Origin of the sequence: Bacillus swezeyi, assembly GCF_030908325.1 — a bacterium.
In the GTDB taxonomy this organism is placed as follows: Bacteria; Bacillota; Bacilli; order Bacillales; family Bacillaceae; genus Bacillus; species Bacillus swezeyi.
In genome coordinates, this window is the sequence record NZ_CP133085.1 from 802,376 (window position 1) to 860,046 (window position 57,671).

Sequence of the window (57,671 nt, forward strand, 5' to 3'; positions counted from 1 at the left end):
TTCACGGTCATTTCTTTATTGTAGTCAGCCCAGTTGTCTTTCACATCGGCTTTTAAAATATCAAAACGCTGCTGAATTCCCGCATTATTGACAAGCACGTTCACTTGAGGATGATGTTCTTTTACCCATTCAAATAGTGCGAGCCGTTCCTTTTCAACTGTTACGTCGCAGGTGCGGGTTATCATGTCCGGAAATTTTTCTTTTGCTTCTTTGAGTTTGCTTTCGCGTCTTCCGCAGACAATGACCGTATTCCCAGCTTTCATAAAACGTTCGGCAAAAGCGAAGCCGATTCCTGATGCTCCGCCTGTAATCAGCACTGTGTTTCCTGACAGTTCCATTGGAATCCCTCATTTCTGTCTAGTATGTCAAACAATAGAATTGACATGTGGCCTGATTCTATATTGGCCGTTCAATTTCTAAAATGCAAGTATTCTGATTAGACGGTATGACGCGCTTAGCGCGCCGAGAAGGCCGACTTTAGCACACCCATAAAGAAAGCCCGCCTGCCCCGGCCGCGATCGACCCCGCCTCCAAATATTGGACACCGCAACTGCTATCGTTGATTTCAAACTGTCTGTTTTTCTTCCTAATAGGAGGTAAATATTGGGTGAAAGAAATATGCGATTTGGTGAATTAAAAAGAGAATTGCCGCAGATTACACAAAAAATGTTAACAAAGCAGCTTAGGGAATTAGAAGAGGCCGGTATAGTCAATCGATTTGTTTATAATCAAGTGCCGCCTAAATTAGAATACTCTCTTTCTGAAGTTGGAAAAAGTCTTTTACCGATATTAATCACTCTATCTGATTGGGGAGTCTCCTATGCGGAGCAGGCTGAATCCAATATTTAATCCCCCGCCTATTTGGAGTCTTACTTAACGAAAAAGTGAATGATCGCGAAGAGGAATAATTTACTGTGCTTGATAATTGGCCTTTTGGTTTTAAGACAAGGAATGAGTTCAGAACAAATGGCTCTAAATGATGTAAGTAAAGCCTTTTAGTTTAAGTGCAATAATTCACAATATCCTTCCAAGGAAAGTCTGATATTGAAGATATTTTTTATAGGAAAAAATGAAATAGTTACAATAAGAAGCGAGGTCGTCGATGTGAATGAAAATCTAATTGATGAAGAAATCAAGAAGAACCGTGATGCCGATCGACAGCCGAATCACATCAATTGCATGATCAAAACGCTCGCCGTATTCTATATATAACAATATGATGCAGGTTAAGAGTTGCCAGCATACATAAATCAAGAATATAAAGAAAAAAATCAAAGGAAACATCATGTGGAGGAAAAACAAAATGGAATTAGGCATCAGCACCTTTGTAGAAACAACCCCGGATATCAAAACCGGAAAAGTGATCAGCCATGCAGAGCGTCTGCGTGAAGTAGTAGAGGAGATCGTCCTTGCCGATCAAGTGGGCTTGGATGTTTTCGGTGTGGGGGAGCATCACCGTGAAGATTATGCGGCTTCTTCTCCTGCCGTCGTACTGTCCGCAGCGGCCTCGCAGACGAAGCGAATTCGTCTGACAAGTGCAGTCACAGTGCTTTCATCTGATGATCCGGTACGCGTCTTCCAGGATTTCGCCACGCTAGACGGCCTCTCAAATGGAAGGGCGGAAATCATGGCGGGTCGGGGATCTTTCATCGAATCCTTCCCGCTGTTTGGATACGATTTAGACGATTATGATGAGCTGTTTGAGGAGAAGCTTGATTTGCTTTTGGAGCTGCAAAAGTCGGAAAGGATAACGTGGAGCGGTAAGCATCGTCCGGCTATTCAAAATGTAGGCGTATATCCGCGCCCTGTGCAGAATCCATTGCCTGTATGGATCGGCAGCGGCGGCAACCAGGAATCCGTCGTTCGCGCTGGACTGCTTGGCCTGCCCCTTGTTCTGGCCATTATCGGGGGGAGTCCGCTGCACTTTGCTCCGCTTGTTCAGCTTTATAAAAAAGCGGCAAAGCATGCAGGGCATGATGCTTCAAAGCTTAAGGTCGCCTCTCATTCGCACGGCTTTCTTGCCGAGAATACACAGACGGCTGCCGATCAATTCTTCCCATCCACCCAGCAGGCCATGAACACGCTCGCCAGGGAGCGCGGCTGGGGGCCGTACAGCCGATCCAGCTTTGATGCTGCGCGCAGCTTTGAGGGAGCGCTCTATGTAGGTGACCCTGAGACGGTAGCGGAAAAAATTATTCATCTCCGCAAGAATGTAGGGATCACAAGGTTTATGCTGCATGTGCCCGTTGGCACGATGCCGCATGATGATGTCATGAAGGCGATTGAGCTGTTTGGAAAAGAAGCGGCGCCGCGAATCAGGGAGGAAGTCGCCCGCTGGGAGGCATCGCAAAAGACATAAAGAATGCAAAGGCCCGCAACATATGCGGGCCGCTTTTATTTCACGTAATGTTTTTTGAAATCCGGATGGATCGAAAATTTTCGGCGCAAATGGATGAGGTTTTCACCGAAACTTTCCTCCAACACCTCTCTATGTTTCTCCATAATCTCCATGAGGTACAGATCATGAATCATCACTTCCGTAATCGGCATGACCAATCCCACATGCATCGTCCATGCCGCACGGCTGTCTTTCCCCTGAGAAACCATGCCTGCTACAACTTCAGAATCATCCACACTGAATACGAGCCACCGTCCGTCATACTCTTCTGTAATCTCGCGGCTCCTGTCATGCAAATATACATTAGCGAAATCAGCCTCAATGTCGCCATAAGCAATAATGATTACGTTGACGCCTTTTTTTGCGGCCTGTCTTAGTTCTGGTTCTACTTCTTTGAAATCCTCTTTCCAAATTTCCAAGAGAATTCTTTTTTGGGCAGATAATATACACGCCTTTACCTTATCGAGTATTTCGCTCCGTCCAGTGATATTCCAGATATTTTCACGGTCATTTGCGGAACGCTCAAATTTCTCAAAATATTTTTCTGCCTGTTCAAAAGTCTCTTCCGCCTTCAGGCGGCGGTTTTTAATCAGCTCCTTGGCAGGAACGGGAATGTACTGCGGAGTGTTGCCGTAGCTTACAAAAATATCGCCGCGAATCACGAGGCTCTCCAACACTTCATATATTTTCGACCGCGGAACACCGGATTTTTTTGCGGCCGCATAGCCTGTCAGCGGCGATTCTTCCAATAGCGCGAGGTATGCTTTCGATTCATATTCGGTAAAATTCAGATGTTTAAGTATTTCTAAAATGTTTTCCTTCATACATCCTCCAGCCTCAAAATTAGTCGCTGTCTTTGTAACTCATATTTTGCGGGATGTATTGATTTATTTCAAGTGCGCTGATACACTTTTTATAAGTAGTTACTAAGGTAGTCACTATATGAAAACTGTGGTATTTTCAACAGAAAAATCAGTATGGAGGGAGACATCTGATGGATAGCCTGCTGTCATACATATCGATCGCCGCCATGATGGTTGTGATACCCGGAGCTGATACGATGCTCGTTGTGAAAAATACGCTTCGGTATGGTCCGAACGCCGGACGCTGCAATGTTCTCGGATTAGCGACGGGACTTTCCTTTTGGACGCTGATTGCCATTCTCGGGTTGGCGGTTGTGATTGCGAAGTCGGTAATTCTTTTCAATACAATCAAATACTTGGGCGCGGCCTATTTAATTTATTTAGGCATCAAAAGTTTTTTTGCCAAAAGGATGTTTTCTTTGGAGGACATGCAAGCCGAGAAAAACAAGCCTGAAGACTCTTCCAGTCGGCATTATAAAAATTCGTTTATGCAAGGATTGTTCAGTAATGTCCTGAATCCTAAAACTGTTTTGGTTTATATCACGATCATGCCGCAATTTATCAATTTGAAGGAAAGCGTCAATCAGCAGCTGATCATACTCGCTTTGATCCTTACCTGTCTTGCAGTGTTTTGGTTTCTCATTCTCGTATACCTGATCGATTACGCCAAAAAATGGCTGCGAAGCGTCAAATTCCAGAAGGTCTTTCAAAAAGCTGCAGGTATGGTGCTGGTAGGGTTTGGCATTAAAACGGGTTTAGATTAATTTGCCCATGAATGAAATTGTTTAAAATAATCAGAGGGAGTGAGAGTCATAGCTCACCCCTTTTGTTCAATAAAATCGCCGAATGTTGCCCGCAAAACCAAATGAGTTTGCCGGCAGACAGCATTTCAGATGAAGAAGCCCGCCAGACGAGAAGAATACCGGCACATTTCGATTCAGCCTGAGGCGATTGCACGTGCAATCCTGTCCGCTATCGAACAGCCTTCCGAAGTCGACGCAAACGAGATTGTGGTTAGGCCGACAGCAAGTGCAAATTAATTCATCGGCTAGGTGTGTGTTCTTGAACGGAAAGCGTGTATCAAGAGATGGAATGAAATAAAAAAAGAAAAAACACATTTTCTTCATTAAAAGGGCCCGCATAATGCAGCCCTTTTTCAACGTCATTTTTTACATTGAGAAGAAGAAAGGTCATGATGCAAGTGTGCCACAAACATATGATTTCGCTTTCATTAAAAGATAATATGAAGGGGAAAAATTTTAATGATGAGCAGCTTAAATGAGGAGGTGAATGGCAAAGGCCTTTCTGAAAACAGAAAGACCTTTTAGATCAATTTCTTGCCGCGAAAATCTGAAAGGCGACGCCGTATGGATCTGTGACAATGCCATAGGCGGGGCTGAAATACGTTTCTTTCAGTTCTAAATTGACCTCGCCCTGCTCTCTGAGCTTATCGAACAGCTGTTTAGCCGATTGCGCATCATCAGCCGTGATGCAAATTGAGATTTGATTTCCGCTTTGAAAAGGCAGCTCTGGGATGATGTCGGCAATCATTAGGGTGGCTCCGCCGATTGTCAAAACGGCATGTGCAACCAGATCTAATTCCTCTTCTTTAAAATTCGCAGCCTCATCCTTTGGCCCTTCGCCTATGGTCTGCTGAAACTTGACTTCGGCATCCAGCACCTCCCGATAATATTCAATTGCTTCCTTTGCTCTTCCGTTCATTAGGATGTACGGGGTGAATGGCATTTCCATATTTGAAACATCTCCTTTTTTGTTGTTCTAAGGCGATTGTATATTATAATGGTGACAACTTATGTCATGGTTAAAATGTTTTTTCGGGAGGTATTTATGTCAAAAGCGAAAAGATTAAACGAAATGATAATGATGGTGAATCGAAAGAAACGGTTTACGGTCGGTGAATTGGCGCAGGAATTCGGGGTTTCCAAAAGGACCGTTTTAAGGGATTTGCAAGAGCTCAGTGAATTAGGGGTTCCTCTTTATTCTGAAACAGGGCCCCACGGCGGCTATCAGGTGTTAAATGAAAGAATTCTTCCCCCCATCGCATTCAGCGAGAATGAAGCGATCTCCATATTCTTTGCGATCCATGCGCTCAGGCACTATATGTCTCTCCCGTTTGATACCCAGTACGATTCCATCAAGAAAAAGTTTTATTTAAATCTTGCCGGAGATATTCGGGAAACGATTGACAGCATGAAGGACCGCGTCGATTTTTACACGGCCTATGAACAAAAAGAGGAAATTCCGTTTTTAAGGGTGCTGCTCGAGGCGGCGGTTCAGCAAAATGTCCTGCTCATCAAATATGACACAAATGACACAACAAGCGAGAGGACCATTCAGCCGATCGGCATCTATGCCAATCAAGGAAAATGGTATTGCCCGGCTTATTGCTTTTTAAGAGAGGATTATCGCATGTTCAGATGCGACCGGATCATGTTTGTCGAACTTGATGAAAATACCGTTCCGATTGATTTGTCCGAAATAAATTTAAAAAACCGGTTTTCGGTTTTGGCCCGTCCCCGGGAGATATTGGAATTATCCGTGGAACTGACAAAAAAAGGCGTGGAGCGATATGGTTCCCTCAAATGGCCGCATCTTGAGCTGCATGTGAGAGAAGACGGTTCCGGAATGCTGAAAGGCGGGATCGCGCCAAAGGATATTGACTTTTTTTCGGATTATTTCATCTCATTCGGCCGGGAAGCGGTCATTCAAAAACCTTCTGAATTAATCGAAAGGACAAAGAAAACATTATTTGAAATGGTGAATCAATACGCACAAAATGAAGACTCCAGTCCAACTGATGATTAAGACCGCAGCCTGTGTTTGACCGCCGACCTCCCTGCTAAACTTGACAGGACTTTGATGTTAAAGGAGAGGAAGAGAGTTTTGAAGAAGCTGGGTCCGGCGGGAATGAAGTGGCTGAAGATCATCCATATTCTATTAGCGGCGATGTTTTTCGGCGGCTTTGCATTTCGCGGTAAACATGGCGGCATATGAAGAAACGTTTTCATTTTATCAGCATGCCGTTATCATCAGCGACCATACGATTAGAATTGGCGCTGTCGGCACTTTATTGATCGGTTTTATATACGGAATCCTGACAAAGTGGGGATTTTTCAAACATAGATGGATCACTGTGAAATGGGTGCTTTTCATCATCCAGACGTTCATTGGGATATTCATTGTCGATCAATTGATGACGTCAAATATGAACATGCTTGAAGCCGAAAAAAGCGCTGCTTTGCATGATCCCGTATTTATACAAAATCATTCACTCAGGCAATATGCCGTCATCATCCAGATCGCAATCACTGTTTTGATCTTCTGCATTTCTGTATTAAAGCCATGGAAAAAGAAAAAGGGCACTTGACGGAAAGAGGATGCTAATCTTTGAGGAAACGAATCTCGCAAAAAGACACTCTCAGCTTGAGGGTGTCTTATTTTTCCCGTATAAAGAAATTTTCACCCAAAAAAGTTGACGGAGGACTTAAAAGTGAGTATCATTACAAATGTGATATAAATATTACATTTGTGTTACAAAGTAAAATGATATGTTACGAGTTTGAAAGAAGATTGACAAAGGAGTATGCCTATGAAGAAAGCGATGGCGATTTTAGGATTTTTGGTACTTACTGCGTCGCTGCTATTTATGATCAATAAAGGATCATCTCAAATAAATGCTTCACAAAATCGAAAAGCTTCAGTTCATACCGAGCTTTACAAAGACATCAATTCTTTATTGTTTCCGGCATTCAGCGGGTTAAAAGCCGATGATCTCAAGCTGGTTCATGATGCAATTGAGCATCATATGAAAGCGTCTTTCAAGGAATATCAGAAGCTGAAGAAAGAAGCGGGGAAAAAGGATGAAGACAGCGTCTACGAAACGTCGTATAAAGTCAAGTACAACGACGGAGACAAACTGAGCTTTTTAATATATGACTACCAGTTCTCCGGCGGAGCGCACGGAATGTATACCGTTACATCCTACAACTATGATTTTGCTAAGCATCAGCGGGTGAACCTGATAGACCTTTTAAATAACCAGGCCAAAATCGAAAAAGCTAAAAACTATATTTACAGCTATATAAACGAACATCCGGAACAATTTTATTCAGACCTTAAAAAGAGCGATATCCACTTAGATGAAAATACTGCTTTCTATTATACAAACAACGGAATTTCCATTGTCTTTCAGCAGTATGATATTGCGCCGTATGCTGCTGGCAACCAAGAAATCAAGATTCCTGCTTCTCTTTTATATTAATCTTGGTTTACATGCCAGACATCTGACCAAAACAGGAAGAAAAACAGATCTAATAACGCAGGAGAGTGAACAGGGATGTCTGTCAAACGGCCATCATTGCGATGGATCAAAGCATTGATTTTTTTAACGATATTAATAGGATTGGCGGGGTACTCTTTTAATAAAGTATCGAGCGATACAGAGGCCCCTCAGCCAAAACAAGGCCGTGATGATGCACAGATCGGGGTCGAATCATTAGTCAGCGACAGTGATGAAGAGAGATACGCCGTCCATTACCCCGTCTTTCATATCAAAGAAATCGATGATCAATTAAAAACATATGTCCGTGATCAACTGAACCGCTTTAAAGAAAACAACGCAAATGCGCGGGCTCAGAATGAAGACGGGCCATTTGAATTGAATATCAAATATAAGATTGTCTATCACACAAAACAAACGGCTGTAGTGGTTTTAAATGAATACATAGCAACAGGAAGCGCTCCGGGAAAAACGACGATCAAAACGTTTAACGCCGACTTGAAACATAAAAAATTACTTGCGCTTGAAGACCTTTTTATAGAGAATTCAGACTATCTGAACAAAATTTCAAGCCTGGCCTATCAGCAATTGAAAAATGAAAATGCCGCCGCTGATCTAGCGTTATTAAGAGAAGGTACAAGTCCTGTTGAAGAAAACTTCAGCCGTTTTGCCCTGCTTGAGGACGAAGTAGAATTCTATTTTGAGAAGGAGCAAACAGGCTTGGAGCAGTCTGTTAAAATCAAAAAAGAGCAGCTGAGAGATATTTTAAAAGATCAATATGAAAATATGAAAAAGGATCGCTCTCAGGCAAAGCAAAAGCAGGAAGCTGTTCCTCTTCCGAAAGAAGCAAAAGTAAATCCGAATGGTAAAGTGATCGCCCTGACATTTGACGACGGGCCAAACCCTGCCTCAACAAATAAAATATTGGATGCGTTAAAGAAATATGAAGGGCATGCGACATTCTTCGTGCTGGGGAGCAGAGCTCAAGTCTATCCTGAAACGGTAAAAAGGATGATGAAAGAAGGAAATGAAGTGGGCAATCACTCGTGGGATCACCCATTGCTCACAAGGCTTTCAGATGAAAAAGCATACAAGGAAATCGATGATACGCAACAAGTGATTGAGAAAATCAGCGGCCATCTTCCGACACATTTAAGGCCTCCATACGGCGGAATCAATGATTCTGTCCGAGGACTTACCAATCTAAAAATCTCTTTATGGGATGTTGATCCGGAAGACTGGAAGGTCAGAAATAAACAAAAAATCGTCAATCATGTGATGAGTCATGCAGGAGACGGAAAAATCATCTTGATGCACGATATTTATGCTGCGTCAGCCGAGGCCGCTGAAGAGATTATTGAGAGACTGAACCAGCAGGGCTATCAGTTGGTGACAGTATCTCAGCTTGAAAAGGTGAAAAAGCAAAGAGGAAATTAAAATGGAGAAGAAAGTGTTGAAGCGGCACTTTCTTTTTTTCGTATTTGTAAAAAAATCTACATGATGTATGTCGCCTGTGAAAATGCGGGTGAAACATGGTATGACATCACAGGAAACCGCTCAGCTTCCGTTACGATCAATTCGAACGGCATGTGAACGGCGGTTCGGTGTCGGTTGATGAAAGGTTGCGCGGCAGATTTCCTTTAGGAAATCTGCTTTTTTATTTCCTCCCTTTTATAAAATCTCTTCGATTACATAATATAATGAATTTTAACAAAATGTTATCAGTTCCGAAAAACGGACCTGCTGACATTTTGAATAGCGCATGTAAGGCGGGGATAAAATGGCAACGTTATCAGATGTAGCAAAGAAAGCAAATGTTTCCAAAATGACGGTATCGCGGGTGATCAATCATCCTGAGACGGTGACGGATGAATTGAAAAAACTGGTTCATTCCGCGATGAAAGAGCTGAATTATATTCCTAACTATGCGGCAAGGGCGCTCGTTCAAAACAGAACACAGGTTGTAAAACTGCTGATACTTGAGGAAATGGATACGACAGAGCCATATTATATGAATCTGTTAACCGGAATCAGCCGGGAACTGGATCGCCATCATTATGCATTACAGCTTGTGACGAGAAAATCTCTCAATATCGGACAATGTGACGGTATTATTGCGACGGGGCTGAGAAGAGCGGATTTTGAAGGGGTGATTAAAGCTTTTGAAAAGCCGGTCGTCGTATTTGGACAAAATGAAATGGGCTATGATTTCATCGATGTCAATAATGAAAAAGGGACTTATATGGCAACTCGTCATGTCATTGGGCTGGGGGTTCGGAATGTTGTCTTTTTTGGCATTGATCTGGACGAGCCTTTTGAATTGGCAAGGGAAAAAGGCTATCTGAAGGCGATGAAAGGGAGCTTAGGCAAGCTGAATATGTTCCGGATGGCCAACAGTTCGAAAAAAAGTGAATGTCGTGCCAGGGAAGTGCTGGAGACCATGGAATACCCGGCGGCAGTCGTCTGCGCTTCCGATCGAATCGCTCTCGGCGTCATCCGGGCGGTGCAGTCGCTCGGCAAAAGCATTCCAGAGGATGTTGCGGTTACAGGATATGACGGCGTCTTTCTTGATCGCATCTCCTCGCCACGCTTGACAACGATCAGGCAGCCTGTCGTTGAAATGGGGGAAGCTTGTGCGAGAACCTTGCTGAAAAAAATTAATGAAGACGGCGCATCTCAAGGCGACCAGTTTTTTGAGCCGGAGCTCATCGTGCGTGAATCGACGTTGTAAGAGCTTCAATCTGTTACCGTTAACAAGCTGAAAAGGATTGTTCCTGCGATTTTACCATGATAATTTCAAAATATGGCCGGTCAGCATACACCGGAATCAAAAGGAGGAGACATGATGGAATATGCAGCGATACATCATCAGCCTTTCAGCTCTGATGCTTATTCTTATGACGGGCGGACGGTGCATATCAAGATCCGCACGAAAAAAGGCGACGCCGATCAGGTTCGGCTCATATGGGGGGATCCCTATGAGCATGTTCCCGCAGAAGAAAGCAGCAGGTGGGCCGCACACGACATGCAAATGAAAAAAATGGCCGAAACCGAAACGCATGATTATTGGTTTGCTGAAGTGGCGCCGCCATTTAGGCGTCTGCAATATGGTTTTGTTTTAACAGGCACAGATCATGAAGACATTTTTTTCGGAAGCTCAGGCGTCTGCCCCTATAACGAAAAAGCGTTGGAGACGATTCATGACTATTTTAAGTTTCCATTTGTTCATAAGGCGGATACGTTTCAAGCACCTGAATGGGTCAAATCAACGGTTTGGTATCAAATTTTTCCGGAGCGTTTTGCAAATGGCAGAGAAGACTTGTCTCCCGAAAATGCTTTGCCGTGGGGGAGCAAGGACCCAGAGGTTCATGATTTTTTCGGAGGGGATTTGCAAGGAATCATCGACAAACTTGATTATTTGCAAGATTTAGGGGTGGGCGGCATTTATTTAACGCCGATCTTTTCCGCGCCTTCCAATCATAAATACGACACATTGGATTATTACACCATTGATCCGCATTTTGGAGATCCGGAGCTCTTTCGTACATTGGTCAGCAGCCTTCATCAGCGGGGGATGAGAATCATGCTTGATGCCGTTTTTAATCATATCGGCAGCGCTTCGCCGCAGTGGCAGGATGTCTTAAAACATGGTGAACAATCCCGCTATAAAGACTGGTTCCATATTCATTCCTTTCCTGTTAAAGAAAACAATTATGATACATTTGCATTTACACGCGACATGCCAAAGTTAAACACGTCAAATCCTGAAGTGCAGACCTATTTGCTTGAGATTGCTTTATACTGGATCCGCGAATTTGACATTGACGGCTGGCGTTTGGATGTGGCTAATGAAGTGGATCATGCTTTTTGGAAGAAATTCAGGCAGGTCGTATCAGCTGAAAAGCCTGATGTTTATATTTTGGGGGAGATCTGGCATCGCGCCGATCCTTGGCTTAAAGGAGACGAATTTCATGCGGTCATGAATTATCCTTTCACAGAGCCGATGATTGAATATTTCGCGGACCGGACGATTTCAGCCTCGCAAATGGTCCACCGTTTAAACGCGCATTTGATGAATGGGATGCAGCAGGTCAATGAGGCGATGTTTAATTTACTTGACAGCCATGATACGCAGCGGCTTTTGACGAGGTGCCGCCAAGATGAGCAAAAAGCGCGCTCTTTGCTGGCATTTATGTTTGCCCAAACCGGATCTCCATGTATTTATTACGGCACGGAAATCGGGCTTGACGGCGGAAATGATCCATTATGCCGGAAATGCATGATTTGGGAAGAAGAGAAGCAAAATCAAGAGTTGCTCAAGTTTATGAAGCGGCTGATCGCTTTGCGCAAACAGGAACATGATGTATTGACTCACGGAAGCCTTGAGTGGAATCTGCTGGACGATCAAAGCGATTTGATCAGCTTCTCGCGGGCTGTCAGCGAAAAAAAGCTGATCTATTTCTTTAATCAGGGAAGCGAGGTCCGTCATGTCAGTTTGCGAGACTTGGATATTGAAAGCGATATGAAAATCTATGATGCGTGGACAGAAAAGGCGCTTCATCTTGCAGATGCGATTGCCGTCCATCCCGGTGAGTTTGTTGTTGTGGGGGCTTCGTGAATTCTGTTATCGGTAACAAGTTTGAAGCTATTGTTACCACTTTCTGACGAGCATTACAATTGGTATAGATTCATGATAGAAGGGGGAAAAAAGATGGCACATTTAAAAAAAGGCATTGCACTATTTTTGGCGTTAGTCCTTACATTCGGCCTTGCCGCATGTTCAAGTTCAAAGGATGCGGCAAGCTCTGGCGGGAAAAAGGTGCTGACTGTATCAGTTGAAGAAACATATCGAAATTATGTTGAAAGCATTAAAGCAGATTTTGAAAAAGAGAATGATGTAACAGTAAAGATTGTTGAGAAGCCTATGTTCGATCAGTTGGAAGCGCTTCCCCTCGATGGTCCGGCAGGCAATGCGCCTGACGTCATGCTTGCTGCATACGACCGTATCGGCGGCTTGGGACAGCAAGGACATTTGCTTGAAATCGAACCGTCTGATACGAAAAGCTTCGGCGAAAAAGAAATGCAGCAGGTGACGGTTGACGGCAAAGTGTATGGGATTCCGCTTGTCATTGAAACACTTGTCTTATATTACAACAAAGACCTGGTGAAAACGCCGCCAAAAACATTTCAAGAGCTTGAAGATTTAACGAATGATCCGCGGTTTGCATTTGCTTCGGAAAAAGGAAAATCCACCGCCTTTTTGACAAAGTGGACTGATTTCTACATGTCATATGGTTTGTTGGCCGGCTACGGCGGATATGTATTCGGCGAAAATGGCAAGGATTCCAAAGACATCGGCCTCAACAACGAAGGGGCGGTAGAAGCGGTGGAATATGCGGGAAAATGGTTTAAAGAATATTGGCCAAAAGGCATGCAGGACAATTCAAGCGCTGATGATTTTATTCAGCAGACATTTATAGAAGGCAAAGCAGCGGCTGTCATCGGGGGGCCTTGGTCAGCTTCAAATTATAAAGAGGCCAATTTGGACTTCGGGGTGGTTAAAATACCGACATTGCCAAATGGAAAAGAATACGCTCCATTCGCCGGAGGCAAAGGCTGGGTTGCTTCAAAATATACAAAAGAACCCGAACTGGCTCAAAAATGGCTTGAATATGCAGCGAATGATCATAATGCCTACGTTTTTTATGATGAGACAAACGAAGTTCCGGCCAACTTGGCTGCAAGGGAGAAAGCTGATAAGCAAAACAGCGAGCTGACGTCTGCTGTCATTAAACAATATGAAACAGCGACACCGACTCCGAATATTCCGGAAATGGCTGAAGTGTGGACAGGAGCGGAAAGTTTGATTTTCGACGCCTCTTCAGGAAAAAAATCAGCACAGCAATCAGCGAATGATGCGGTAAAAGTGATCAAAGAAAATATTAAAGAAAAATATGTGAAATAAAACGGCGGGTTAGCGTCCGGAAGAATAGAGGGCGAAAAAATGAACAAAGACCAAACACTTGCAAAAGAAAGGCGTAAAGCAGGGCTTTTATCTATCATTCCAGGGGCTGGACAGATCGCGAATAACCAGTTTTCAAAGGGAATTTTGTTTCTGATCATCACAGCATTGTTTGCTTGTGAATTAGGTGTTTTCGGCATTGATGCGCTGCGCGGTTTGATTACGTTGGGGAGCGTTCCCGGAGAAGACCACTCGCTGTTTCTCCTGATAGAAGGCACTCTGCAATTGATTGTGACGCTGATATTCCTGATGTTCTACATTTTTAATATCCATGATGCACGAAAGATCGCAGAGATGAAAGCGGCTGGTTTGGAGACTAGTACGACGGCTGGGGACATGATCAGGAATGCGGGGGATAAAGGGTTTCCATATTTATTTACGCTGCCGGCATATATCATGATGGTGTTTGTGATTATTTTTCCGGTCTTGGTGACTCTGTTTGTCGCTTTTACAAACTATGATTTTTATCATATTCCGCCTAACAGTCTTATTGACTGGATCGGGTTTAAAAACTTCCTGAACATGTTTTTCCTCGGCTCCTATCGGGAAACATTTGCAGCTGTACTGGGCTGGACCATCATCTGGACGATCTGTGCGACAACGCTGCAAATTGTCCTTGGTATTGTGACGGCGCTTATCGTCAATCAGGATTTTATTAAAGGCAAGCGGATGTTTCGAATAATCTTTCTGCTTCCATGGGCTGTTCCGGCCTTTATTACGATTATGAGCTTTGCCAACATCTTCAACGACAGCGTAGGGGCCATGAACGCACAGGTCATTCCATTATTGAACCACCTGCCGTTTGTGGATCTGTCAGCAGTTCCGTGGAAGACCGATCCCTTTTGGACAAAGGCGGCCCTGATTATGATACAGACCTGGCTTGGCTTTCCATACATTTATGTGATGGTAACGGGTGTGCTTCAAGCGATTCCAGGCGAACTTTATGAAGCCGCAAAGATTGACGGGGCGACATTTATTCAGCGCTTTAAACATATCACATTGCCGATGATTTTATTTGCGACCGCACCTGTGATGATTACCCAGTATACGTTTAATTTCAACAACTTCTCGATCATCTACTTATTCAATGAGGGAGGACCGGGCAGTGTGGGAGCCGGTGCGGGGTCAACCGATATTTTAATTTCGTGGATCTATAAACTGACAACAGGCACATCACCGCAATATGCGGTTGCCGCTGCTGTTACGCTGTTAATTTCTTTCATTGTCATTGGAGTTTCCCTGATTGCTTTTAAGAAATCGAATGCCTTTGGCAATGAGGAGGTTATGTAGATGAGAGAGTTCTTCAAAGATGTGCGCACAACCAGGGTGCTTAACAAAATCTGGACCTATTTCTTTTTGGTGCTGTTAAGCATCGTGATCATCTATCCGCTATTGATTACGGCATCATCGGCATTTCGCGTGGGAAATGTAGCGGCTTTTAAGCTCGATTTTTCGGGTGACTGGACATTGGATCATTTTAGGCGGCTGTTTGCAGACACGCTTTATCTTACTTGGTATGGCAATACACTTGTGATCGCGATGTCGGTCATGGTATTCCAGGTTGCCATTGTAACGCTTGCCGGCTATACGTACAGCCGCTATCGGTTTGCAGGGAGAAAAAAGAGTTTGGTATTCTTTTTGATCATTCAAATGGTGCCGACGATGGCAGCATTGACCGCTTTTTATGTCTTGGCCATGCTGATCGGCGCTCTCGATCAATACTGGTTTTTAACAGCGATCTATATCGGCGGCGGAATTCCGATGAACACATGGCTGATGAAAGGCTATTTTGATACGGTTCCGAGAGAAATCGATGAAGCAGCACGAATTGATGGAGCAGGACATCTGCGGATCTTCGCCTCGATTGTTCTGCCGCTTGTCAAACCGATGCTTGCGGTACAGGCGCTTTGGGCGTTTATGGGACCATTCGGCGACTATTTGCTGGCGAAATTTTTGCTCCGTTCCCCGGAAAGGATGACCATCGCCGTTGGATTGCAGTCATTCATATCAAATCCGCAGCAGCAAAAAGTCGCACTGTTTGCAGCGGGAGCGATACTTGCAGCACTGCCGATATGTGTTTTATTCTTTTTTCTCCAAAAGAACTTTGTGTCCGGTCTGACAACCGGCGGAACGAAGGGATAGTCCATGAAGAACCGGCAAAATGAAAACTTCATCATCCGCTGCCTAAAAGCATCGGCATCTCCGTCAGGCGTCTGCCGCTACAGAGATACATTCAGCTGGCTGCAAATCTTTTTTCTATTTATTTTCTTGACGTCGTGCTTAGCGGCGCCGCTTGCTATTTCGTTCATGAAAATGGAGCGCTTCAATATCAGGTCTTTCATGCCGGCGGCCATTCAAGAGCTTGATCAAAGCTTTGCCGATCAATTAAAAGGCTACCAATTATCGAATGGAAAACTGACGGGATCGAAGGGGTTTGTTCGAGTTGAAGAAGGATCGACATTGCTGGCGGCCGATATGGAGTATGCGTTTCAAGCAGACGGTGAAAATGGACGGCTCAAGGTGAACGGCTATGCTAACGCGATCCTATTTCAGCCTGATCATCTGATCATCAGTGATCAAAATGGAACCGGGTTTTCTGTCCGTTATGTGAAAAGGGACGTCAAACTGAAAGAGATGACCGCTCATGATTTGGAAGCTTTTATCGGTGAAGCGTGGCTTGCTCAGTATAAGCCGATGATCATGATGCTGGCATTTTCGTTGATTTTCATCAGCCAGCTTTTCATGTCGGTCATGCTTGCGGGTGGCTTATGGATCACAAAAAAATCGAAAATGACCGGTATTGCATCATTCAAGGAAGCATCTGCAGCTGCGGTATGCGGATCGGCTGTTCCGGCATTTGCCGCAGCCGCGGCCGGTTTGATTTATTTTGATTTGATCACCGTGCTGTTGATCCACTCCTGCGGCGTCGTCTTGATGATTTCTTTTACATTTAATCATTTGTCAAAAACCCGCCATCATAACGGGAAACTACAGTCAGGAGGAAACCATGACAAATCAGCGGCTATTTGAGATTGATGAATGGAAAATCAAAACCAATACATTTCAAAGGGAACATAAACGGCTTCAGGAAAGTCTCACTTCCTTGGCCAACGGCTATATGGGAATCAGGGGCAATTTTGAAGAAAGCTATACAGGCGACACCCACCAAGGCACATATATTGCAGGGGTGTGGTTTCCCGACAAAACGCGTGTCGGCTGGTGGAAAAACGGCTATCCGGAATACTTCGGCAAAGTGATCAATGCGATGAATTTTATCGGAATCGATGTATATTTAGATGGTGAAAAAGTCGACCTCAATCAAAACGAGATTGAATCATTTGATTTAGAACTAAATATGAAAGAAGGCATTCTGCGGCGAAGCGCTGTCGTCCGCATCAAGGATAAAATGGTCAGAATCGCATCTGAACGATTTCTCAGCCTTGACGTTGCACAGCTTTGCGCGATTCATTACGAAGCGGAGTGTCTGACTGATGAAGCTGTCATCACGCTCGTGCCTTATCTGGATGGAAATGTCGCGAATGAAGATGCCAACTATGAGGAACGGTTTTGGCAGGAAGAAGCGAAAGGAGCCGATTCCCACCAAGGCCATTTAGTGGCAAAGACAGTTGAAAATTCGTTTGGAACGCCGCGGTTTACCGTTTCTGCTGTAATGGCAAACATGACACAAGGCTTTGTCAGTGAAAGCTTTAAAACGGCCGGCATGTATGCGGAAAATCGCTACAGCTATGAAACGAAGCCGGGAATCAAAGCTTCTTTGCAAAAAATGATCATCGTAACGACTTCCCGGGACTTCGAGGGAACAGAGCTTTTAGTAAAGGGCAGGGAGCTTTTGGCGGATATTCTTCAGCAGGGCTATGAAGAAGCAAAACAGAGGCACATCGCCGAGTGGAAGGAAAGATGGGCAAAAGCCGACATTGAAATTCAAGGCGATGATGAACTTCAGCAAGGAATCCGCTACAACATCTTTCAATTGTTCTCTACGTACTACGGAGCTGATTCGCGCTTGAATATCGGGCCGAAAGGATTCACCGGCGAAAAATACGGAGGTGCCGCCTATTGGGATACTGAGGCATACGCCGTTCCGATGTATTTGGCAACGGCCGATCCGGAAGTGACGAAAAACCTGCTTTTGTATCGCTACCACCATTTGGAGGCTGCCAAACGAAACGCTGCCAAATTGGGGCTGAAGGGGGCTCTTTACCCGATGGTGACGTTCATAGGCGATGAATGCCACAATGAGTGGGAGATCACTTTTGAAGAAATTCACCGCAACGGCGCGATTTGCTATGCGATCTACAATTATATCAATTATACGGGCGACCGTGACTATATGAAAGAATACGGGATAGACGTTCTCGTCGAAATCAGCAGGTTTTGGGCCGACCGCGTTCATTTTTCCAAACGAAAAAATAAGTATATGATCCACGGCGTCACAGGGCCGAACGAATACGAAAACAATGTCAACAACAACTGGTATACCAATTTGATTGCGGCTTGGACACTTGAGTATACACTTGAAAATCTCGCAGGCCTTCCGGCAGAAAAACGCAGCCAGCTCGGTGTGCACAGGGATGAAATAGAGATGTGGAAGGATATTATCGACAGGATGTACTATCCGTACAGTGAAGAATTAAATATTTTCATCCAGCATGATACGTTCCTGGATAAAGAGCTGCAGAAAGCGGCCGAATTGGACCCAGATGAGCGGCCGCTTTACCAGAATTGGTCATGGGACAAAATTCTCCGTTCCAGCTTTATTAAGCAGGCCGATGTTCTGCAAGGCATTTATCTTTTTAATCACCGTTTTACATTAGAAGAAAAACGGCGCAATTTTGAATTTTATGAACCGATGACCGTTCATGAATCTAGCCTTTCGCCTTCTGTCCACGCGGTGCTGGCGGCTGAACTGAAAATGGAAAAGAAAGCGCTCGAATTATATAAGCGTACAGCCCGCCTTGATCTTGATAATTACAATCATGACACAGAAGAAGGGCTGCACATCACATCAATGACAGGAAGCTGGCTTGCCATCGTACAGGGCTTTGCAGGAATGCGCGTCGCCAATGAGACGCTGTCATTTGCTCCGTTTTTGCCGGAAGAATGGGATGGTTACTCGTTTAAAATCAATTATCGAAAACGTTTAATCAGCATTACGGTAACCGAAAAAAGCGCCGTCTTTGAACTTTTAAAAGGCGAGCCGCTGCACATGACGGTGTGCGGGGAACCGATTGTGCTGAATGGACGATATGAGAGGTGGACATCTAATGAGTGAATGGTGGAAAGAAGCCGTCGTTTATCAAATTTACCCGCGCAGTTTTTTTGATTCAAATGGCGATGGATTCGGTGATTTGCAAGGAATCATTCAAAAACTGGATTACATCAAGCGCCTCGGGACAGATGTGATCTGGCTGTGTCCGGTGTTTGATTCTCCGCAGGATGACAACGGCTATGACATTTCCGACTATCGAAACATGTACGAAAAATTCGGGACAAATGAAGACATGTTTCAATTAATTGATGAGGTTCATCAACGGGGAATGAAAATCATCATGGATTTGGTTGTGAACCATACGTCAGATGAACATGCTTGGTTTGCCGAGAGCCGCAAATCGAAAGACAATCCTTACCGGGATTATTATTTCTGGAGAGATCCCGGGCCGGACGGTTCAGAGCCTAATAATTGGGGATCGATCTTCTCAGGCCCGGCGTGGACGTTCGATGAGCGGACAGGGCAGTATTATCTGCACTACTTTTCGAAAAAGCAGCCTGATTTGAATTGGGAAAATGAAGCGGTCCGCCGGGAAGTATATGATTTGATGACATTTTGGATGGATAAAGGCATTGACGGCTGGCGGATGGATGTGATCGGCTCCATTTCCAAGTTCGTCGATTTTCCGGACTACGAAGCAGATGACAGCCGCCGCTATATTGTCGGCGGCTATCATTCGAACGGCCCCCGCCTTCATGAATTTATCCAAGAGATGAACCGGGAAGTGCTGTCTCATTACGATTGCATGACGGTCGGAGAAGCGAACGGCTCTGATATTGAAGAGGCGAAAAAGTATACGGATGAAAGCAGACATGAGCTGAATATGATTTTTACATTTGAACATATGGATATTGATACGGAACAACATTCGCCAAATGGAAAATGGCAGGTCAAACCGTTTGATCTGATTGCATTAAAAAAGACGATGACAAGGTGGCAGACCGCATTAATGAATGTCGGCTGGAACACCCTTTATTTTGAAAATCATGATCAGCCAAGGGTGATTTCCCGCTGGGGCAATGACGGCGAGTTGCGAAAGCAGTGTGCCAAAGCATTTGCAACGGTTCTCCACGGTATGAAAGGAACCCCGTTCATCTACCAGGGAGAAGAAATCGGCATGACGAACAGTAATATCCCGCTGGAGAATTATGTTGATCTTGAAATCAAAAACGCCTATCGGGAACTGGTCGTTGAAAACAAAACGATGACAGAGGAAGCGTTTTTTAAAGCCGTGGCGAAAAAAGGACGGGATCACGCAAGAACGCCAATGCAATGGGATGACAAGAGGCACGCGGGATTCACGGAGGGAGAGCCTTGGCTTTCGGTCAATCCGCGCTTTCAGGAAATCAATGTAAAAGAGGCCCTCGATGATCAAGATTCGATTTTCTATTATTATCAGAAGCTCATTCAATTGCGCAAGCAGTATAAGGTTATCGTATACGGGGATTATCGGCTATTACTGGAGGATGATCCGCAAATCTTTTCTTACATCCGCGAATATCAAGGGGAAAAGCTGTTAGTGGCCGTCAATTTGTCGGAAGAAAAGGCTCTGTTTGAAGCGCCTCCCAAACTGCTTGGTGAGCGGTGGAACGTGCTCATTTCCAACTATTCGCGCGATCAGGCTGACATCAAGAGCATCTGCCTTGAGCCCTATGAAGCGGTGATGTGCATCAGCGAATCAAGGAATAGCCAATCATGAAAGCCGTTATATTCGATTTAGATGGAGTGATTACAGATACGGCGGAATATCATTTTCTCGCTTGGAGGCGCTTAGCAGAACAATTGAATATTCCATTTGACCGGGATTTCAATGAGAGCCTGAAAGGAATCAGCAGGGAAGAATCGCTTGAAAAGATGTTGAACCATGGCGGGGCGGCAGAAAAATATACAAAAGCGGAGAAACAAAACCTGATGCTCCAAAAAAATCGGCATTATCAAAAGCTGATCCAAAACCTGATGCCGGCAGATCTTTTGCCGGGAATCAGCCGGCTTCTTTGTGAACTGAAAAGTGAAAAAATAAAACTCGCTTTAGCTTCGTCAAGCCGCAACGCCCCCGCCATTTTAGAACAATTGGGGGTCATAGATGATTTTCAAGCCATCGTTGATCCGGCCGTCCTTGCTAAAGGAAAGCCCGACCCTGAAATATTTTTAACCGCCGCAGCGCTGCTCAGCGTATCTCCGGCTGAATGTGCGGCGATAGAGGACGCTGAAGCAGGGATAGCCGCAATCAAATCTGCCGGAATGTTTGCCGTTGGAGTCGGTCATGAACTGTCAATGCATGCCGCTGATCTGATTGTCAAGGACACGCGTGAATTAACGTTTGATCTGCTGAATGAAGGATGGCACGCTGCCAGTGTTGAAGCTGAGATAGACAGAGGAAAATAAAGAGGGAAAAGAGAATCATCAAATACGATCAAAGACCGCCGTTTTCGGACGGGCGGTCTTTTTTGACATCATACAATAAAGAGAGGCTGTGAAGAGGTACAGCAGTCCGGAAACATTTCTGGCTCATACCGAAGACCGCCTTGAGATCCATCTCCCGCCAACAATAAATCGCCAAAAGCCATGACTGCGGTCAGCTGAATCCTCTCATCATTTTCCGCTGTTAACAAAACGGCTTCGTTGTCAGCTTTTTTCTTTAAAGCAAAGCGGCAGGTTATTGACCCCTTCATTTTTCTGTACGATGGGACGTGATCGAGCGCGAAGAATAGCGGTGAATGAGGTAGAAAGTTCTTCCCTTTATGTATGGGAAGATGGAGGCGAGCCTGTTTCGATGGCGCAAAAGGTAAGACATGACCGTCAATCTTGTCTTTACACCGCCGGCTCACCGCAAAAAAGGGTATGCCTCATCATGTGTGGCGGCCCTCAGCCGGGCGCTGTTGGACGAAGGTTTCTCATTTTGCTGTTTATATACCGGGCTGGACAATCCGACTTCTAATAAAATATATCAGGAGATCGGCTACCGGCCTGTGACTGACGCTGTCGCATATGCTTTTTACGACAAACAGCCCCATCGAACATGATGAGGCTGCTTTTTTATTTGTCCATTTTCAATTTTACAAATTTCCGTTTGCCGATTTGAATGATCATACCATCTTGGACGGTCATATTCTTATGAATGGATTCGGCCTTTTTTCCATTGATTTTAACGCCGCCGTTTTGAATCATGCGGCGCGCTTCGCTTTTAGAAGGCAGGAGCTCGAGCGCTGTTAATAAATCGATTAACGGTATCGTCTCCCCGCCTTTCCAATGAACGTCCGTCATCTTGTCAGGGGCGCTTTTTTGCTGAAACACTTTTTTGAATTGCTGTTCGGCTGCTTCAGCCGCTGCGCTGCCATGATACATGCTGACTATCGTTTTCGCTAAAAGCATTTTGGCGTCTCTTGGGTGAACGGCTCCCGTTTCCAGCTCCTTCACAAGCTGTTTTTTGTCTTCAAGCTCTAAACCGGTGGCCAGGTGAATGTATGTTTTCATTAAACTGTCCGGCAGTGACATCGTTTTGCCGTACATTTCATTTGGATCTTCATCAATGCCGATATAATTGTTTTTTGATTTAGACATCTTTTCGACGCCGTCCAGCCCCTCAAGCAAAGGCATGAGAATGATGACTTGTTTTTCTTTCTTGAATTTTTCCTGAAAATGTCTGCCCATCAAAACATTAAAATGCTGATCAGTGCCGCCCAGTTCTATGTCGCTTTCAAGGACGACCGAATCATAGCCCTGCATTAGAGGGTAAAAGAATTCGTGAAGCGAGATCGGTTTTTGCATGGCGATTCTTTCTTCAAAATCATCCCGCTCCATCAGACGGGCAACCGTAATTTTCCCTGCCAGTTCAATCACATCTTCCAGTTTCAATTGTTTGAGCCACTTTGAATTGTAGTGGAGCTCCACCTTGTCTTGATCAAGCACTTTTCCAAACTGCTCGAAGTATGTCTTCGCATTGTGCTGAACTTCTTCGTCTGTCAGCTGCTTTCTTGCGGCAGACTTGCCTGTAGGATCGCCTATTTTTCCAGTGAAGTCTCCGATGAGAAGCTGTACGATATGGCCGTTCTCCTGGAATTGGCGCAGTTTATTCAAGACGACGGTGTGGCCTAAATGAACATCTGGCGCTGATGGATCTAATCCGAGCTTGATTTTGAGGGGAGAGCCGGTCACAATCGATTTAGCCAGCTTTTCCCGTAATTCTTCCGGCGGAATGACTTCCTGGGCGCCGGACATATACAAACTAAGCTGTCTTTCTGCTTCCCGCTTCTGAGCGGGGGTGAGCTGGTCAAATATTTGTTGCATGGTAATTCCTCCTTTTTTTCGATAAATAAAAAGAGCCGCATCCCGATAAGGGACGTGGCTCATTGCACGCGGTACCACCCTGGTTGAAGATATCAATCTTCCGCTTATTCAGATAACGGTTTCCCGTTCTTTGCTACTTCAGGTTCACAAAGAAAGCTCAGGGAGGTAATTCACGTCTGCCTTTGCACCGGCTCACACCATCCGCCGGCTCTCTGGAACAGGGAGGCAGTTCCGCTACTCGTTCCCGTCGATGCTTATGTTGTATGAAGATTGTCTGCCGCTTTTCTAAGCAGCGCTGCCAATGTTTTCTGCTCCTCATTTGTCATGCCTGCAATCAGCTTCGTTTCCCCTTTATAGAATTCCGGATAAAGCTCTTCGATCGCGGCTTTTCCTTCAGCTGTAATCGTGACGAACACGAGCCGGCGGTCTCTTGGGTCAACGCTTTTTGAACAGAAGTTCTTTTTCTCAAGCGTTTTGATGACATTGCTCGCAGTGGCTGTTGAAATGCCTGACAGCCCGGCGAGCCTTCTCGTTTCAAGCCGTCCCCACACCCATAAATCGTAGAGAATGGAGAAAGCCGTCCAAGACAATTTGTATGAGGAAAGGACTTCTGTCTCCATTTTGACGCGAAGCCTTTGAGCTGAGCGATATAGATTGGTGGCGATCGATATGGCCTCCAAATTGAGGGAATCGATCGGCATCTGTTTCAGCTTTTTGAGCGTATCCCGTTCTTCCTGGCGAAGATGGGAACCTTGAATCAATCTGTCCAAATTAAAGCCCGCCTTTTTATTGTCAGAATCATTAGCTATGAAATGAATTTTAACAGAGAGGGGTGGTCTATGCAAGCCTCTTTTCGATGGACAACACAAAAAAGCCGGCAGCTTTGGCGGCTGCCGACGTTATTGCTTAACCAGCTGCTTATGCAGCAGTTTAATATGATCTCCTTTTTTGACGCTGTCATATTGCTTTTTCGATACGAGCACGGCCTGCTCTTTGCCGGTTTGATCCTCAATCAGAAGCCAGTATCTTTTTTCCTTTGGTTCTATGAGTTCTTTCTCTTTGATCCCTGCGGTGTGGAGCATCTTTTTTTGTTCAGCGGTATATCCGCTTCCATGAAAGATCATCCAGTATGGGAAGTAATAATTAAAGAATGATGTACCCGCCGGATTTTGGTTCAGCGTTTGCTTGACGCTGCCTTTGTAAAGTGCGTTGGAAGGCAATGTCCGCTGCATGGCGCTTGACATATTGCTTCTGTTCGAATACCGTCTGTTTGCAGCCTGTTTCATATAGCTGCGAACGCTCTTATTGACCGAACCTGCGCGTGCTTTTGCAGAGCTTCTGCCGCTTGAGCTTGAAGCCTTAGTTCCTGATGATCCTTCGCTGGTGACTGCCTCTGCCTGATTGCCCGATAACGTTGTCAACATGGTTAAGACGATCAGCAGGATGAAAGGCGCATTTTTCTTCATCACTTATCATCACTGCTCTTTTGTTCGATTTTGTCCTTCACAACGCCTTCCAGCGGCTCCTGGTCATATTTGATGTATGGCGGACGGTAGATAAACGCTTCATCGCCCCGGATTTTAATGTATGGCTGTTCGATATCTTCAACATTTTCTACATATTTTTTGAATGTCTCTGTCTTTTGTTTCCCTTTCGCCATATATGAGACTTTTAATAATGGCGCCTTGTCGGATTCGCTGTCATTCAGATAATCAAACCATACGAGATCATATTTTTTGATCGATTTGTCCTTTGCCACTTCCTGTGAACGATCTAAGCCGCCGCCGGAGCATCCTGAAATGATAAGAGCGGAGAGAACGGCGATCATGCTTAAAGAAAATAGTTTTTGTTTTTTCATCAAGATCATCCTCTTCATTCCATATTCCTCTTTATATACGGCCAATCCAATGAATCGTGTCATTTTTTTATGATTGTTGCAGGTGGTTAACCAAAAATCCAGTGTCATATTTGCATCTCAAACGTAAAGAAACTGTAAAATACCAATTCTATGAAAAAAGTTATAATCTGAATGTCAGAAAAAAATCCCAGTCATGGAGGATGTTTTTATGAAGAAGATATTGTTTTCTGTTTTCGTTTTAGCGAGCAGCCTGATGGCGGCATTCAGCTTCACCGGTGAAGCAAGCGCTAAAACAAAAAAAGTCAGCGGATATATCACTTGGTACAATGGAGTGGGAAAAATCGGCGCTGACGGAAAAAGGCTCGGCCATTGGGATTGTGCCACAAAAATCGGCTTTGATGTTCCGCGAAAAGGCACAAAAATAAGAGCCCGCTCAAAAGTGAAACCAAAAAAAGTCATTACCGTATATAAATACGATGTCGGCAGAATGCCGGGAGCTGTTTTGGATGTAAGCCCGAAAGCTTTTAGAGCTTTAGGCTATCCGACAAGCAAAGGCAAGGTCGCCGGACACTATATTTATAAAAAATAGTTGAAATGGAGCAAGAAAAATTGTTTTCTTGCTTCTTTCTATTGGCGGGGTCAGAATATGAAGAAAAAATTGATGATCATTCTACTGACGGGGGTTATTTTAGCTGCAGGGGCCTTCACTGCTGTTTATTTTTCCTCTCCGAAAAAAACGGAAACGGCAACAACCGGCAGCTCAGATCTGCTTGTTTCGATGACGGATCAAAAGCTGATGACGGCTTATTATGAAAATCAGAAGAAGCTCTATCAAGAAAAAATGACGGATTACCCGGCGATGGCGCTGGACCGGAAAAATCAATTTCTTTATTATACGAATACAGACAGCGGCAATCGGAAGCATTTGATCAGGCTGAACTTGAAGTCAGGCGAAAAAACGACGCTGTACTCAGGCGATGAATATATCGACGGGCTTAGTCTATCCAATGACGGTTCAAAGCTTTACATGCGCTATAATCTTTCATCTGAAAGAAATTTTCATCTCGCATCATTTGATTTGAGGAAAAGTGAGTTTACCATCCTTTTTCCCACACCGAACAACAAGGATGAAAGCGTCAGCTACTATCTATATAACCAGAACAACGGCCGGTTTGTTCTGCTTCATTATTCAGTTGAAGAAGACTATCAAAAAACCGATGAGGCAAATAATAAAGGGATTCCGCCCGAACCGACGAATATGCGCATTTCTCTAGCGGATGAAAAAGGGGCTCAAAACATCAAGACGATCGCGAAATTTATAAATGATGTCGGTTTGTCGCCCGACGGCGGGACGATCCTTTTCACAGAAGCGGATGATGACGGAGAAAAAACGTCGATATATGCGATGGATACTGCAACAAAAAAATATAAAACAATCATATCGGATCAACAGGCATTCAAACTGATCGATTCAGCTCAGCCGCAATTCTCGAAAGACGGGAAGAAAATCTTTTTTCTTGCAGAAGGAAAAGATGCGAAGCTCCTTGAAGATGAAACGGGAAGCGAAGCTAAGGTCAGAACGATTTACTCTTATGATATGAAAACAAAAAAAGTGACAAAAGAATGGGAGAAACCAAACGGGATCATCAATGGTTTCACCGTTTTGGATTAATGGCGAAACAGCCGGCGAACAGATTTTGCCGGCTGTTTTTGATCATGAGCCGCTTGTTTGCGATGCTGCCGCCGTGCTGGTGATGACGGCGATCGCCGCAGTCTGCTGAGCTTGAATGACGGCTTCAAGCGCGTGATAAAGTCCGCCTTCAAGGAGGGCGGGATCATCCGTTTTTTCACTTATGAATAAGTTAACGGCTGTTTTCAGATTCATGTCTTTATGCCATCGAAACATCTTGTCGCTGTTTAATCCTTGTGCGGTTTCCATGATGGCGCCTATTTCCATCGCGCCATTTTCGAGTAATGCAAGCATTCCGATTTCGGGATAGTGGGGCGGTTTTGGCTTTTTATACTGTTTTGTAAACTCCTCGAAAACGCGGATTGAACGCATGATGAACAGATCTGGATCTTGATCAGGCAAAAGCGAAAGAATATGGCTGAGAAATTGAAGATCATTTCCTTTGCGAAATCCAGCTTGAGCGAGTCTTTCGTAAAATGTTTCGATGCCATCGATCAGTTTGTCTGTTTCCAGTGCAGATTCGGCCAGAAGCACTGCGAGCGGATAGTCAGCGGCAGATGTTAAAAAGGCGTGCTTGTCCTTCATACCTTTATGGATCGCCAGAGACTTGCTGATTTTTGCGTGAGCTTCATCTTCGCCGGGCTGTTTTGACAAGAGAATAATCGCGGACAGATAGGTGAAAATATTTTTTTTGAAACCGTGCTTGACCATCTTTTCATAAAGGGCTAAAAAAGGTTTGATATGCTGTTTGGGCTCTTCAAAACGCAAATCAAACATGGCGGCAAAAGTATAGCGGTTCCCTGATCTTAAAGGTGAAAACACGCCGGCTGCCTGCTTGATGTTGTCGCTTATATCCAGAAACCGCGGCATATCAAAGGACCGGCGTCCTGTGGTGTACATGGAAGAGATTATCATCAATGTCCGCTGATCTGCGAATTTCCACTTTAATTCGTTCTTTAATTCAGAATAAATGGCTTTATATTGATCCAAACGCTGCTCTAGTTTGATTGACGGCATCAGATATCCCTTCCTTCGTCGTTTTCATTGCTTTATTTTACGAATCAGGAAGAAAGAAGTTTCACGCTTCAAACCGCTTTAGGCTTAGTAATATGGGAAAGGGTATAAGGCGGTTATGAATATAAACGGAAAAGTCCTTCTTCTAAACCGCCTGAATCGTCTTCGCGGATAGCCGTATCCGCTGTAGTAAAATTGTCTTTCTTCCATCACGTCTTCAGGTACAAGAACAGATGCCTCCTCACGGCTTGCCTCTTCAAGAATGCCGTGAACGGAACGGCCGTCCTTCATTTTCAAAACGATATGGAAATGCATATATTTGCGGCATAGATCGTGCAGGGATCTTTGGTGGTCATGGGGCATAGAGGCAGGAACATCTTTCGGAAGACTCATGTTTTCATCTCCTTTTAGATGTATGATATTCACCTATAGGTTTTTTGTTCCAAAAGGACAAAATTGAAAAAGCAGGCTTGCGGCCCGCATCAAAATGTAAAAGCCGATTATCATGTATGAATCGGCTTTTAGCAATGACAAGTCAGCATTTCTTTCTGCGGCATTTGAAGCGGTCGTCATCATCTGAATGGCACTTTCTTGGTCTGCATTTGAACCGGTCCTCATCATCGGAACGGTATGATTTTTTTGAAGAGCGCTCTTCAGCCTTTGTATTTCTCTCTCTTTGCCGCTCGGGACTGTATGGATCATAATTGTCGTAATCATCTTCGTAAACGGACATTCCTGTCAATCACCGCCTTGGTTGGGATATGATAATGTATTATGGCTGGAATGATTTTGCCTGTGCATTTATAATGATTTGGTCTTTGATCATGATGAGATCTGAAGTCCATAAACTGACAGCATTCAACATTGCAAATAAAGGATTTTCTGATTAAACCGCTAATAAATATAAGTATCAAAACCATTTTTTAACGGCCGGCGCCTTTTTAAGACTCCGTCATAAGCATTTAGGCGTACGGACTGGTATGATATGAGAGAAGTAGAATTGCTGATGCGAATCAGAAACGAAGGAGAGTACTTATGAAAAATAGTAGAAAAAAAGAAATTTTATCATGGGTGAAAACTCTTGTCATTGCTGCAGCCATCGTTTTCATTTGCCGTTATTTTCTGTTTACCCCGTCCACCGTTTTGGGAGATTCGATGTATCCGACTCTAGAAGACGGAAACATGGTGATGGTCAGCAAAATCAGCGATATTCAGCGTTTTGATAAAATTATTTTTCACGCTCCGGATGCTGACGAAAACTATGTGAAAAGAGTAATCGGCCTCCCGGGAGATACGATCGAAATGAAGGACGATGTTCTTTATGTTAACGGGAAAGCTTATGATGAGCCATATTTAAAGAAAAATAAACAAAAGCTGACGATTCATGAACACTTAACGAATAATTTTACCCTGAAAAATATAACGGGGAAAGAAAAAGTGCCGAAAGACCGTTTGTTTGTCATGGGAGACAATCGCCAAAACAGCAGGGACAGCCGCTTTTTCGGATTTATTTCCGAGGATTCCATTGTCGGCAAGGTTGAATTTCGCTATTTCCCATTCAATGAAATCGGCGGCATTGAATAGGATAGGAGAAGACTTCTCATCATATGAGTGAGGGGTCTTTTTTTCGTTAAAGCATCCGTATGAGCCGGCTGTTTGAAGAATGATCCGCACAATGAAATAATAAACAGGAGAAACGAATGGAAAGGAGTACGGTCATATGAAAGTGTTCATCGTGGGTGCAAACGGACAGATTGGCCGCTTCCTGACAAAATGGCTGTCAGAAAGCAGTGACCATCAAGTCAGAGCGATGGTCAGAAATGAAGAACAGGCTGAGGCCTTGAAACAGACGGGAATCGAAACCGCTCTCGCCAATTTAGAAGGGACGGTGGAAAACATAGCCGAAGCGGCAAAAGGCTGCGACGCAATTGTCTTTACTGCCGGATCAGGCGGGAAAACCGGTGATGACAAAACGTTATTGGTTGATCTTGACGGAGCGGCTAAAACGATTGAAGCCGCAGAAAAAGCAGGCATCAAACGTTTTATTATGATCAGCACCTTGCAGGCCCACCGTCGGGAAAATTGGAATGAAGCGCTAAAACCTTATTATGTTGCCAAACATTATGCAGACAGAATTCTTGAAGAAAGCGGTTTGACATATACGATCATCCGCCCGGGAGGCCTTTTAAATGAACCGGGCACAGGCAAAGTCAAAGCCGCCGAAAACCTGGAGAGCAGAATGATTCCTCGTGAAGACGTAGCCAAAACCGCAGCAGCGGTGCTGACTGAAGAGCATACATTCCGCCGTTCATTTGATCTGACTTCCGGAGATACGGCGATTGCTGAGGCGATCAAAACGATTTAAAAACACAGCCTGGAACCATTGGTTCCAGGTCTTTAGAGAATGGGGATGTAGACTTTCATTCTCATATCTTGCGGATATGAAGAATTGCAGACATCGGTCACTTCAAAATCAGGTCCTTCTTTTCTTTCATAATTGGAATTCGGAAGCCATGTTCCATAGATGTATCTTCGCGTATTTTGCACTGACTCTGATGGTCCTTTCACATCAAAAATCGCGTATTTTCCTTCAGGAATTTTAAAATAAACCAATGGCTCAGGGATTTCTTTTACGGGTTCTTGAATGGCTTCCCCGATGATAAATGAGAATTCTCCTTCATCTTGAAAGTTGCATGAAATGCCATATGACATGCTCGGTGCTGCTTTATTCGGAATTTTCAAGTAATATTCATGCTTTCCGAAATCAAAGTAGAATCCTGGGATGTCTTGGAAATATGTTTCATTGTTTAAGTTTGTACGATATTCATAACCGATAATATGTATCGCATCTAGATGCGTGATGTTTGGTTTCGCCATCGTTAGCTCTCCTTTTATTTTGTTTTTGTAATCGAGAAAATTCATTTTAGCTTGATGGTCCAGCCCGATCTTTGTCTTGCGGTATTTAGCCGGAGTGATCCCATAGCATTGAGAGAATGCTCTGCTGAATGCTTCCTGGGAACTGTATTGGAAATCAATTGCAATATCGAGAATGGTCCGGTTTGTTTCCTTCAGGGCAACTGCTGCCTCGGACAAACGTCTGTTGCGGATGTATTTTTGTACGGAAAAACCTGAAACCGCTTGGAAAAGCCTTTGAAAATGAAACGGCGAAAAACATGACTTTGCAGCAATATCAGTGATTTTCAACTCATTTCGCAAGTTTTCTTCAATAAAATGAACAGCGCTTTGGATTCTTTCATAATAGTCCATCATCACACACAGCCTTTACCGTTTTATTATCTTTATTGTACAAGATGGAAAGCGGATTTTTTTGATGATTTGTGCTATTTTAAAAAGCCTCCGGAATGGGAGGCTTTTTTATTGGGTTCGAAAACCCTTGACTTCAAGAGGCCGCATCATATCGTAATCTTCATGCTCCAATATGTGGCAATGCCATACATATTTTCCGCTGTATGGACTGAAGGTGGCGATGATGCGGGTAACGGTTCCCGGCGGGACCTTTACGGTATCCTTGAGGCCTTTTTCGTTCGGGGCGGGAGGAACAGCGGGCCCCGTAAACACCAGCTCTCCGTTCTCCTGATAGCGGGCTGTATCAAACGGCCGATGGTCAAGGATGAAAAATTGGACGAGGTGTAAGTGAATGGGGTGTATCCCTCGGCCGGCATTCACGATGGACCAAATCTCGGTGCTGCCAAGCGCCGGGGTCTCTGTCACAGGCTCATGCCATTTTGTATTGTTTAAAAGAAGAACGGGTCTTCCATATTGGTCTTGTGACGCGCCCAATGTCAAATGTCTGATGGCATCAACCTTGTTCTTTCTGAAAAAAGGCCGTCTTCTCAGGATTTTTGGTATTGAAGCCGTATCTTTTTGCTTTAATGGTTTTGTGACGCGGAATTGCATAATATCTCCATCGGTTTCCGGATCTGCATCCTGTCCGCCGCAGCCGATTCGATTTTTCAGGTTCATTGTTTTTCCTTCAGCATCTGAAAAATCGATGATGATGTCACATCTTTCAGCCGGAGCGATCGTCAAAGCCTGGACTTTTGCCGGGTGCTGAAGAAGGCCGCCATCCGTCCCAATTTGATGAAACACATGGCCAGAATCGAAATACAGTTCATATATTCTTGTGTTGGAAGCGTTTAGAATACGAAAACGGTATTTTCTCGGCTCAATTTCTGCATAAGGCCACACCTTGCCGTTGACTAAAATGGCATCCCCGCAAAAAGCCGGAACAATCGACGGATCGGGAAGGCCGGGAGAAGGGTTGCGAGGCTGGCGCGGATAATACAAAGAACCGTCCTCATGAAACGACTTATCCTGGATTAACAGGGGAATTTCATATTCTCCTTTCGGCAGGTTTAATGAGCGTTCTTCCCGATCGCGAATGAAATATAAACCGACAAGACCGGCATATACATTCAGCCTTGTGATCGCCATGGCATGGTCATGGTACCAAAGGGCGGTTGCATCCTGGTGATTGGGATATTCATATACCTCTTTTTCGAAAAAAGGTCCTGTTTCTTTATAGTCTCTTGTATACCAGGCTTCAGGATAGCCGTCGCTGTCAGCCGGAGTATTCCCGCCGTGGAGATGAACGACCGTTTTAACCTCATGCATATGGTGGCCGTCATCATGAATCGTATGGTCGATGGGAAGGAAATGATGGTGTGGAAGCTTGTTCATCCATTTGACTTCGACCCTTTCATTTTTGTTCACTTCAAATGTCGGTCCGGGGTAGCTTCCATTATATCCGTAAAGCCGTGTCGGCGGCAGGTCGCGGTGAAGCTGCTGGTGAAACTCTTCCATTTTCACTTCATAATACGTTTTGGACTTGCTTTTTGTATGAGGTTTGAGCACTTTTGGAATCGGCAGACGATCAACAAACTTTTCAAGCTTCATGTTTCACCTATCCTCTTGATCTAATCAAACGATTAGTACATTATAAGACGGGATTCATCATTAGGTTCCTGCCGAGGGAGGAAAAAAGTGCAGCCTCCGTCTGTCCATCCTGTGTTGTCCCGGCTTTCTATCCGCATGCAGTTCAAAAAGCCCATTTTCTCCTTATCAAAAACAGTCTGCAAAATCCACTCCGTATAGAAAACGAAAAATGCGTCGAAAATGCCATAAAAAAAGCTGATGATTACAAAAAGATGAACAGAGTATTTCTAAACGATTAAAAATGGTCTGGAAGGCGATTTTTAGAGGTGTGACATTGGAGATCATGCATTTTGTGATGGTACATTATGTGTGACCCGCTTGCTTAGCGGGGAAGCGGCCTGAAAGGAGATGCCTGTGATGCGGAAAAGGATCGATTGGATTGATGCGTCAAAAGGTTTGGGAATTATTTTGGTTGTCTTAGGCCATACACCGACAACGGATTGGCTGAAAACGTTCATCTTTTCTTTTCATATGCCGCTGTTTTTCTTTTTATCAGGGATTGTCTATCATGATGCAAATATGACGTTTAAGTCGTTCCTCTATAAAAAAATGAAGACGCTCCTTTTGCCTTACTTCATATTTTCAGTGCTGGCCTATTTATTCTGGTTTTTAGTCGAGAGGCATTTCCAGTTCAGCGGCAGTTCGGATGTCGATCCTGTTGTTCCATTTAAAGGGATTTTTTATTCCATACCCGACAACTATATGCTGACACACAATCCGGCGCTTTGGTTTTTAACATGCTTATTTATCGTGGAAATCCTTTTTTTCTGTATGAAAAAATGGCTGAAGGACCGCTTTATTGTCTATTCCGTCATGTTGTCTGCCGCCTTGGGTTATTTTAATGATCAGTATCTCGAAGTCAAACTTCCATGGAATATCGAAGTAGCATTGACTGCAATCGTTTTTTATTCGGCCGGCTTTTTTCTGAGGCACCGTTTGAAAAAACTTAGGCATCGAAAAACAGTGCTGCTTTCGCTCCTTTTTTTCATCCTTGTCGGCTATTTGCAAAGCCGGAATGTCAGAGTGGACATGAGAGCCAATGAATACGGCAGCATGGCGCTCTTTTATATCACATCATTTTTGGGGACGGCCGGAGCAGTTTTCACTAGTTTTAAACTGGAAAATGTGAAGCTGCTTCAATTTCTCGGCAAAAACTCGCTAATCATCCTTGTTCTCCATTATCCGGTGATCAGAATATTAAAAGCCGTTATTTACTATTTCATGGATATATCTCTTGATGAGACGTACGGCTCTCTATTATGGAGCGGTATGTACACGGCATTGACATTGCTGATCATGGTTCCGTGCATCTATATTTTGAATCGGTATCCGGTTTTGCTTGGGAGAAGAAGGTGCTGAAAAAGCCTTGCAGAAGAAATTTCTCTGCAAGGTTTTGATTTTCCAAAGAAAAAATATTCAGAATAAAATGGGGCGGCGCGCCTTTTTCCATACTCAAGGAAAGCTGGATTTTTGCAAAACCCTTATCGGAAGCCGTTTTATTAGGGTTTGACCTTGTTGAAATTTGTTTCCTTCAATAAAAAAAGTTCTATACTGACTATAATTCTGCAAGAAGTGAATCATGTTTCTATAGACTCACTCAAGTTTTGCTTTGTATGATTAAAAGCGAAAACACGGATGGGAAAGGAAGCTTTTTATGGAACGGTATGACGAATTGAAAAAAGGAGAAACCGGGGCATGGGTCAGCATCATCGCTTACCTCGTGTTGTCAGCTGTTAAGCTGATCATCGGCTATGCTTTTCATTCGGAGGCCCTCAGGGCGGACGGGCTGAACAATACGACGGACATTATCGCCTCTTTAGCGGTGCTGATCGGCCTCAGGATTTCACAAAAGCCGCCTGATGAAGACCATCCGTACGGACATTTTCGCGCTGAGACGATTGCCTCGCTCGTTGCATCGTTTATCATGATGGTTGTCGGACTTGAAGTGCTGTACAACTCAGGCGAGACGCTGTTTAATCCGAGAGAAACAACACCAGATATGATCGCGGCTTGGACGGCGGCAGGAAGTGCAGTCGTGATGTTTTTGGTGTTCTTCTATAATAAAAGGCTGGCTAAAAAGGTAAACAGCCATGCCCTTTATGCCGCCGCCGCCGATAACAAATCAGATGCGTTTGTCAGCATCGGAACGTTCGCAGGCATTGTCGCTTCACAATTTAATCTTGCCTGGGTCGATACCGCTGCGGCTTTTATCATCGGGTTAATCATCTGCAAAACGGCTTGGGATATTTTTAAGGAAGCTGCGCATTCCTTGACGGACGGCTTTGACATCAAACATATATCAGCCTATAAGGAAACAATTCAAAAAGTACCAGGCGTAGGCCGGATCAAGGATGTGAAAGCGCGGTATTTGGGAAGCGCCGTCCACGTTGAAATCATTGTCGAGGTCAGTTCCGACCTGAACATTTCTGAAAGCCATGATATCGCTGATGAAATTGAAAAAAGGATGCATGATGAACATTCGATCGTTCATTCTCATGTTCATATAGAGCCTTGCAAAGTTGAAAAATAGCCTTTTCTATTTTAGAAAAAGCTATTTTTTTTAGATTGGAAAAAAAGTCTTTATTTCGGTTAGTTGTTTTCTTCGGGAACATCGTATATGGTAAAGTTAGATAAATTCGAATCGTCAGCAATGAGGAGGAAGAGGATGGCTTACCAAGAAACACTGCACCCTGTTTTGGGAAAAGTAGCCGATAATATTGATAAAGTAATGGTAGGAAAGAAAGATATAGCCGTTTTGAGTCTGACTGCCATTCTTGCAAACGGGCACGTCCTTTTGGAAGATGTTCCCGGTGTCGGGAAGACCATGATGGTCCGTACTTTGGCTAAATCAACCGGTGCGGAATTTAAAAGAATCCAATTCACACCTGACTTACTGCCTTCAGATGTAACAGGGGTTTCCATATATAATCCGAAAACATTGGAGTTTGAATATCGTTCAGGCCCGATTATGGGGGATATCGTATTGGCTGATGAAATCAACCGTACATCGCCGAAAACCCAATCGGCTCTTCTGGAAGCGATGGAAGAAGGCAGTGTGACGGTGGACGGTGTGACAATGCCGCTTACAAAGCCTTTCTTTGTCATGGCGACTCAAAACCCTGTTGAGTATGAAGGAACATATCCGCTGCCGGAAGCCCAGCTTGACCGCTTTTTATTTAAGCTTCGCATGGGCTACCCCACAGTCCGGGAAGAGCTTCAGGTGCTCGATCTTCAGGAGAATCGCCGCCCGCTTGAAGAGATTGAACCTGTGATTGCCAAGGAGGAGCTCGCCGCTTTTCAAAAAGAGGTTCAAAAGGTATATGTGGATTCCTCGATTAAAGAATACATTGTCGGCATCACCCAAAAAACAAGGAATCATTCTTCCGTATATCTGGGTGTCAGCCCGCGCGGCTCAATCGCATTAATGAAGGCAGCGCAGGCGTTTGCTTTTTTGCATAACCGCGACTATGTCATCCCGGATGATATTCAATATTTGGCGCCCTTTACACTTCCGCACAGAATGATTTTAAGGTCGGAGGCGAGGTTTGAAGGGAATCGGCCGGAGACGATCCTTCAGGATATCATGTCTAAAACAGAAGTTCCTGTTGGAAGGCCGTTGAGCAAATAATGAGAGAGCGCATCGGTCTTTTTATGTACGGATGGAAGCTGTTTGTATTATTTCTTCTGTCCGTCGCAACGTTCAGCTATGCTATGTTTCAGGGGGGATTTGTCAGCTGGTTTTTGTTCTTCGCTTTTCTTCCTTTCGTTTTGTATGCCTTTATGTTTGCTTTTTACCCGCTAACAAAAATAACGGCGGAGCGCCAGCTCACTAGGAAGCAGTTGAAAGCCGGCGGTCAGTTGAATGCCGTCATCACTATAAAACGAAAATTTCCGTTTCCGCTCATGTTTATGATTGTCGAGGACTGCCTGCCTGATTCGCTCCTGAAAAACGGGAATCAGGATGGGGCCAAGCAGTTTCTTTTTCCTTGGTTTCAAAAGGAGATCCGGATGGCTTATACATTGGATTCAGTCCCGAGGGGAGATCACCGTTTGACAGCGGTCAGAATACGCACCGGTGATCCGCTCGGTCTGCTTGAGAAGGAATTTTATTTAGAGCTGGAATCGTCTTTCTTTGTTTTGCCCTCCTATCAAGAGATCGCATATCATGCTAAGTCTGGAAGCTTTGACGATCAATCAGGGCATGTCTCCGATCTTCAGCGGAAAGACAGCACATTGGCGTCAGGCATCAGGGAGTATCAACCCGGCGACCGTTTTGCTTGGGTGGACTGGAAGACATCAGCCCGGCGGAATCAGCTGATGACAAAGGAATTTGAACAAACGAAAGGGCATGACTTGCTGATCTTTATGGATCAATCCCCATCAGAGGCATTTGAAGACATCGTTACGTTTACCGCTTCAATCGCTCGTGCAGCTCTGCGAACCGGGACTAATACAGGACTGGTTTCCAGCGGGAAAGAACGAGCCGTGTTTCCGGCACGGCACGGAGAAGATCATCTGGGAAAAATGTTTCGCTATTTGGCGATTGTCGATTGCGATGCTGCTTATCCGTTTTACAAATTGCTTGAAAGCGAGTTAAACCTCCCTCATATGAGGAAGGCGATGAAATATGTTGTGACAAGCCGTATCACCATCGAATTAACACAGGCTTTGTCTCATGTATCGAGAGAAAATCCCCCTGTCGTATTTTTGGTAAAGGAAAAGGGCAGTGCGCTTTCACATGAAGAGAATGCGGCCGTTGAGCATCTAAATACGCGGGGAATTGAAGTGGCTGTCGTTTTTGACGGGCGCTTTTCCCAGTTTTTTGCGAAGGCGAGGTGAAAATGATGAGATCCGGGGGACAATACAGACGGCTCGGTTTGCTGCTTTTTTACGTATTAACCTTTTTGCTGTTATGGGAATGGCTTCGTCCTTTGCAGTATTTTACAGATACGGGGCATACCTACTTTTTTATCTTTTTTATTGCCCTTGTTTTTTCGCTGACATTTTTCAGGGTTCCTTGGTTTATCAGGTTTCCGTTCAGCCTTGGTTTCATTTTGTTTGCCCTCCATTGGATTTTTTATGATGGGTCTGTATTTTCTGCTTCGTGGCTTGCGCTGCTTCTTCAAGATATCAGCCAAAATCTATCCTATATCTTTTCCGGTATGTGGCGGGATATGTCGCCGTTGTTTCGGACGCTTCTCTTTTATGTCCTGCTTTGGCTGCTTGTTTATCTGCTGCATTATTGGGTGATCTACCAGCGCAGAATTCTCTTCTTTTTTATCATGACCGTCGTTTATATTACGGTTATCGACACGTTTACGCCATTTGACGCGTCATATGCGATCGTCCGGATTGTTCTGTTCGGCTTTCTCTTGCTGGGGATGCTGTATTTGGAACGAATGAGAGAGGGAGAGGGATTCAAATACTCCAAAAAGCTGTTTGCTAAATGGTTTGCCCCTTTAGTGCTGATGACGGCCGCTGCAATCTTCATTGGAGCGGCAGCGCCAAAGACCGATCCGGTTTGGCCAGATCCGGTTCCTTTCATCAAAACGGCTGCAAATGGGGATTTTGCTTCGTCAGGTAACAGCAAAGTCGGCTACGGTACAAATGATGAGTCATTGGGCGGACCATTTTCAGAAGATGATTCTTGGGTATTTACATGGCAGGGAAAGGAAAGAAGCTATTTCAGAGCCGAAACGAAAAGCCATTATACAGGGAGAGGCTGGATTGAAGATGAGAAAGCGGGAACGTCCATCCAGCTGAAAGATGATCAGCTTGATTATAAATGGTATGAAGAAAGTGTGAGAACAGAGACGCGCAAAGTGATCATCGATATGGAGCCGTCGTACCGGTATAACCATGTTCTTTATCCGATCGGGACGACTAAAATCACTTTAAACAACTTTTTTGCCCCGCTTCACATGAACTCAAATACGGAGAAAATTGTGCCGGCCGGGAAAACGGGAACGGATATTCAGAATCTCGAAAGCTATTCATTAAGCTATGAATCTCCTGTTTTTGATGTGGACGAACTGAAAAAAATCAGCATTGATTCTGAGGAAGCTTGGAGCAAAAGCCATGAAAAATACCTCCAGCTTCCAGACTCCCTCCCGGAACGCGTCAGAAAACTCGCCCGTGATTTAACGAAGGATAAAGATAATATGTATGACAAAGCAAAAGCGATTGAAGACTATCTTGGTTCTTCCGATTTTTCGTATGACACAAAAGATGTTGCCGTGCCTAAAAAGAATCAGGATTATGTCGATCAATTTTTATTTGAAACGAAAGTCGGCTATTGCGACAATTTCTCTACGGCCATGATCGTTTTGTTGCGTTCGGCCGGAATCCCTGCGCGCTGGGTCAAGGGATATACATCAGGAGATTTTGCCGGAACGACGGCAGACCGGAAGCGCAATATTTATGAAGTGACGAACAACAATGCCCATTCTTGGGTTGAAGTTTACTTTAAAGGCCAGGGCTGGGTTACATTTGAACCGACAAAAGGTTTCGTCAATCCAGAGCAGTTAATAGAGCAGTCGGACAGCCAACAAGGCGGTGCTGCCGCAGGAAAAAAGGAAGAAGAACAGAAAAATGCCGCAGATCAGCGGCAGCAAACTGAAAAAAAACAGAATAACGGCGAAAAGCCTGAAGCTGAGGCCAAACGGAATGCTCAAGCCGATTCTACTGCCGAAAGCCAAGGCGACAACAGTTTTCTATGGTTTGGGGCAGCCGGTTTCATTCTGCTGTTTGCCGCAGCTGCCTGCCTCTACTATACGCGGGCAAATTGGATGCCTGCCATCGTCACCGCAAGGCTGAAAAACCGGCGCGATGATACGGTATTCTTTAAGGCTTATGAAGAGCTCCTTCGCCAGCTGAAGCGAAAGGGGATGAAGAAACAAGAAGGGCAGACGCTCCGCGAATTTGCGAAGGCGGTTGATGAACGCTTTCAAAATACTGATATGACTTCTTTAACACTCCGTTATGAACGAGCTCTTTATCGAAAGGAAAATGCTGCTGAGCTTTGGAATGATTCGGCGGAGTTATGGGAAAATTTAATTAAAAGGAGATAGTCTTGACCGCTTTCTGTCCTATTGTTAGAATAAGTGAATATTAAAAACCCTTATATACTTTGCTGGCAGGCTCGGCGGTTTGTTTTCTGACAAGCCGGGCCTAAGTCCCGCGAATGGGGGCAGGACGGCCGTAGTCCGCCGCCATTTTTTCTGTGCAAAAAACAATTTGATAAAGAGGTGACACCATGACGAAGTTAGTAAATGAAATGATTCTTGTATTGGATTTTGGAAGTCAGTACAACCAGCTGATTACCCGTCGCATCCGTGAGTTTGGTGTATACAGTGAATTGCATCCGCATACGTTGACGGCAGAAGAAATCAAAGAAATGAATCCGAAAGGAATTATTTTATCCGGAGGACCGAACAGCGTGTATGATGAAGGATCATTCCGCTGCGACGAAACGATTTTTGAATTGGATATCCCTGTTCTCGGCATCTGCTACGGTATGCAGCTGATGACTCATTACCTTGGCGGAAAAGTGGAAGCGGCAAGTCAGCGTGAGTACGGAAAAGCGAACATTCACATCGAGGGTGAGCCAGATCTGTTTAAAGATCTTCCGAATGAACAAGTTGTCTGGATGAGTCATGGTGATTTAGTTGTTGAAGTTCCAGAAGGCTTTACGGTTGATGCCACAAGCCATCACTGCCCGAATTCAGCGATGAGCAAGAAAGATAAACAATGGTACGGCGTTCAGTTTCACCCGGAAGTGCGTCATTCAGAATACGGAAATGAACTGTTGAAAAACTTCGTTTTCGGTGTTTGTGAATGTGCCGGAGAATGGTCAATGGAAAACTTCATTGAAATCGAAATGCAAAAGATCCGTGAAACAGTCGGTGACAAACAAGTGTTATGCGCACTGAGCGGCGGAGTCGATTCATCTGTCGTTGCGGTATTGATCCATAAAGCGATCGGCGACCAGCTGACTTGTATTTTCGTCGATCACGGCCTGCTTCGCAAAGGTGAAGCGGAAGGCGTCATGAAAACGTTCAGTGAAGGCTTTAACATGAACGTTATCAAAGTGGATGCAAAAGACCGCTTCCTGAATAAGCTGAAAGGTGTTTCAGATCCTGAACAAAAACGCAAAATCATCGGCAATGAATTTATCTATGTGTTTGATGATGAAGCGGACAAGCTGAAAGGGATCGATTTCCTTGCACAGGGCACGCTTTATACAGACATTATCGAAAGCGGTACAGCGACTGCGCAGACAATCAAGTCTCACCACAATGTCGGCGGCCTGCCTGAAGACATGCAGTTTGAGCTGATTGAACCGCTGAATACTTTGTTTAAAGATGAAGTCCGTGCGCTTGGAACCGAGCTCGGCATTCCTGATGAGATCGTTTGGCGCCAGCCGTTCCCTGGACCGGGCCTCGGCATCCGCGTCTTGGGAGAAATTACAGAAGATAAGCTGGAAATCGTCCGCGAATCGGACGCGATTCTCCGCGAAGAGATCGCCAAAGCAGATCTTGAAAAAGATATTTGGCAATACTTCACCGTTCTTCCTGATATCCGCAGCGTCGGAGTCATGGGGGATGCGCGAACATACGATTATACGATCGGCATTCGCGCCGTCACTTCAATCGACGGCATGACATCTGACTGGGCAAGAATTCCTTGGGACGTCCTTGAGAAGATCTCAACGAGGATCGTCAATGAAGTGAAACACATTAACCGCGTGGTCTACGATATTACGAGCAAGCCGCCTGCAACAATTGAATGGGAATAATCATCAAAGCCTCAAATCTTTATATAAAAGATTTGAGGCTTTTTTTTATAAAAAATTATAGCTGAATTTGCCTGTTTTTAAGAGCAGAGGACATTTTGTCATAAATTAACACTAGAAGAGGTCGTCCAGTTTGTTGTCAACAAATAAGTTCGCTCCACTAGTATTTTCTTCAGTTATATCGCCAACCTTCACCTCACTGCACCATCTGTTCATTTGTCTGATAAAACCGAATTCATAAAATATTTATTGAATTAACAAGTATGTATGATATTATAAATATATACAAATATAGGATATAATGTATTTTTGTTTCCAAGTGGCCTTGTTCTTAGTTAAGAATGATAATAATTTAGCCTTCAATGGCTTTGAGTGTCACTCTTTATTTTTGCATTCAGTCCTTTAGATTCGCAGAAGGTTTTTGAAGTTGTAGAAAAAAAGAAAAGTTGAAAGAGGCTCAAAGGATGAAAAAACATATTTTATTTTTTAATGCTACTTATATAAAAAAAATTTCTACTTTAGAGACTGCTAAAAACTTAGACTTAACGGTGTCGGTTGTTGGACCTGAACTTCCTGAATGGTCGCGCCCCTTCGTTGACCATTTCATTTGTGCAAATACTTATGAGATGGATGAGACTATACCTGTACTGAAGGAAATGACCGAGAAAAATCCTTTTGACGGAGTCATTACATTTTGGGATAGGGATGTGGTGCCTGTGGCGGTGACTGCCCAAGAATTTAACCTGAAAGGCAGTCCGGTGGAAGCGGCGGAGCGGGCTCGAAATAAATGGAAGATGCGTCAATATTTAAACCGTGCACAAGTTCCACATCCAAAATATCACATGTTTTCAAATTGGAACGAATTATATTATGCAAGCGTTGAGATGGAATACCCCTTGATCATTAAGCCTGTGGGGGCTTCTGCAAGTAAAGGCGTGTTCCGAATTACAAAGCCAGAAGATTTATATCGCGCCTATCAGGAGTTGTTAAATGCTGCGATGCCGGAAAACGATAAAATGTTTTCTTTTTATCAAAACGAGTATCTGGTTGAAGAGTTTATGAATGGACAAGAAGTCAGCATTGAAGGAGTGATTTCCGATGGAGTCATTCACTTTGCTGGTGTTACTGAAAAATGGACGGATCAGTATTTCGAAGAATATCAGCATGCATTTCCTGCCAGACTGTCTGAAGCTATGGAACGTGAATTGTTCAACATCACAAGTGAAGGGATAAAAGCTTTGGGGCTGGACCATTGCGGTTTTCATGCTGAGGTCATGATCACAGGGAAAGGGTGCAAGATTATAGAGATCAACGGTCGTCTAGGTGGCGACTTCATTACCACACATTTGGTTCCTCTAGCCAAAGGTATAGATATAACACGTGAAAACCTATTGGCTGTATTAGGAGAAAAAATAAGCTTTGAAGCTTCGAAAACAAGAGCTGCCTGAGTCAGGTTTTTGATTGCAGACCGTGCAGGTGTAGTAGAAAAGTGGGAAGGTGTTGAAACGATTAAAGAAATGCCCGGAGTCGTTGAATTTGTTTTAGAAAAACAGCCGGGCGATCACGTTGGCCTGCCGCCTGAAAAATTTCATGATTCCCGGATTGCTTATGTCATCACAGAAGCCGAGGATACAGAAAAAGCGATTAAATATGCTGAAAATGCATTATCCAAAGTGAGGTGTTTCATCAATGGAACGGAAGAGACTGTTCCTGGTAGGGATTCCTGAAACGCATATTGAGAAGGCTATTATGCGGGCTAAGCAACTTGGTTTTGACGTCTTATTAGGAGATACAGAAGCTTCATTGAAAAAATATGAGCATTTAATAAAGGAAGCTGATCAAAAAATCGTATTAGACTATACGAATGATGAAAATCTATTCTCAGTCGTCAAAGAAATCCATGACAAAGAACCTTTAGATGCCTTATTTACTTTTAAAGAAACCGGCTTATTCAATGTATCTAAACTTCAGCAAGCATTTCATTTGAAAGGGAATCCTCCGTCTGTAGTACAAACATGTCTTGATAAATATAAAACGCGGCGGCTTTTAAAAAAGGCAGGACTAAACTCTCCTAATTTTGGATTGTGTAGGAGTGTGGAAGACGTATACGATTTTTGGACTAAATATAAACATCCTATCATTTTAAAGCCGAGATCTCAGCAAGGCAGTATCGGTGTCATAAAAGTTGAGAAAAGAGAGGACATAGAGGCGTGTTTTAAAGAATGTTCAAAACATGACGAAGAGAAATCGATATTAGCTGAAGAATTTATTAAAGGGAAGGAAATATCTATAGAAGCCGTTGTCTGTCATGGCGAGGTTGAAATATTTGGTGTAACTGAAAAGCAACTGTATCCTGGAACTTTTGTGGAATCGGGACATATTTCGCCTTATCAATATCAAGAAAAACATCAGGATTTTTATAAGGAGCTGATCAAGAGAGTTGTTCATGCCGTTGGAATCGTATTTGGCCCCTTGCATATTGAAGGATATCACACAAATAAAGGATTTGTGGTAGGCGAGGTGCACACACGCTATGGCGGAGACAATATAGTGACCATCACTGAAATCGCTATGAAATGTGATATGCATACTCCTATTTTTGCTGAACTGGCTGGAATTCCATATAAACCGGAAAGGAAACCTGTTCCAAACGAAGTATGCGCTGTTCGCTTTTTAGAAACGAACCAAGGAATTGTGCACGCGATAAAAGGGCTCAGCGAGCTGAAAAGTATGGGGAATGTAGTTGATTTTCATGTGAATTGCAGTGTTGGTGACTCAATCGGGCCAATAAAAAACAGTTACGATAGAGCAGGTTGGATGATTGTAAAGGGGAAGAATAAGCGAGAAGTCAATGACGCATTACGTGATGCGTTTGACAAGATAAAAATAATAATTAGATGAAGGGGAGAATGATGGTGAGAAACAGAAAATCATCTATTTTAAGGGATGCTTTAAAAAGTAAAGGTTTGGTAAAAGTTGCGGGAGCTCATGACGGCTTAAGCGCCAAATTAGCAGAGAAAAACGGATTTAATGCCGTATGGGCAAGCGGTTTGGGTATCTCAGCTGTGCAAACCGTACCTGATGCCAGTATATTAACGATGACTGAATTTCTTGAAGCTGCCGTCATTATGAATGAATCATGCAACTTGCCGGTCATTGCAGACTGTGATTCAGGCTATGGGAATATTCATAATGTCACTCGTATGATAAAAAAATATGAAGTTTCTGGTATTGCTGGGGTTTGTATTGAAGATAAAGTATATCCAAAATTAAATTCATTTGACGACAGACAACAGCTTCTTGTCAGTACAGAAGAATTTTGCGAAAAAATTAGAGCAGCAAAGATGGCTCAACAAAATGACGATTTTGTATTGATTGCCCGTGTCGAAGCTTTAATTGCCAAATTAGGTCAACAAGAAGCTTATACAAGAGCGAAAGCATATGTTCAAGCTGGAGCGGATGCAATTTTAATTCATTCAAAAGAACAATCGCCTGATGAAATTGTTGAGTTTGTTAACAATTGGGACGTTGATGCGCCGTTGGTTGTGGTTCCGACTAAATATCCGACGCTCTCAATGGAACAGCTGGAGGAATTGGGAGTAAAGGTTTCCATCTATGCGAATCAGGCTTTGCGTGCTTCTGTTAAGGCTATAAATGATACATTCGAAAGCATTATAAACAATAAATCGTCTTTGCAGATTGAAAAAGAGATAGTGAGCGTTAAAGAGATATTTGACATTCAAGAAGTTCCGGAGATGAAGCAGCTGGAGCGTTTGGTCCATAAGCAGCCGGCTACTTGAGGTTTTGTATTCTGAAATTTTAAGTATGTCCATATATAAGACACTGGAGGCGTTTCAAGTGAATAAAAGATTATCTGAGAGAGTCATGAATATAAAACCTTCGGCCACTATGTCATTAAATGCCAAAACGAAGATGATGATAAAAGAAGGTAAAGATATTATCAATATGAGTGTAGGTGAACCGGATCTTCAGCCGCCATTAACAGCCTCATATGCAGGAATCCAAGCGATAGTGAATGGCCAAACCGGATATACACCGGCAGCAGGACTGGTTGAATTAAGAGAATCCATTGCAAAATACTTGTTGAATGAACGAGGAATCGAGTATAGACCGAATCAAATAATTTCTTCAGCCGGAGGAAAACAACCGTTATATAATGTTTTTCAAGCAATTTGTGATGAAGGTGATGAAGTTGTCCTCCCTTCTCCTTACTGGGTGTCATATCCAGAGCAAATCAAACTGTCGGGAGCGGTGCCTGTAATTGTAAGATGTGATGAAACGACTGATTTTAAAATGACGCCGGAAAAGCTTGCAGCAGCGATTTCCCTTAAAACAAAAGCTGTCGTCATTACATCTCCGAATAATCCGACTGGGTCCGTTTATTCCGAAGATGAATTGAAAGCGATCGGAAATGTGTTGAAAGATTATAAGAACATTTTTATTATTTCTGATGAAATCTACGATCAGTTTGTGTATGATGGCAAGCATGTCAGCCTGCCTTTCATTTTTCCCGAATTACAAGACCGGACTATCATAACGAATGGATTTTCTAAAGTGTTTGCAATGACTGGTTGGCGGCTGGGTTATATCGCAGCCCCATTGGATATAGCTGAGGCAATTGCCAGCTTTCAAAGCCATGCTACAGGTAGCCCGTCAACGATTTCTCAATATGCGGGCATAGCGGCTTTGAACGGTTTTGACCAGTCGATGGTCGAAGAATATAAAAAGAGACGCGATCTGTTAGTCGGTGGTCTAAATCAAATTCAGGGTATCCGCTGTGCCGAACCAAATGGGGCCTTTTACGCGTTTCCGAATGTTTCGCGATTTATCGGGACAACATTTGAAGATCAAAAAATCGTTGATGCGGAGACATTTTGCCATCTGCTGCTGGAAAAACAGCACGTATCAGCTGTTCCCGGTACAGCATTTGGAGAGCGGAACAACATCCGCTTGAATTTTGCAATTCCAAAGGATCTTATTACTGAAGCGTTGAAAAGAATCGAGAACTTTACAACTCAGCTGGCCATTAAGGTATAACACTGACATCCTAAACAAGCCTTTTAATCCGCATCTCATGTTCAGGCAGGTGGTTTTTTTAAAATGAAACAATTAAGGATTCATCCTGTGGGTTGGAATATCATTTTGGGAACCTTGTTTAGCAGAATGTCAGTTTCGATGAGTATTCCTTTCCTTTCTATATACCTTACACAAGTCAAAGGTGTATCTCCAGCTTTGACTGGCATCATTGTATCAGTAAGTTCTCTTGCTGGAATTGTAATGAGCTTTTACGGCGGCTATTTGTCTGATCTTTTTGGCAGAAAAATTGTGATGATAACGTCTGTATTTTGTTGGGCTTTTGTATTCACAAGCTTTATTTTTGCAAATAGTATAATCGCATTTTTTGTCATCAATGCGCTTAATGGGCTATGTCAGTCAATTTTTGAACCGGCGTCTAGAGCCTTGTTATCCGATATAAGCAAAGAAGAAAATCGTTTGAAGATGTTTAATTTGCGATATACTGCGATCAATATAGGCGTGGTTTTCGGTCCGCTTATAGGCCTTCGTCTGGGAGCTGCCAAAACGGCTCTCCCTTTTCTGATCGCAGGTCTTACATATTTTCTTTACGGTCTGTCTCTCATATTTTCATTCCGGAAATTTAACATAGACGAGAATAACCGAAAAGAAGATAAAACGACGATTGCTACGGCTTTTCATGTGACAAGAAAAGACAAGGTATTTCTTATCACATTATTTGGAGTGATTTTATCAATATCCGGATACGCGCACTTTTCTACAACATTACCGCAATATTTTGCTGCCAAAATGGAGGACGGGGTGACCGTATTTTCATGGCTTTTGGTTCTGAATGCAATTGTTGTCCTAATCGTTCAATATCCTATTGTGAATGCTATGAAAAAGTTCCCGCCGATTCATTCAATTATTCTTGGGAATATGCTTATTAGTTTCAGTTTGCTGTTCTTTTCATTTTCAGCTAATCCGGTCATATGGGGTATTATCGTTATATTTTTCACAATAGGGGAAGTTTTGATTTTTTCAATGGTCGATATGTTGGTGGATGAAATTGCAAAACCAGGTTTAAAAGGTACATATTTTGGAGCAACTGGCTTTAACCGTTTAGGAAATGTAATTGGGCCATGGCTGGGCGGAATGCTTCTTTCCTATTTTGGAGTTAACGGGTCCATTTATATATTCTTCATCCTTTTTGTAACGACAGCTTCGGGAATTCCAGCTTTATTTTTAGCAAAAAAGCTTCTTGATAAGAGCAAACGTTCAAAAGTAGATGCAACAAAATCACATGGAATGTAAAATGTTTTTATACTAGCATATGAACATCAACGGCAAAGGACTTTAAACCCTAAGGGTTTGAAGTCTTTTTTACTTAAAATCCGAGTGAGTAAAAAATGAAATATGTTTTTCGCCTTTCTTTATATGGATTTTAAAAAAGCCGTTAATAAGAGTAGCTATTTTTGCTGGAAACGCCACCAAATTGTTTTGCCATTATGCTTTATCTGATAAGACCCTTTCACGTTAAAAACATTATGGCAAACAGTCTAAAGAGATGGTTCAATATCATAAAAAGAGAAAATGGTGTAGTATGGTTTTTGGCAACGATGGCGGGGTTATCTTTAAAAGAAAAACGGTCAGAATTTGGAAAGATAACGAACAAAACAAACTTTGTATCCAGTAACGTTCGCTTTTATATTGTGTTTCACGTGAGGTATTGTTACAATAGTATAGTAATTTAAAAAAGACTTGTCGTATAATCATGGGGATATGGCCCATAAGTTTCTACCAAGCTACCGTAAATGGCTTGACTACGCTTGTATACAATATTTTGTTCGTGAAAAAAACATTTTTTCAGTATGAAATATGCCGTAGTCAAGCGTCCCGCCAATTGGGGCGTTTTTTGTTTAAAAGCAATGGTTTATGAAACAATAAAAACGACAGAAAATTGAGAGGAGTATACCATTTTGAAGCGTTTCTTTCAGTTTGAAGAATTGGGCACAAATTATCGGAGAGAAATAATCGGCGGACTCACCACATTTTTGTCCATGGCATATATTTTGATCGTCAACCCGCTTACCCTTTCACTGGCGTCGGTGGAAAATTTCCCGGATGCATTGAGAATGGATCAAAGCGCCGTTTTTACAGCAACTGCCGTCGCGGCTGCTGTCGGCTGTTTTATCATGGGGCTGCTCGCGAAATATCCGATTGCGCTTGCGCCGGGCATGGGGCTTAACGCTTTCTTTGCTTTTTCTGTTATTTTGACGATGCAGATTCCATGGCAGACGGCTCTGGCCGGCGTTATGGTGTCAGGACTTATTTTTATCGTCTTATCGTTGTCAGGCTTGCGGGAAAGAATTATCAATTCGATTCCGTATGAGCTGAAAATGGCCGTTGGAGCGGGGATCGGGCTGTTTATCGCTTTTGTCGGGCTGCAAGGTTCACAAATTATCGTTGCGAATCCCGATACGGTGGTAGCGCTCGGAAATATTCATTCAGGCCCCGTTCTGCTGACTGTATTCGGACTTATCATCACAGTGATTTTAATGGTTTTGCGCGTAAATGGCGGCATTTTCTTTGGAATGCTGATTACATCGGTTGTCGGCATGATCTTTGGCCTGATTGATGTACCTGAAAAAATCGTCGGGGCTGTGCCGAGTCTTGCGCCGACATTTGGACAAGCCTTTATGCATCTTCCCGATATCTTTACAGTGCAAATGCTTGTCGTTATTTTAACGTTTTTATTCGTTGATTTTTTTGATACGGCCGGTACATTGGTGGGCGTTGCTTCACAAGCCGGTTTGATGAAAGAAAATAAACTTCCGCGTGCGGGACGGGCTTTGCTTGCCGATTCTTCCGCAACCGTCGCCGGGGCGATCCTTGGAACATCGACAACGACGGCTTATGTTGAATCAAGTGCAGGAGTAGCCGCCGGAGCACGGACTGGATTTGCGGCGCTTGTTACAGGTGTGCTGTTCTTGCTATCACTGTTTTTCTCGCCTGTTCTGAGCGTGATCACGTCACATGTGACAGCACCTGCTTTAATCATCGTCGGCGTGCTGATGGTGGCGAACCTCAATAAAATTGACTGGACCAAGTTTGAAATTGCGGTTCCCGCATTTTTAACAATGGTTGCGATGCCGCTTACGTACAGTATTGCCACCGGAATTGCCATCGGATTTATTTTCTATCCGATCACGATGATCTTTAAAGGAAAAGCAAAAGAAATCCATCCGATTATGTACGGACTGTTTGTCGTATTCGTATGTTATTTCATTTTCTTGAAATAAATTGATTGGAAAAGCCCTTGTTCAGCAAATGAACAGGGGCTTTTTTGATGTGGAAAAAATTGAAAAGTGGAACCTTTGGTTCCGGTTTTTCGTCATATATAAGGGCTGCTCTATCTATGCTCTAAAATAGGGGTTTGTCTTGACTGTTTCACACAGCTTATGTAATTTATATAAGTGCTTTTCATAATGTAAAGCTTTTGAATAGAATAGGAGTTGCTTATATGATTGAAGAACAGCGCAACAGAAATGAAGAAGATATAGAACAAGAACCCGCATCAAGGATGTCGAGAAACTCGCGGAAGTCGAGAAAGAGTAAGGAGACAAACGCATCTGCGTCAAAAGCTAAAACGGTTATGCAAAGCGTGATTGCCGCTTTGTTCCGCTATTTCAGTTTTGTGCTGGATGTGTTGAGATCTCCTGTGCGTGCAGCTGAAGAGTATGACCGGACTTATTTTAAGTATTCCGTTATATCCATGACGCTTTTGGCTGTATTCTTTTCGCTCGGAAACTTTTATCAGCTCCTCGCGGGACGCGGCAGAGTCCTCGGTTTTGGCGTATCTGTCCCATTCTTTGAAGTGTTTTTTGTTGTTTTCTTATATTGCATGATTTTCATGTTTTGGGCGGTTGCGGCAATTTGGGCTGTATCAAGGTTTATGATGAGGTTTAACATCTCTTTTTATGAAACGGCGGCGAAATACGGCTCTCTTTTAGTTCCGTTGATCATCCCGGCCGCACTGTGGATGATGTTCGCGATTGTCAATGTGACAACGATGACGGTGATTCTTTCGATTTTGATGTTCTTGGGAATGGCCTTCGGAACGTTTTTCCTGATTCAATCGATTTATGAAAAAAGCGAAAAGACGCGGATCGATTTAATGTATTGTGTCTTTACCGTCCTGCTGATCGAATTGATATATGCGGGTGCAACATGGAAGTTCATGGCCGGTTATTTGTTATCATCGCTGATTCCGGTCTGAAGAGGCTGAAAGCCGGTTTTTTCAGAACCGGCTTTTTTTCTTCATTAAACTGGAGCGGCAAACCAAAACCAAATCCGGACGATCTATCATCGTACACGCTAAAACGTCTGTGAAAGAACACCACACTTTAAAAGAAAAGCGCAGATGGCCGAGGTGAATGGAAAGCCCGCCCTAAACATGTGCTCTGACAGGACGTTTAAAAGAACGTCTTTTTTTATTGGAATGAAAGCTTTGAAACTATAGGAAAAAGGGTAAACTGTTCATATGCGGAATCGACTGTTGAGATTGTCGAAAAATTTTGTGGTGAAGCAGGGCCATTATAGGATTGTATATGCAGAATTTCTCTAGTAGAATATGATTGCTTTGGATCTAAAGGAGGGATTGCAATTGCTTCACACAGCACTTCTGCAGGGTGTGGGTATGGTTGGCATCATTCTGGCTATTAACATTATATATGTGACATTTTTAACCCTTCGAATGATACTGACACTTAAAGGACAGCGGTATCTTGCTGCTTTTATCGGTACAATTGAAATGCTGGTTTATGTCATCGGGCTTGGACTGGTTTTAGATAACTTAAATCAAATCCAAAATGTGATCGCTTATGCGGCCGGATTTGGGATTGGAATTATCGTCGGCACGAAAATCGAAGAAAAGCTCGCTCTCGGCTATATTACGGTAAACGCCATTACGAAAGAGCTTGATCTGGATCTGCCGAAACAGCTTCGGGAAAAAGGCTATGGCGTGACCCATTGGGTGGTCGGCGGACTTGAAGGAGACAGGACGGCGATACAGATCTTGACGCCGAGAAGATATGAGCTGCAATTGTACGAAACAATCAAATCGATCGACTCAAAAGCATTTATCATTTCCTATGAACCGAAAACGATACACGGCGGTTTCTGGGTAAAAGCCGTGAAGAAAAGGAGAATTAAAGAGTAATGACAAAGCCAAAGAAAAAGCGCTTTGAAGTGACAGAAGGCGAAACGATTGAAACCGTTTTAAGCCAAATGCAAAAAGAAGGCTACACACCGGTGCGCCGAATGGAGGAACCTGTATTCAAAGAAAAGAAAGAAAATGGAACGATTCAGGTCATTCCGTGCGGAAGAAAAATTATATTTGAAGGGAAATTACTCTAAATCCGAACATTAAAACAACAAAATATACTATCGTTCGATAATGTCGTTGACATTATCACAGTCCGTTGTTAAGATAAACATGACATGAAAACACGACCTCATATAATCTTGGGAATATGGCCCATAAGTCTCTACCCGATGACCGTAAATCGTCGGACTATGCAGGAAAGTGGACAATAAACTGACATGGAAAACGCGAGAAGCGGACTAACTGACGATACACGCGCCATGCCCGGTTTGTGTTGCTTCCTTCAAATGCAATGCATGCCGGGCTTTTTGTTTGCAAAGAATGACAGCTAAAGGTGGGACAAAAAATATGAAGCCTCTTATTGGTGTTATTATGGGAAGCACATCTGACTGGGAAACGATGAAGCATGCATGCGACATCATTGAGGAACTTGAGATTCCGTATGAAAAAAAGGTTGTTTCCGCTCATCGGACGCCTGATTTCATGTTTGAATATGCCGAAACAGCACGGGAAAGAGGCTTGAAAGTCATCATCGCCGGAGCGGGGGGCGCAGCACACCTGCCGGGAATGGTTGCAGCCAAAACAACGCTGCCTGTTATCGGTGTGCCTGTGCAGTCAAAAGCGCTGAATGGACTTGATTCGCTTTTATCCATTGTACAAATGCCCGGAGGTGTTCCGGTCGCAACCGTTGCAATCGGGAAAGCCGGAGCTGTCAATGCCGGACTCCTTGCGGCGCAGATTCTCTCCGCTTTTGATGAGAAACTCGCTCTAGCATTGAATGAACGAAGAGAAAACATGAGACAAACCGTTTTGGAAAGCGGTGATCAGCTTGTATAAACAAACGATTTTTCCTGGTGCGACAATCGGCATTATCGGCGGCGGCCAGCTTGGCAAAATGATGGCAGTCGCGGCAAAGCAAATGGGCTATCGTATAGCGGTGGTCGACCCCGTGCCTTCTTCGCCCTGCGGCCAGATCGCCGATATTGAGATCACGGCGGCCTACAATGATAAAGAAGCGATACAGAAGCTTGCCGAAGCGAGCGATGTCATTACCTACGAATTTGAGAATATTGACTATGATGCACTGAACTGGCTGAAGGAACATGCTTATCTGCCTCAGGGAAGCGAGCTTTTGCTCCTCACGCAGAACAGGGAGACGGAAAAAAAGGGGATTGAATCAGCTGGCTGCAAAGTGGCGCCATACAAGATCATTCATGATCAGGCCGAACTTGAAGCGGCCGTATCAGTGCTCGGACTTCCGGCTGTGCTGAAGACATGCCGCGGCGGGTATGACGGAAAAGGCCAGTATGTGATCAAGGAAAAAGCTCAAATCGAAGAAGCTGCGGCTCTTTTGCAGCATGGGGACTGTATTTTGGAAAGCTGGGTTCCTTTCAAAATGGAATTGTCTGTGATCGTGACAAGATCAGTACACGGAGAAACAGCCGTATTCCCGGCGGCTGAAAACATCCATAAACAAAATATTTTATTTCAAAGCATCGTCCCTGCAAGAGCTGATGATGCGATTCAGGAAAAAGCAGCGGCTCTGGCTGTCCGGCTTGCCGAAAAGCTTCAGCTCGTCGGAACGCTCGCTGTTGAACTTTTCCTAAAGGAAGACGGCGGGCTTCTTGTCAACGAGCTTGCGCCGCGTCCGCACAACTCAGGCCATTATACACTCGATTTGTGTGAAACAAGCCAGTTTGAGCAGCATATCCGGGCCGTCTGCGGACTGCCGCTCGGCAAAACGGACCTTCTGAAAGAAGGGATGATGGTGAATCTTCTCGGTGATGAAGTGTACATGGCCGAGGAAGAGCCTGAGCTCTTAAAAGAAGCGAAACTTTATATATATGGAAAACATGAAGTGAAACCAGGCCGCAAAATGGGGCATATGACATTTTTAAGAAAACCCGATCAAGAATGGATCGAGAGAATCACCGAAAAGTGGATCGAAAGAGATGGAGGACGAGGACAATGATTGAACGTTATTCTAGACCGGAAATGGCTGCGATTTGGACGGATGAAAACAGATTCCAAGCATGGCTGGAAGTTGAAATACTGGCATGTGAAGCATGGGCGGAGCTCGGCGTCATCCCTAAAGAAGATGTGAAAGTTCTGCGGGAGAACGCGTCATTTGACATCAACCGGATTTTAGAAATTGAGCAGGACACACGCCATGATGTCGTCGCATTTACCCGCGCCGTGTCTGAAACGCTTGGCGAAGAGAAGAAATGGGTTCATTACGGACTCACATCAACAGACGTCGTCGATACCGCTCTTTCCTATCTATTAAAACAGGCGAACGACATTTTGCTCAAGGACATTGAGAGATTTGTTGACATATTGAAAGAAAAAGCGAAAGAACATCAATATACGGTGATGATGGGCCGCACACACGGCGTGCATGCCGAGCCGACGACATTCGGTTTGAAGCTTGCCCTTTGGTATGAGGAAATGAAGCGTAACCTGGAGCGCTTCAAACAGGCGAAGGAAGGCATTGAGGTTGGGAAGATCTCAGGCGCTGTCGGCACATATGCAAACATCGACCCGTTCGTTGAATCATATGTGTGTGAAAAACTCGGCCTGAAGGCAGCGCCGATTTCCACGCAGACATTGCAGCGCGACAGGCACGCCGACTATATGGCCGCCCTTGCACTGATTGCGACAAGCATCGAGAAATTCGCCGTTGAGATCCGCGGATTGCAAAAAAGCGAAACCCGCGAGGTTGAAGAATTTTTCGCGAAAGGCCAGAAGGGTTCATCCGCGATGCCGCATAAGCGGAATCCGATCGGTTCGGAAAACATGACGGGAATGGCGCGCGTGATTCGCGGCTACATGCTGACGGCTTATGAAAATGTACCGCTTTGGCATGAGCGCGATATCTCCCATTCATCAGCGGAACGCATCATTCTGCCTGACGCGACGATTGCGCTCAACTACATGCTGAACCGCTTCGGCAACATCGTGAAAAACCTGACCGTGTTCCCTGAAAACATGAAGCGTAATATGGACCGCACACTAGGGCTGATCTATTCCCAGCGCGTTCTTCTCGCTCTGATCGATACCGGAATGGCACGCGAGGAAGCGTATGACACAGTTCAGCCGAAAGCCATGGAAGCATGGGAGAAGCAGGTGCCGTTCCGCCAGCTTGTCGAAGCTGAGGAGAAAATTACGTCGCGCCTTACTCCAGAACAGATCAATGACTGCTTTGACTACAATTATCATTTGAAAAATGTCGACTTCATCTTTGAACGCTTAGGTTTGGCATAGAATGGGGCGCCCGCCTTTTCATGGCGGGGGTCTAAACGTTGAAATATTTCCAACATTCGGGTTAGGAGGCCTTCTGTGAATATTGTGAAAAATGAACTTTTATACGAAGGAAAAGCGAAAAAGATTTACCGGACGGATGATGACAATGTTTTGTTTGTCGAATACAAAAACTCGGCAACCGCTTTTAACGGAGAAAAAAAAGCGGAGATTGACGGAAAAGGCCGTTTAAATAATGAAATTTCCAGTCTGATTTTCACAAGGCTTCACGAGAAGGGAATCAGGAACCACTTTGTAGAACGAATTTCTGAAACAGAGCAGCTCATTCAAAAAGTGACGATCATTCCGCTTGAAGTCGTTGTCCGCAATGTCGTCGCCGGAAGCATGTCCAAACGCCTCGGCATTCCGGAAGGCACAGAACTGGGGCAGCCGATTATCGAATTTTACTACAAGGATGACGCACTCGGCGACCCGCTCATTACAGAAGACCACATTTGGCTTTTAAAAGCGGCTGAGCCTGAACAAGTGGAGAAAATCAAATCGATTGCAAGACATGTAAATGAAGAACTTCAGCAAATCTTCGCAGCTGGTGATGTCAGATTGATAGATTTCAAGCTTGAATTCGGGCTTGATGCAGACGGGCAGGTTCTGCTTGCCGATGAAATCTCTCCGGATACGTGCCGGCTTTGGGATAAAGAAACAAATGAAAAGCTTGATAAAGATGTATTCAGAAGGAACTTAGGCGGATTGACTGATGCATACGAAGAAATTTTCAAAAGACTTGGAGGCATGTAATATGTACAAAGTAAAAGTGTATGTCAGCTTAAAAGAAAGTGTTTTAGATCCTCAAGGAAGTGCCGTCCAGCATGCTTTGCACAGCATGTCCTACAAAGAAGTTCAGGAAGTCCGCATCGGAAAATACATGGAGCTGACAATCGAAAAATCCGACCGCGATCTTGACGTTCTAGTCAAAGAAATGTGCGAAAAACTTTTGGCAAACACGGTGATTGAAGACTACAGATATGAAGTTGAGGAGGTTGTCGCACAGTGAAATTTGCGGTGATTGTGTTGCCTGGCTCAAACTGCGATATCGATATGTTTCACGCCATCAAGGATGAGCTTGGTGAAGAAGCGGAATACGTCTGGCACACGGAAACGAGTCTTGACGAATATGACGGTGTTCTGATTCCGGGAGGCTTTTCATACGGTGATTATTTGAGATGCGGCGCGATCGCCCGCTTTGCAAACATCATGCCGGCCGTCAAAAAAGCGGCTGAAGCCGGAAAACCGGTGCTCGGGGTTTGCAACGGATTTCAAATTTTGCAGGAGCTTGGACTTTTGCCGGGCGCAATGAGACGCAATAAAGATTTGAAGTTCATTTGCCGTCCTGTTGAACTGATCGTCCAAAACGATAAAACACTGTTTACCTCTTCTTATGGCAAAGGGGAAGCCATTACGATTCCGGTCGCCCATGGCGAAGGAAACTTCTACTGTGATGAACAAACGCTTGCCGAATTGAAAGAAAACAACCAAATTGCCTTCACATACGGAACGAATATCAATGGAAGCGTCGATGATATTGCCGGCGTCGTCAATGAAAAAGGCAATGTCTTGGGCATGATGCCTCACCCTGAGCGCGCTGTCGACTCTCTGCTCGGAAGCGCCGACGGTCTTAAGCTGTTTCAGTCTATCGTGAAAAATTGGAGGGAAACTCATGTCGCTACTGCTTGAACCAAGTAAAGAACAAATTAAAGAAGAGAAAATCTATCAGCAAATGGGTGTCAGTGATGACGAGTTCGCCCTGATTGAATCGATTCTCGGAAGGCGTCCAAACTATACGGAAATCGGAGTTTTTTCGGTCATGTGGTCAGAGCACTGCAGCTACAAAAATTCGAAGCCGATCTTGAAAAAGTTTCCGACTAAGGGGGAACGCGTTCTTCAAGGTCCTGGGGAAGGTGCAGGGATCGTTGATATTGGCGACAATCAAGCGGTCGTGTTCAAAATCGAATCACACAACCACCCGTCAGCAATTGAACCCTATCAGGGAGCCGCAACAGGGGTAGGCGGCATCATCCGCGATGTCTTCTCAATGGGTGCCCGTCCCATCGCGGTTTTAAACTCTCTTCGGTTTGGTGAACTCACTTCACCGCGTGTGAAGTACTTGTTTGAAGAAGTAGTCGCAGGGATTGCCGGCTACGGCAACTGCATCGGAATTCCGACCGTCGGAGGAGAAGTGCAGTTTGACAGCTGCTATGAAGGTAACCCACTCGTCAATGCGATGTGCGTCGGATTGATCAACCACGAAGATATTAAAAAAGGCCAGGCAAAAGGCGTCGGCAATACCGTCATGTATGTCGGGGCAAAAACAGGGCGCGACGGCATCCACGGTGCAACATTCGCATCTGAGGAAATGTCTGATGCTTCAGAAGAAAAACGCTCAGCCGTTCAAGTCGGCGATCCGTTCATGGAGAAGCTTCTTCTTGAAGCTTGCCTGGAAGTCATCAAATCCGACGCCCTT

57 protein-coding genes, 1 pseudogene, 2 riboswitches and 1 other annotated feature (2 of these 61 running past the window's edge) are annotated in these 57,671 nt (G+C 44.1%); of the genes and pseudogenes, 45 read left to right on the forward strand and 13 right to left on the reverse strand.

The genetic code is table 11. The features are described 5' to 3' along the window. Both RBH91_RS03735 and RBH91_RS22600 read right to left on the reverse strand, forming a co-directional pair. On the reverse strand, positions 1–338 hold the 5' portion of the coding sequence (locus tag RBH91_RS03735; protein ID WP_307893515.1) for an SDR family oxidoreductase. 427 nt of this gene lie to the left of the window's left edge; the window shows 338 of its 765 coding nt (coding positions 1–338); it begins with the start codon at positions 336–338; its stop codon lies beyond the left edge, outside the window. Positions 339–446: 108 nt separating this feature from the next. Further along, positions 447–602: pseudogene (locus RBH91_RS22600) on the reverse strand (MFS transporter); the annotation flags it as partial. A 1-nt stretch (position 603) separates the two neighbouring features. Here RBH91_RS22600 and RBH91_RS03740 point away from each other — a divergent pair. Continuing rightward, complete coding sequence (locus tag RBH91_RS03740) at positions 604–849, forward strand: winged helix-turn-helix transcriptional regulator (protein ID WP_307893516.1); 246 nt, start codon at positions 604–606, stop codon at positions 847–849. Positions 850–1,303: 454 nt separating this feature from the next. After that, a complete protein-coding gene (locus RBH91_RS03745) occupies positions 1,304–2,359 on the forward strand; it encodes an LLM class flavin-dependent oxidoreductase (RefSeq protein ID WP_307893517.1) in 1,056 nt (351 codons plus the stop codon). A gap of 35 nt (positions 2,360–2,394) precedes the next feature. On the opposite strand, the gene RBH91_RS03750 is transcribed toward RBH91_RS03745, so the two are convergent. Further along, a complete protein-coding gene (locus tag RBH91_RS03750) occupies positions 2,395–3,222 on the reverse strand; it encodes a TrmB family transcriptional regulator (protein WP_307893518.1) in 828 nt (275 codons plus the stop codon). Positions 3,223–3,392: 170 nt separating this feature from the next. On the opposite strand from RBH91_RS03750, the gene RBH91_RS03755 reads away from it, so the two are divergent. Further along, the gene (locus tag RBH91_RS03755) at positions 3,393–4,025 is read left to right on the forward strand and encodes a homoserine/threonine efflux transporter (protein WP_076762729.1); all 633 of its coding nucleotides are present in this window, start codon (positions 3,393–3,395) and stop codon (positions 4,023–4,025) included. Positions 4,026–4,154: 129 nt separating this feature from the next. Further along, the gene (locus RBH91_RS03760; RefSeq protein ID WP_307893519.1) at positions 4,155–4,301 is read left to right on the forward strand and encodes a hypothetical protein; all 147 of its coding nucleotides are present in this window, start codon (positions 4,155–4,157) and stop codon (positions 4,299–4,301) included. A 289-nt stretch (positions 4,302–4,590) separates the two neighbouring features. Here RBH91_RS03760 and RBH91_RS03765 read toward each other — a convergent pair whose 3' ends face one another. Continuing rightward, the gene (locus RBH91_RS03765) at positions 4,591–5,013 is read right to left on the reverse strand and encodes a VOC family protein (protein ID WP_307893520.1); all 423 of its coding nucleotides are present in this window, start codon (positions 5,011–5,013) and stop codon (positions 4,591–4,593) included. A gap of 96 nt (positions 5,014–5,109) precedes the next feature. Between RBH91_RS03765 and RBH91_RS03770 the strand changes: the two genes are divergently transcribed. From RBH91_RS03770 to RBH91_RS03835, 14 genes are all read left to right on the forward strand, one after another. Next, entirely contained in the window at positions 5,110–6,087 is a 978-nt protein-coding gene (locus RBH91_RS03770) for a helix-turn-helix transcriptional regulator (RefSeq protein WP_307893521.1), read from the forward strand. Between the two features lie 175 nt (positions 6,088–6,262). Continuing rightward, a complete protein-coding gene (locus RBH91_RS03775) occupies positions 6,263–6,649 on the forward strand; it encodes a DUF2269 domain-containing protein (protein ID WP_307893522.1) in 387 nt (128 codons plus the stop codon). Positions 6,650–6,871: 222 nt separating this feature from the next. Next, on the forward strand, positions 6,872–7,543 hold the full coding sequence (locus RBH91_RS03780) for a DUF3298 and DUF4163 domain-containing protein (protein WP_076762725.1): 672 nt from the start codon (positions 6,872–6,874) through the stop codon (positions 7,541–7,543). A gap of 75 nt (positions 7,544–7,618) precedes the next feature. Next, a complete protein-coding gene (locus RBH91_RS03785) occupies positions 7,619–8,998 on the forward strand; it encodes a polysaccharide deacetylase family protein (RefSeq protein WP_307893523.1) in 1,380 nt (459 codons plus the stop codon). A 343-nt stretch (positions 8,999–9,341) separates the two neighbouring features. Further along, positions 9,342–10,292 carry a LacI family DNA-binding transcriptional regulator gene (locus tag RBH91_RS03790; RefSeq protein ID WP_307893524.1) on the forward strand — a complete coding sequence of 317 codons (951 nt, stop codon included), beginning with the start codon at positions 9,342–9,344 and terminating at the stop codon, positions 10,290–10,292. A gap of 111 nt (positions 10,293–10,403) precedes the next feature. Then, entirely contained in the window at positions 10,404–12,179 is a 1,776-nt protein-coding gene (locus RBH91_RS03795; protein WP_307893525.1) for a glycoside hydrolase family 13 protein, read from the forward strand. A 93-nt stretch (positions 12,180–12,272) separates the two neighbouring features. After that, positions 12,273–13,526, forward strand: coding sequence for an extracellular solute-binding protein (locus RBH91_RS03800; protein ID WP_307893526.1), 1,254 nt, complete (start codon positions 12,273–12,275; stop codon positions 13,524–13,526). Between the two features lie 39 nt (positions 13,527–13,565). Next, a complete protein-coding gene (locus RBH91_RS03805; protein WP_307893527.1) occupies positions 13,566–14,873 on the forward strand; it encodes a carbohydrate ABC transporter permease in 1,308 nt (435 codons plus the stop codon). Next, positions 14,874–15,725: a sugar ABC transporter permease gene (locus RBH91_RS03810; RefSeq protein ID WP_307893528.1), complete on the forward strand. Its 852-nt coding sequence runs from the start codon at positions 14,874–14,876 to the stop codon at positions 15,723–15,725. A 3-nt stretch (positions 15,726–15,728) separates the two neighbouring features. Next, a complete protein-coding gene (locus RBH91_RS03815; RefSeq protein ID WP_307893529.1) occupies positions 15,729–16,613 on the forward strand; it encodes a DUF1189 domain-containing protein in 885 nt (294 codons plus the stop codon). Beyond that, positions 16,591–18,876, forward strand: coding sequence for a glycoside hydrolase family 65 protein (locus RBH91_RS03820; protein WP_307893530.1), 2,286 nt, complete (start codon positions 16,591–16,593; stop codon positions 18,874–18,876). The genes RBH91_RS03815 and RBH91_RS03820 overlap by 23 nt, the downstream gene beginning before the upstream one ends. Beyond that, the gene (locus RBH91_RS03825) at positions 18,869–20,572 is read left to right on the forward strand and encodes a glycoside hydrolase family 13 protein (RefSeq protein ID WP_307893531.1); all 1,704 of its coding nucleotides are present in this window, start codon (positions 18,869–18,871) and stop codon (positions 20,570–20,572) included. The genes RBH91_RS03820 and RBH91_RS03825 overlap by 8 nt, the downstream gene beginning before the upstream one ends. After that, positions 20,569–21,258, forward strand: a complete 690-nt coding sequence (gene pgmB, locus RBH91_RS03830) for a beta-phosphoglucomutase (protein ID WP_307893532.1) — start codon at positions 20,569–20,571, stop codon at positions 21,256–21,258. The genes RBH91_RS03825 and pgmB overlap by 4 nt, the downstream gene beginning before the upstream one ends. 407 nt (positions 21,259–21,665) lie before the next feature. Beyond that, complete coding sequence (locus tag RBH91_RS03835) at positions 21,666–21,896, forward strand: GNAT family N-acetyltransferase (RefSeq protein ID WP_404802469.1); 231 nt, start codon at positions 21,666–21,668, stop codon at positions 21,894–21,896. Positions 21,897–21,909: 13 nt separating this feature from the next. Here RBH91_RS03835 and tyrS read toward each other — a convergent pair whose 3' ends face one another. From tyrS to RBH91_RS03855, 4 genes are all read right to left on the reverse strand, one after another. Beyond that, positions 21,910–23,160: a tyrosine--tRNA ligase gene (gene tyrS, locus RBH91_RS03840; protein ID WP_307893533.1), complete on the reverse strand. Its 1,251-nt coding sequence runs from the start codon at positions 23,158–23,160 to the stop codon at positions 21,910–21,912. Positions 23,161–23,205: 45 nt separating this feature from the next. Further along, positions 23,206–23,420 (reverse strand) — a binding site (T-box leader). Next, a complete protein-coding gene (locus RBH91_RS03845) occupies positions 23,415–23,861 on the reverse strand; it encodes a MarR family winged helix-turn-helix transcriptional regulator (protein ID WP_307894655.1) in 447 nt (148 codons plus the stop codon). (Overlaps the previous feature by 6 nt.) Positions 23,862–24,059: 198 nt before the next feature. Continuing rightward, complete coding sequence (locus RBH91_RS03850) at positions 24,060–24,626, reverse strand: hypothetical protein (RefSeq protein ID WP_307894656.1); 567 nt, start codon at positions 24,624–24,626, stop codon at positions 24,060–24,062. Continuing rightward, entirely contained in the window at positions 24,626–25,018 is a 393-nt protein-coding gene (locus RBH91_RS03855; RefSeq protein ID WP_307893534.1) for a hypothetical protein, read from the reverse strand. The genes RBH91_RS03850 and RBH91_RS03855 overlap by 1 nt, the downstream gene beginning before the upstream one ends. Before the next feature lie 208 nt (positions 25,019–25,226). Here RBH91_RS03855 and RBH91_RS03860 point away from each other — a divergent pair, with 208 nt between their 5' ends. After that, positions 25,227–25,607 carry a cell wall metabolism protein WalM gene (locus RBH91_RS03860; RefSeq protein WP_307893535.1) on the forward strand — a complete coding sequence of 127 codons (381 nt, stop codon included), beginning with the start codon at positions 25,227–25,229 and terminating at the stop codon, positions 25,605–25,607. Positions 25,608–25,664: 57 nt separating this feature from the next. Continuing rightward, positions 25,665–26,690 (forward strand): flagellar basal body-associated FliL family protein, encoded by a 1,026-nt coding sequence (locus RBH91_RS03865; RefSeq protein ID WP_307893536.1) that lies wholly within the window; start codon positions 25,665–25,667, stop codon positions 26,688–26,690. A gap of 42 nt (positions 26,691–26,732) precedes the next feature. On the opposite strand, the gene RBH91_RS03870 is transcribed toward RBH91_RS03865, so the two are convergent. From RBH91_RS03870 to RBH91_RS03880, 3 genes are all read right to left on the reverse strand, one after another. Continuing rightward, positions 26,733–27,725: a DUF4003 domain-containing protein gene (locus RBH91_RS03870; RefSeq protein WP_307893537.1), complete on the reverse strand. Its 993-nt coding sequence runs from the start codon at positions 27,723–27,725 to the stop codon at positions 26,733–26,735. Between the two features lie 84 nt (positions 27,726–27,809). Then, positions 27,810–28,115, reverse strand: coding sequence for a small nuclear ribonucleoprotein (locus RBH91_RS03875; protein WP_076763582.1), 306 nt, complete (start codon positions 28,113–28,115; stop codon positions 27,810–27,812). A gap of 33 nt (positions 28,116–28,148) precedes the next feature. Further along, positions 28,149–28,439: a hypothetical protein gene (locus tag RBH91_RS03880; protein WP_307893538.1), complete on the reverse strand. Its 291-nt coding sequence runs from the start codon at positions 28,437–28,439 to the stop codon at positions 28,149–28,151. Positions 28,440–28,757: 318 nt separating this feature from the next. On the opposite strand from RBH91_RS03880, the gene lepB reads away from it, so the two are divergent. Together lepB and RBH91_RS03890 are read left to right on the forward strand one after the other, a co-directional pair. Next, positions 28,758–29,306: a signal peptidase I gene (gene lepB / locus RBH91_RS03885; protein WP_148958356.1), complete on the forward strand. Its 549-nt coding sequence runs from the start codon at positions 28,758–28,760 to the stop codon at positions 29,304–29,306. A gap of 136 nt (positions 29,307–29,442) precedes the next feature. Next, positions 29,443–30,087 carry an SDR family oxidoreductase gene (locus tag RBH91_RS03890; RefSeq protein ID WP_307893539.1) on the forward strand — a complete coding sequence of 215 codons (645 nt, stop codon included), beginning with the start codon at positions 29,443–29,445 and terminating at the stop codon, positions 30,085–30,087. A 32-nt stretch (positions 30,088–30,119) separates the two neighbouring features. On the opposite strand, the gene RBH91_RS03895 is transcribed toward RBH91_RS03890, so the two are convergent. After that, positions 30,120–30,989: an effector binding domain-containing protein gene (locus RBH91_RS03895; RefSeq protein ID WP_307894658.1), complete on the reverse strand. Its 870-nt coding sequence runs from the start codon at positions 30,987–30,989 to the stop codon at positions 30,120–30,122. 108 nt (positions 30,990–31,097) lie between these two features. Beyond that, positions 31,098–32,639, reverse strand: coding sequence for a multicopper oxidase family protein (locus tag RBH91_RS03900; RefSeq protein WP_307893540.1), 1,542 nt, complete (start codon positions 32,637–32,639; stop codon positions 31,098–31,100). A 396-nt stretch (positions 32,640–33,035) separates the two neighbouring features. On the opposite strand from RBH91_RS03900, the gene RBH91_RS03905 reads away from it, so the two are divergent. The 23 genes from RBH91_RS03905 to purL all read left to right on the forward strand — a co-directional run. Then, positions 33,036–34,037: an acyltransferase family protein gene (locus tag RBH91_RS03905; RefSeq protein WP_307893541.1), complete on the forward strand. Its 1,002-nt coding sequence runs from the start codon at positions 33,036–33,038 to the stop codon at positions 34,035–34,037. 295 nt (positions 34,038–34,332) lie between these two features. After that, entirely contained in the window at positions 34,333–35,208 is an 876-nt protein-coding gene (locus RBH91_RS03910) for a cation diffusion facilitator family transporter (RefSeq protein ID WP_307893542.1), read from the forward strand. A gap of 135 nt (positions 35,209–35,343) precedes the next feature. Further along, positions 35,344–36,306, forward strand: a complete 963-nt coding sequence (locus tag RBH91_RS03915) for an AAA family ATPase (RefSeq protein WP_076763564.1) — start codon at positions 35,344–35,346, stop codon at positions 36,304–36,306. After that, positions 36,306–37,517: a DUF58 domain-containing protein gene (locus RBH91_RS03920; protein ID WP_307893543.1), complete on the forward strand. Its 1,212-nt coding sequence runs from the start codon at positions 36,306–36,308 to the stop codon at positions 37,515–37,517. The genes RBH91_RS03915 and RBH91_RS03920 overlap by 1 nt, the downstream gene beginning before the upstream one ends. Positions 37,518–37,522: 5 nt before the next feature. Continuing rightward, the gene (locus RBH91_RS03925; protein WP_307894660.1) at positions 37,523–39,748 is read left to right on the forward strand and encodes a transglutaminaseTgpA domain-containing protein; all 2,226 of its coding nucleotides are present in this window, start codon (positions 37,523–37,525) and stop codon (positions 39,746–39,748) included. 185 nt (positions 39,749–39,933) lie between these two features. Further along, a complete protein-coding gene (guaA, locus tag RBH91_RS03930; RefSeq protein ID WP_307893544.1) occupies positions 39,934–41,475 on the forward strand; it encodes a glutamine-hydrolyzing GMP synthase in 1,542 nt (513 codons plus the stop codon). Positions 41,476–41,936: 461 nt separating this feature from the next. Then, positions 41,937–42,920 carry an ATP-grasp domain-containing protein gene (locus tag RBH91_RS03935; RefSeq protein ID WP_307893545.1) on the forward strand — a complete coding sequence of 328 codons (984 nt, stop codon included), beginning with the start codon at positions 41,937–41,939 and terminating at the stop codon, positions 42,918–42,920. A gap of 9 nt (positions 42,921–42,929) precedes the next feature. Continuing rightward, entirely contained in the window at positions 42,930–43,199 is a 270-nt protein-coding gene (locus RBH91_RS03940; RefSeq protein WP_307893546.1) for a hypothetical protein, read from the forward strand. Then, a complete protein-coding gene (locus tag RBH91_RS03945; RefSeq protein ID WP_307893547.1) occupies positions 43,162–44,373 on the forward strand; it encodes an ATP-grasp domain-containing protein in 1,212 nt (403 codons plus the stop codon). The genes RBH91_RS03940 and RBH91_RS03945 overlap by 38 nt, the downstream gene beginning before the upstream one ends. Before the next feature lie 11 nt (positions 44,374–44,384). Then, positions 44,385–45,272, forward strand: a complete 888-nt coding sequence (locus tag RBH91_RS03950) for an isocitrate lyase/phosphoenolpyruvate mutase family protein (protein WP_307893548.1) — start codon at positions 44,385–44,387, stop codon at positions 45,270–45,272. A gap of 58 nt (positions 45,273–45,330) precedes the next feature. Then, a complete protein-coding gene (locus tag RBH91_RS03955) occupies positions 45,331–46,530 on the forward strand; it encodes a pyridoxal phosphate-dependent aminotransferase (RefSeq protein WP_307893549.1) in 1,200 nt (399 codons plus the stop codon). Positions 46,531–46,593: 63 nt separating this feature from the next. After that, entirely contained in the window at positions 46,594–47,820 is a 1,227-nt protein-coding gene (locus RBH91_RS03960) for an MDR family MFS transporter (RefSeq protein WP_076797418.1), read from the forward strand. 430 nt (positions 47,821–48,250) lie between these two features. Beyond that, positions 48,251–48,352: riboswitch (purine riboswitch) on the forward strand. Between the two features lie 133 nt (positions 48,353–48,485). Next, positions 48,486–49,808, forward strand: coding sequence for an NCS2 family permease (locus tag RBH91_RS03965; protein WP_307893550.1), 1,323 nt, complete (start codon positions 48,486–48,488; stop codon positions 49,806–49,808). A 221-nt stretch (positions 49,809–50,029) separates the two neighbouring features. Further along, entirely contained in the window at positions 50,030–50,785 is a 756-nt protein-coding gene (locus tag RBH91_RS03970; protein ID WP_307893551.1) for a DUF6574 domain-containing protein, read from the forward strand. A gap of 354 nt (positions 50,786–51,139) precedes the next feature. Next, a complete protein-coding gene (locus tag RBH91_RS03975; protein ID WP_404802470.1) occupies positions 51,140–51,727 on the forward strand; it encodes a DUF2179 domain-containing protein in 588 nt (195 codons plus the stop codon). Continuing rightward, complete coding sequence (locus RBH91_RS03980) at positions 51,727–51,924, forward strand: NETI motif-containing protein (RefSeq protein ID WP_076763743.1); 198 nt, start codon at positions 51,727–51,729, stop codon at positions 51,922–51,924. Before RBH91_RS03975 ends, RBH91_RS03980 begins: the two co-directional genes overlap by 1 nt. A gap of 78 nt (positions 51,925–52,002) precedes the next feature. Further along, positions 52,003–52,104, forward strand: a riboswitch (purine riboswitch). Positions 52,105–52,240: 136 nt separating this feature from the next. Next, positions 52,241–52,729 (forward strand): 5-(carboxyamino)imidazole ribonucleotide mutase, encoded by a 489-nt coding sequence (purE, locus tag RBH91_RS03985; RefSeq protein ID WP_076763745.1) that lies wholly within the window; start codon positions 52,241–52,243, stop codon positions 52,727–52,729. Beyond that, positions 52,722–53,864: a 5-(carboxyamino)imidazole ribonucleotide synthase gene (purK, locus tag RBH91_RS03990; RefSeq protein WP_307893552.1), complete on the forward strand. Its 1,143-nt coding sequence runs from the start codon at positions 52,722–52,724 to the stop codon at positions 53,862–53,864. The genes purE and purK overlap by 8 nt, the downstream gene beginning before the upstream one ends. Continuing rightward, complete coding sequence (gene purB / locus RBH91_RS03995) at positions 53,861–55,156, forward strand: adenylosuccinate lyase (protein ID WP_076763749.1); 1,296 nt, start codon at positions 53,861–53,863, stop codon at positions 55,154–55,156. Before purK ends, purB begins: the two co-directional genes overlap by 4 nt. Positions 55,157–55,231: 75 nt before the next feature. Further along, complete coding sequence (purC, locus tag RBH91_RS04000) at positions 55,232–55,948, forward strand: phosphoribosylaminoimidazolesuccinocarboxamide synthase (protein WP_307893553.1); 717 nt, start codon at positions 55,232–55,234, stop codon at positions 55,946–55,948. 1 nt (position 55,949) lies between these two features. Continuing rightward, positions 55,950–56,204, forward strand: a complete 255-nt coding sequence (purS, locus tag RBH91_RS04005) for a phosphoribosylformylglycinamidine synthase subunit PurS (protein ID WP_046130445.1) — start codon at positions 55,950–55,952, stop codon at positions 56,202–56,204. Further along, on the forward strand, positions 56,201–56,884 hold the full coding sequence (gene purQ, locus RBH91_RS04010; RefSeq protein ID WP_076763755.1) for a phosphoribosylformylglycinamidine synthase subunit PurQ: 684 nt from the start codon (positions 56,201–56,203) through the stop codon (positions 56,882–56,884). The genes purS and purQ overlap by 4 nt, the downstream gene beginning before the upstream one ends. Then, a protein-coding gene (purL, locus tag RBH91_RS04015) for a phosphoribosylformylglycinamidine synthase subunit PurL (protein WP_307893554.1) crosses the window boundary here: on the forward strand, positions 56,868–57,671 show its 5' end (the start). 1,425 nt of this gene lie beyond the right edge of the window; 804 of the gene's 2,229 nt are visible here — the first part of the coding sequence; it begins with the start codon at positions 56,868–56,870; its stop codon lies off the right edge, out of view. The genes purQ and purL overlap by 17 nt, the downstream gene beginning before the upstream one ends.

Bases quoted from the DNA above. Each gene is read 5' to 3' on its own strand.
- RBH91_RS03745 (WP_307893517.1), top strand. From the start codon at position 1,304: ATGGAATTAGGCATCAGCACCTTTGTAGAAACAACCCCGGATATCAAA.
- RBH91_RS03750 (WP_307893518.1), bottom strand. From the start codon at position 3,222: ATGAAGGAAAACATTTTAGAAATACTTAAACATCTGAATTTTACCGAA.
- RBH91_RS03755 (WP_076762729.1), top strand. From the start codon at position 3,393: ATGGATAGCCTGCTGTCATACATATCGATCGCCGCCATGATGGTTGTG.
- RBH91_RS03760 (WP_307893519.1), top strand. From the start codon at position 4,155: ATGAAGAAGCCCGCCAGACGAGAAGAATACCGGCACATTTCGATTCAG.
- RBH91_RS03765 (WP_307893520.1), bottom strand. From the start codon at position 5,013: ATGGAAATGCCATTCACCCCGTACATCCTAATGAACGGAAGAGCAAAG.
- RBH91_RS03770 (WP_307893521.1), top strand. From the start codon at position 5,110: ATGTCAAAAGCGAAAAGATTAAACGAAATGATAATGATGGTGAATCGA.
- RBH91_RS03775 (WP_307893522.1), top strand. From the start codon at position 6,263: ATGGCGGCATATGAAGAAACGTTTTCATTTTATCAGCATGCCGTTATC.
- RBH91_RS03780 (WP_076762725.1), top strand. From the start codon at position 6,872: ATGAAGAAAGCGATGGCGATTTTAGGATTTTTGGTACTTACTGCGTCG.
- RBH91_RS03785 (WP_307893523.1), top strand. From the start codon at position 7,619: ATGTCTGTCAAACGGCCATCATTGCGATGGATCAAAGCATTGATTTTT.
- RBH91_RS03790 (WP_307893524.1), top strand. From the start codon at position 9,342: ATGGCAACGTTATCAGATGTAGCAAAGAAAGCAAATGTTTCCAAAATG.
- RBH91_RS03795 (WP_307893525.1), top strand. From the start codon at position 10,404: ATGATGGAATATGCAGCGATACATCATCAGCCTTTCAGCTCTGATGCT.
- RBH91_RS03800 (WP_307893526.1), top strand. From the start codon at position 12,273: ATGGCACATTTAAAAAAAGGCATTGCACTATTTTTGGCGTTAGTCCTT.
- RBH91_RS03805 (WP_307893527.1), top strand. From the start codon at position 13,566: ATGAACAAAGACCAAACACTTGCAAAAGAAAGGCGTAAAGCAGGGCTT.
- RBH91_RS03810 (WP_307893528.1), top strand. From the start codon at position 14,874: ATGAGAGAGTTCTTCAAAGATGTGCGCACAACCAGGGTGCTTAACAAA.
- RBH91_RS03815 (WP_307893529.1), top strand. From the start codon at position 15,729: ATGAAGAACCGGCAAAATGAAAACTTCATCATCCGCTGCCTAAAAGCA.
- RBH91_RS03820 (WP_307893530.1), top strand. From the start codon at position 16,591: ATGACAAATCAGCGGCTATTTGAGATTGATGAATGGAAAATCAAAACC.
- RBH91_RS03825 (WP_307893531.1), top strand. From the start codon at position 18,869: ATGAGTGAATGGTGGAAAGAAGCCGTCGTTTATCAAATTTACCCGCGC.
- pgmB (WP_307893532.1), top strand. From the start codon at position 20,569: ATGAAAGCCGTTATATTCGATTTAGATGGAGTGATTACAGATACGGCG.
- RBH91_RS03835 (WP_404802469.1), top strand. From the start codon at position 21,666: ATGACCGTCAATCTTGTCTTTACACCGCCGGCTCACCGCAAAAAAGGG.
- tyrS (WP_307893533.1), bottom strand. From the start codon at position 23,160: ATGCAACAAATATTTGACCAGCTCACCCCCGCTCAGAAGCGGGAAGCA.
- RBH91_RS03845 (WP_307894655.1), bottom strand. From the start codon at position 23,861: ATGCCGATCGATTCCCTCAATTTGGAGGCCATATCGATCGCCACCAAT.
- RBH91_RS03850 (WP_307894656.1), bottom strand. From the start codon at position 24,626: ATGAAGAAAAATGCGCCTTTCATCCTGCTGATCGTCTTAACCATGTTG.
- RBH91_RS03855 (WP_307893534.1), bottom strand. From the start codon at position 25,018: ATGAAAAAACAAAAACTATTTTCTTTAAGCATGATCGCCGTTCTCTCC.
- RBH91_RS03860 (WP_307893535.1), top strand. From the start codon at position 25,227: ATGAAGAAGATATTGTTTTCTGTTTTCGTTTTAGCGAGCAGCCTGATG.
- RBH91_RS03865 (WP_307893536.1), top strand. From the start codon at position 25,665: ATGAAGAAAAAATTGATGATCATTCTACTGACGGGGGTTATTTTAGCT.
- RBH91_RS03870 (WP_307893537.1), bottom strand. From the start codon at position 27,725: ATGCCGTCAATCAAACTAGAGCAGCGTTTGGATCAATATAAAGCCATT.
- RBH91_RS03875 (WP_076763582.1), bottom strand. From the start codon at position 28,115: ATGAGTCTTCCGAAAGATGTTCCTGCCTCTATGCCCCATGACCACCAA.
- RBH91_RS03880 (WP_307893538.1), bottom strand. From the start codon at position 28,439: ATGATTACGACAATTATGATCCATACAGTCCCGAGCGGCAAAGAGAGA.
- lepB (WP_148958356.1), top strand. From the start codon at position 28,758: ATGAAAAATAGTAGAAAAAAAGAAATTTTATCATGGGTGAAAACTCTT.
- RBH91_RS03890 (WP_307893539.1), top strand. From the start codon at position 29,443: ATGAAAGTGTTCATCGTGGGTGCAAACGGACAGATTGGCCGCTTCCTG.
- RBH91_RS03895 (WP_307894658.1), bottom strand. From the start codon at position 30,989: ATGGACTATTATGAAAGAATCCAAAGCGCTGTTCATTTTATTGAAGAA.
- RBH91_RS03900 (WP_307893540.1), bottom strand. From the start codon at position 32,639: ATGAAGCTTGAAAAGTTTGTTGATCGTCTGCCGATTCCAAAAGTGCTC.
- RBH91_RS03905 (WP_307893541.1), top strand. From the start codon at position 33,036: ATGCGGAAAAGGATCGATTGGATTGATGCGTCAAAAGGTTTGGGAATT.
- RBH91_RS03910 (WP_307893542.1), top strand. From the start codon at position 34,333: ATGGAACGGTATGACGAATTGAAAAAAGGAGAAACCGGGGCATGGGTC.
- RBH91_RS03915 (WP_076763564.1), top strand. From the start codon at position 35,344: ATGGCTTACCAAGAAACACTGCACCCTGTTTTGGGAAAAGTAGCCGAT.
- RBH91_RS03920 (WP_307893543.1), top strand. From the start codon at position 36,306: ATGAGAGAGCGCATCGGTCTTTTTATGTACGGATGGAAGCTGTTTGTA.
- RBH91_RS03925 (WP_307894660.1), top strand. From the start codon at position 37,523: ATGAGATCCGGGGGACAATACAGACGGCTCGGTTTGCTGCTTTTTTAC.
- guaA (WP_307893544.1), top strand. From the start codon at position 39,934: ATGACGAAGTTAGTAAATGAAATGATTCTTGTATTGGATTTTGGAAGT.
- RBH91_RS03935 (WP_307893545.1), top strand. From the start codon at position 41,937: ATGAAAAAACATATTTTATTTTTTAATGCTACTTATATAAAAAAAATT.
- RBH91_RS03945 (WP_307893547.1), top strand. From the start codon at position 43,162: ATGGAACGGAAGAGACTGTTCCTGGTAGGGATTCCTGAAACGCATATT.
- RBH91_RS03950 (WP_307893548.1), top strand. From the start codon at position 44,385: ATGGTGAGAAACAGAAAATCATCTATTTTAAGGGATGCTTTAAAAAGT.
- RBH91_RS03960 (WP_076797418.1), top strand. From the start codon at position 46,594: ATGAAACAATTAAGGATTCATCCTGTGGGTTGGAATATCATTTTGGGA.
- RBH91_RS03970 (WP_307893551.1), top strand. From the start codon at position 50,030: ATGATTGAAGAACAGCGCAACAGAAATGAAGAAGATATAGAACAAGAA.
- RBH91_RS03975 (WP_404802470.1), top strand. From the start codon at position 51,140: ATGATTGCTTTGGATCTAAAGGAGGGATTGCAATTGCTTCACACAGCA.
- RBH91_RS03980 (WP_076763743.1), top strand. From the start codon at position 51,727: ATGACAAAGCCAAAGAAAAAGCGCTTTGAAGTGACAGAAGGCGAAACG.
- purE (WP_076763745.1), top strand. From the start codon at position 52,241: ATGAAGCCTCTTATTGGTGTTATTATGGGAAGCACATCTGACTGGGAA.
- purB (WP_076763749.1), top strand. From the start codon at position 53,861: ATGATTGAACGTTATTCTAGACCGGAAATGGCTGCGATTTGGACGGAT.
- purS (WP_046130445.1), top strand. From the start codon at position 55,950: ATGTACAAAGTAAAAGTGTATGTCAGCTTAAAAGAAAGTGTTTTAGAT.